The organism is Bacillus sp. 22475, assembly GCF_052044835.1.
Taxonomy (GTDB): domain Bacteria; phylum Bacillota; class Bacilli; order Bacillales; family Bacillaceae_G; genus Bacillus_A; species Bacillus_A cereus.
Map to the genome: position 1 here is coordinate 55,616 of NZ_JBQENW010000008.1, position 57,671 is coordinate 113,286.

A 57,671-nucleotide genomic window follows, 5' to 3' on the forward strand; every position below is an offset into this window, starting at 1 on the left:
CTTTTGTTGTTATGGCGAGTTCAGTCTTAGTTCTAAGTTTTGTAGATTTAAATTATGGTATTTACTTCGTATGTGTAGCAAGTGTAGCGTTTTGCTTTGGTGGAAATATCACTATTTTCCCAGCTATTGTTGGTGATTTCTTCGGTATGAAAAACCATAGTAAGAACTACGGAATTGTGTATCAAGGATTTGGATTTGGGGCGCTTGCAGGTTCCTTTATCGGTGCACTTCTAGGTGGATTCAAACCAACGTTCATGGTGATCGGTGTATTATGTGTCGTGTCATTGATTATCGCAATTTTAATTCAAGCACCTAAACAGAAAAAAGAACAAGAAGAAGAGTATCGCAGCGTAGCATAAGTATACAAATCTTCTATAACACTATGATTACGAAAAAGCATCCTATTCTATTAATTAGGATGCTTTTTTTATGAGTTATTTTAACAAGGTTAAATTACTTTTGGGATTTTTATAGATGTAAAAGTGAGTGGGATACCCATTTGGATTATATTGGAATATAATAAATTGATACATCGTATTCGAAATATATATTAAATCTTAAATGATAAAGAAGACATTCATTAGTATTTGTAAGATATATTTTCAGAAAAATATTGAGAAAATATATACTTGAGTTTTTCATAAAGCATTGTAAATGAACGTATCTCTAGTTTATCTTCTTCAATTTTAAAAAGAGGAGTTTGAATTTTATTTATAATATAAGTACATTTAATGCGTTTAGGTATGATTTTATTAAGAAGCATTAAAATACTTTATCTGAAAAATAAAAAAAGATTGACAAGTTTATTGAGAAACATTATCATTTCGGTGTAAGATAGTAAATGAAAAACATTATCAATAAAATGGATTTTAAAGTAATGCGCACTTGACCAATTAGTTTAGTAAGTGTATTATTTTTTACAACACAACTGATAATGAAAATCAATATCATTGATGTTACTTAATGATATTAATGTTTATGTGAAAGGATAGAGAAAATGAACTTAGGGGAATTTGATGGGCAAACAGTTTTAGTAACAGGTGTAGCACAAGGCATAGGCAGTGTTGTTGCCAAAATGTTTTTAGAAAGAGGAGCCACAGTTATTGCGGTTGATCAAAATGAAGAGGGGTTAAATGTACTCTTAAATCAAAATGAATTAAATAAAACACGTATGAAAACGTTTCGTTTAGATGTGAGTAATAGCGCTGCTGTTGAAGACATGGTAAATCATATTGCAAATGAAATAGCGCCAATAGATATTTTAATAAATGTTGCAGGGGTTTTACGTATGGGACCAATTCATTCGTTAAGTGATGAAGATTGGAATAAAACATTCTCTGTAAATACTACAGGGGTTTTCAATATGTCCCGAGCGGTAAGTAAAAATATGATGTTAAGAAAATCAGGGGCAATTGTTACAGTCGGTTCAAATGCGGCAAATACGCCGAGAATGGAGATGGCTGCGTATGCTGCGTCAAAGGCTGCAACGACGATGTTTATGAAATGTTTAGGACTAGAGCTTGCGGCATACAATATACGCTGCAACTTAGTTTCTCCAGGTTCTACTGACACTGAGATGCAAAGATTACTATGGGCTGATGAGAATGGAGCTAAAAATATAATTGCTGGTTCTCAAAATACATATAGACTCGGAATTCCATTACAAAAAATTGCACAACCTTCAGAAGTTGCTGAAGCAGTGTTATTTTTAGCCTCAAATAGAGCAAGTCATATTACAATGCACAATTTATGTGTCGATGGCGGTGCTACGTTAGGAGTTTAATAAAAATTCAGGAGGTTATTATATTATGAATGAACATATAGCTGTAAAGGAATTGTCAGAAAAACTTTTAGAAGATTATAAGACTGAATCTTCATTCTTTTTCGCTTCACCAACTCGAACTATATTAGCAGAAGGAGAGTTTACTACAGTAAAGCATCGTGAAATTGAAAATTTCCCAGAGCTTGTGCAAGCGACATTAAGTAATGCGAAACAAGCTGGAAATCCAAATCCTATCGTTGTGGGTGCTTTGCCATTTGATCGTAGAAAAGAAGTCCAACTTATCGTACCAGAATATAGTAGGATTTCTGAGCGTTTACAATTGGATACAACAAATCAGCTTGAAATAAATGAGAACGTAACATTTGAAATGACGCCAGTACCAGACCCTGAAGTTTATATGAATGGTGTGAAGCAAGGAATTAAAAAAATACAGGACGGTGATTTAAAGAAAATCGTTCTATCTAGATCGTTAGATGTTAAATCTTCCGAAAAGATTGATAAGCAAAAACTTCTGCGAGAATTAGCAGAGCATAATAAGCATGGTTATACATTTGCTGTAAATTTACCGAAAGATGAAAAAGAGAACAGTAAGACGCTAATTGGAGCAAGCCCTGAATTACTTGTTTCACGTAATGGTATGCAAGTTATTTCTAACCCGTTAGCTGGTTCAAGGCCACGTAGTGAGGACCCAGTAGAAGATAAAAGAAGAGCAGAGGAATTACTTTCTTCGCCAAAAGATTTACATGAACATGCGGTAGTAGTTGAAGCGGTTGCCGCTGCACTTCGTCCGTATTGTCATACATTACATGTTCCAGAAAAGCCATCAGTTATTCATAGTGAAGCGATGTGGCATTTGTCTACAGAAGTGAAAGGTGAACTGAAGGATCCAAATACTTCTTCTTTACAATTAGCAATTGCCCTTCATCCTACGCCAGCAGTTTGCGGAACTCCGATGGAAAAAGCAAGAGAGGCTATACAGCATATTGAGCCATTTGACCGCGAGTTCTTTACAGGAATGCTAGGATGGAGCGATTTAAATGGAGATGGAGAATGGATTGTTACAATTCGTTGTGCTGAAGTACAAGAAAATACACTGCGTTTATATGCAGGAGCTGGAGTTGTTGCTGAGTCAAAACCAGAAGATGAGTTAACAGAAACATCAGCTAAGTTCCAAACAATGCTAAAAGCTTTAGGGTTAAGAGATAGTTCACTTAATGAAAAATAGGGGGAAGAAAGAATGCTAGTAGGTTATACAGAATGGCCAAAAGAATTTGCCGATCATTATCGAGAAGAAGGATGTTGGCTTGGTGAAACATTTGGAGGAGTGTTAAGAGAGCGGGCTGAGAAATATGGAGATCGAATCGCAGTTGTAAGTGGTAAGAAGCATATAACATATAGTGAACTTGATAAAAATGCAGATCGTTTAGCAGCAGGTTTACTGAATTTAGGAATAAAGAAAGAGGACAGAGTTGTAATCCAGTTACCTAACATTATCGAGTTTTTCGAAATATGTTTTGCACTATTTCGAATTGGAGCGCTTCCTGTCTTTGCACTACCTTCACATCGAAGCAGTGAAATTAGTTATTTTTGTGAGTTTGGCGAGGCGAGCGCTTACGTTATTTCAGATAAGGCTCTCGGTTTTGATTATCGAAAACTAGCAAGAGAAGTGAAAGAGAAAGTGCCAACTTTACAACGTGTAATTGTAGTGGGGGAAGAAGAAGAGTTTGTGAACATAAATGATCTGTATATGGATCCCGTCTCATTACCAGAAGTTCAGCCAAGTGATGTTGCATTTCTCCAATTATCAGGAGGGACAACAGGTCTTTCTAAATTAATTCCTAGAACACATGATGACTATATTTATAGTTTACGTGTAAGCGCTGAAATTTGTAATTTGAATGCAGAAAGCGTCTATATGGCAGTTCTTCCAGTAGCACACAATTACCCAATGAGTTCTCCAGGGACATTTGGAACTTTCTATGCGGGTGGAAAAGTGGTATTGGCAACTGGTGGTAGTCCAGATGAGGCATTTGCTCTTATTGAAAAAGAAAAAGTTACAATTACAGCGCTCGTTCCGCCATTAGCAATGATTTGGCTTGATGCTGCATCTTCTCGTAATACCGATTTATCGAGCCTAGAGGTTATTCAAGTAGGTGGTGCTAAGTTTAGCGCTGAGGTTGCAAGACGTATACGCCCTACATTTGGATGTACGTTACAGCAAGTATTCGGTATGGCGGAAGGATTAGTGAACTATACAAGATTAGACGATCCGGAAGAAATTATTATTCATACACAAGGTAGACCAATGTCTGCACTCGATGAAGTACGAGTTGTTGATGAAAATGACAACGATGTACAACCTGGCGAAGTAGGTAGTTTATTAACAAGAGGTCCATATACAATTCGTGGTTACTATAAAGCTGAAGAGCATAATGCACGATCATTTACAAAGGATGGATTTTATCGCACAGGTGATCTTGTAAAAGTAAATGAACAAGGATACATCATTGTAGAAGGAAGAGATAAAGATCAAATTAACCGTGGTGGTGAGAAAGTTGCTGCGGAAGAAGTTGAAAATCATTTATTAGCACACGATGCGGTCCATGACGTAGCAATTGTATCTATGCCTGACGATTATTTAGGTGAACGCACCTGTGCTTTTGTTATAGCTCGCGAACAAGTTCCGGCAGTAAGTGAATTAAAAATGTTTTTAAGAGAACGTGGTATAGCGGCTTATAAAATTCCAGATCGAATTGAATTTATTGAATCATTCCCGCAAACAGGAGTCGGAAAAGTCAGCAAAAAAGAACTACGTAAAGTCATTGCTGAAAAACTTATTACAGTAAAACAATAATAAAAACCGGAAGGAAGTGATTAGATGGCTATCCCATCTATTTCAGTATATAAAATGCCAATTGAATCAGAACTACCAAAAAATAAAGTGAATTGGACACCAGACCCGAAACGTGCAGTACTTTTAATTCATGACATGCAAGAATATTTTCTTGATGCATATAGCGATAAAGAATCACCAAAAGTAGAACTTATTTCAAATATTAAAATGATAAGAGAAAAATGTAAACAACTTGGTATACCAGTTGTTTATACAGCGCAACCTGGTGGACAAACGTTAGAACAAAGAGGTTTATTACAAGACTTTTGGGGTGACGGTATTCCTGCTGGACCAGATAAAAAGAAAATTGTTGATGAACTTACTCCTGATGAGGATGATATATTCCTAACAAAATGGAGATATAGTGCATTTAAAAAGACAAATCTATTAGAAATTTTAAATGAACAAGGAAGAGATCAACTCATTATTTGCGGTATTTATGCGCATATTGGATGCCTTTTAACAGCTTGTGAAGCATTTATGGATGGTATAGAGCCGTTCTTTGTAGCAGATGCAGTTGCTGATTTTTCACTAGAGCATCATAAACAAGCATTGGAGTATGCATCTAATAGATGCGCAGTAACGACATCAACAAACCTACTGTTAAAAGATTTACAAAGTGTAAAAGGTGATGAGAGTGAAGGAATCACTATACAGCAAGTACATGAACTAGTTGCACAACTACTTCGTGAGTCAGTAGAGAGTATTGATATTGATGAGGACTTATTAAATAGAGGGCTTGATTCGGTCAGAATTATGAGTTTAGTAGAGAAGTGGCGTCATGAAGGGAAAGAAATCACGTTTGCAGATTTAGCAGAACGTCCAACTGTTGCAGGTTGGTACAGCTTACTATCTTCACAAACAGCACAGGTGCTGTAACAAATAGACTACATAATAAAGGGGTAGTAAAGAATGCCTAACAGTCAAAAGATTCGTCATTCGTTATCATCTGCGCAGTCTGGTATGTGGTTTGCGCAACAATTAGATCCGCTTAATCCGATATATAATACTGGGGAATATGTAGAAATAAACGGGAATATTCATCAAGACATTTTTGAATTAGCTGTACGTAAAGTTGTAATGGAAGCAGAAGCACTCCACGTTCGCTTCGAAGAGGATGAAATTGGCCTATGGCAAGTTATTGAAGAATCACAGTTTCATATGCATTTTATTGACGTTCGGAAAGAAGAAAACCCTGAAGAAGCTGCTAAAGTATGGATGAAAAATGATTTATCTATGCCAGTCGATTTGAAAAAAGATACTTTATTTACTGAAGCACTTATTCAAGTTGAAAATAATCGTTTCTTTTGGTATCAGCGCATCCATCACATTGTGATGGATGGCTATGGATTTTCACTTCTTAGCCAAAAGGTAGCGAATGAGTATACATCACTTATAGAAGAAACAAACAAGAATGAAAAGCCATTTGGTTCTCTTGCAAAAGTTGTGCAAGAAGATATTGAGTATCGTGAGTCTAAACAATTTCAGGAAAATCGTACTTTTTGGTTAGAAAAGTTTGCAGATGCCCCAGAAGTTGTAAGTTTGGCAGAACGAGCACCGAGAACATCAAATGGATTTTCACGAGAAACAGCTTATTTATCTAGTTCTAGCACGAAAACTTTACTAGAAGATATCAATATTTCGTTAACAAGTTGGCCGGAATTCATTGTCGCTGTAACAAGTATTTATATGCATAAATTAACAGGTGAAACTGATATTGTTTTAGGTTTACCGATGATGGGACGTTTAGGTTCTGTATCTATTCATACACCAAGTATGGTAATGAATTTAGTTCCACTTCGTATTACAGTAACTCCAAATATAACTCTTGTGGAATTATTGCAGCAAGTTTCTAAAGAAATCCGAGATGTACGTCGCCATTATAAATACCGTCATGAGGAATTAAGAAGAGATTTAAAGTTACTAGGTGAAAATCAAAGGTTGTTTGGACCGTTAGTGAATGTTATGCCTTTTGATTACGGGCTTAATTTTGCTGGAAATCGTGGTATTACGCATAACTTATCAGCAGGACCTGTAGATGATTTATCGATAAATGTATATAAACGTTTTGATCAAAATGAGCTAATGATTCATTTTGATGCGAATCCCGAAGTATATAATGGCGCAGAGCTAGCATTGCATAAAGAAAGATTTATGAATCTATTTGAATTAGTAATAAATAATTATGAGAAAAACGAGTCGATTGGAAAAATAAACATTACTCTGCCTGAAGAAAATCATAAAGTTTTATTGGAATGGAATGAAACGAAGGAAGACGATGAGTTAATCAGTTTACCTATATCATTTGAAAAACAAGTGCAAAAAAATCCAAATAAACTAGCGATTACTTGTGACGGTGTAATCCTTACGTATAAAGAGCTAAATGAACGAGCGAATGAACTAGCACATTATTTAGTAGAAGAAGGAATACGACCAAATCAGTTTGTAGCTTTAGTATTCCCTAGATCAATAGAAATGGTAGTTAGTATGCTAGCAGTCTTAAAGGCTGGTGCAGCGTATTTACCAATAGATCCAGAATACCCAGCAGATAGAGTTAATTATATAGTAAATGATGCAAAACCAGTTTGTATCATAACACATTCATCTGTTTCATCTAAGTTAGTTATAGAAAATGATATGAAAAAAATTGTATTAGATGACGAAGAAACGAAACTAGCGTTACATACATATTCTCGTATGAATATAGCATGTAAGAATGATGCATCACTTTTAAACCCAGCCTATACAATATATACTTCAGGCTCAACAGGAAACCCAAAAGGTGTAATTGTTCCTATGAGAGGTTTAAGTAACTTTTTAATGGCTATGCAACAAAAGTTTTCATTAAATGAAAATGATCATTTATTAGCAGTTACAACGTTTGCGTTTGATATTTCTGCTCTAGAAATTTATTTACCTCTTATTAGTGGTGCAAGTTTAACAATTGCGCAAAAAGAAGACATACAAGAGCCATCAGCATTAACGACACTTTTACAAGAAGAAAGAGTGACAATTATGCAGGCTACACCGACGCTTTGGCAGGCGTTAGTAACTGATTATCCAGAGAAGCTACAAGGACTAAATATACTTGTTGGTGGTGAAGCTCTTCCAGCGCATTTAGCAAATAAATTAAAAGAATTAGGTTGCTCAATAACTAATTTATATGGACCAACTGAAACGACGATTTGGTCTACTTTCATGAACATTGATGAAGGTGAAAAGGGTATACCTCCTATTGGAAAGCCAATTTGCAATACAGAAGTATATATATTGGATGCAGGGTTACAACCAGTTCCACCTGGAGTTATTGGGGAATTATATATTGCTGGGGAGGGACTTGCAAGCGGATATTTAGGAAAACCTGAGTTAACAGCTGAACGGTTTGTTGCAAATCCTTATGGAGAATCAGGGAAGCGCATGTACCGTACAGGAGATCTTGTGAAATGGCGTAGTGATGGTGCGTTAGAGTACATTAGTCGCGCAGATCATCAAATTAAAATTCGTGGATTCCGAATTGAATTAGCTGAAATTGAAACGGTATTACAACGACATGAAAATATTCAACAAGCGGTAGTAATGGTACGAGAAGATCGTCCAAATGATAAACGCATCATTGCGTATATCGTTGCAGAAGAAAAGGAACTGATTAATCTTTCAGAAATTCGTTCTTATGTTTCAGAAAGTTTAGCGAATTATATGATACCATCGGCATTTGTTGTGCTAGAAGAATTACCATTAACGCCAAATGGTAAGGTTGACAGAAAGAAATTACCTGCTCCTGATTTTAATGGAATGAACAATGAGAGAGTTGCTAGAAATCCGAAAGAAGAAATATTATGTGATTTATTTGCAGAAGTACTTGGTGTTTCTCGAATTAGCATTGATGATAATTTCTTTGAAATGGGTGGACATTCACTTCTCGCATCTCGTTTAATGGCAAGAATTCGTGAAACGTTAAGTGTGGAATTAGGAATCGGGAAACTATTTGAATCACCAACTGTTGCCGAACTGGCGAAACAATTAAACCATGCAAAAAGTGCAAGACCAGCTATTCAGAAAGCAAGTAGGCCAAATGAAGTTCCACTTTCATTTGCACAGCGCAGGTTATGGTTCTTAAATTGTTTAGAAGGTCCAAGTCCTACTTATAATATTCCGCTAGTCATTCGTATGAATGGAATATTGAATCGGGAAGCATTACAAGGTGCTTTTTATGATGTAGTTGAGAAACATGAAACACTTAGAACAATTTTCCCTAACGTATTAGGTAGTTCCTATCAGAAAATTTTAGATATGGAAAACTTAAATCTAGAAATGGTTATAACTAATACATGTAAAGATGAATTAGAAAGTGTACTTTCAGAGGCGGTAAGATATAGCTTTAACCTCGATTTTGAGCCGGCAGTTCGTTTACAACTTTTTACAGTGAGTGAAAACGAACATGTATTATTAATTTTATTACATCATATTGTAGGTGATGGCTGGTCATTACAGCCGTTAACGAGAGACTTTACAGCGGCGTATAAAGCACGATGTCAAGGTGACAGAGTTCAGCTGGAGACACTACCAGTTCAATACGCGGATTATGCACTTTGGCAACAGCAATTGCTAGGTGATGAAACGACACCAGAGAGTCTTATTTCAACACAATTAGATTTTTGGAAAGAAGAACTTAAAGGTTTACCAGACCAAATGGAGTTACCTACAGATTTCCAGCGTCCAATTGAGACGAGTTACCGCGGGGAAACAATTCATTTTCATATAGATGAAGGTATGCATAGTAGGTTAGTAGAGCTTGCACGTAAAAATGGAGTTAGTTTGTTTATGGTATTGCAAGCAGGGCTTAGTGCACTATTTACAAGATTAGGTGCAGGCACTGATATACCAATTGGAAGTCCGATTGCTGGAAGAAATGATGATGTACTTTCAGATATTGTTGGTTTATTTGTAAATACATTAGTGTTACGTACAAATACGTCAGGAGATCCAAGTTTTAAAGAATTATTAAATAGAGTGAAGCAGGTAAATCTTGCAGCTTATGAAAATCAAGATGTTCCATTTGAAAGGCTTGTTGAAGTGTTAAATCCAGTACGTACTCGAAACAGCCACCCGTTGTTTCAAGTTATGTTAGCTTTTCAAAATACACCAGAAGCAACGTTTCATGTACCAGGTTTAGAAGCGAGCCTTGAAATTCAAAGCGTTGGTTCTGCAAAATTTGATTTAACATTTGAAATTAGTGAGAGTAACGGGGTTGATGGTACTCCGGACGGTTTACATGGATTACTAGAGTTTAGTACCGATTTATATAAACGTGAAACGGTTCAAAAACTAATAGAACGATTCATTTTGTTATTAGATGATGCAGCTACAAATCCGGATCAATCAATTGGCAGATTAGAAATATTAACTGTAGCAGAGAAAAATACAGTGTTAGAAAAGTGGAATGGAGGTTTTCAAATTGCACCAGAAATGACATTGCCACAATTGTTTGAAAAGCAGGTTCATATAAATCCAAATTCTATTGCTGTTGTCTTTGAAGATAAGAAATTAACTTATGAAGAGTTAAATAGAAAAGCAAATAAAATAGCTCGATTCCTAATAGCAAAAGGGATTGGTCCTGATCAACTTGTTGCTTTAGCGATGCCAAGATCATTAAACATGGTTGTAAGCTTATTAGCTGTTCTTAAAGCTGGTGCTGGATACCTTCCGTTAGATCCAGATTACCCAGCAGACCGCATTTCATTTATGCTACACGATGCGAAACCATCATGTGTTTTAACGAATTCAGAAGTGGAAATTGAATGTGATGAGGCACTAAAAGTTTTAGTTGATGATGTAAAAGTAATAGCAGAAGTTGAGAAATATAGTGAAGAAAATATTGATGAAGTGGAACGAATTAAGCCATTATCTCCATCACATATTGCTTACGTTATTTATACGTCAGGTTCAACGGGTAGACCGAAAGGCGTTATGATACCTCATCAAAATGTAGTAAGACTTTTAGGAGCAACTGATCATTGGTTCCAGTTTGACGGAAACGATGTTTGGACGATGTTCCATTCATACGCTTTTGATTTCTCGGTTTGGGAAATTTGGGGACCTTTATTATACGGAGGGCGTTTAGTTGTAGTGCCACATACTGTAAGTCGCTCACCGAAAGAATTTTTACAGCTTCTTGTTAAAGAAAAGGTTACGGTTTTAAACCAAACTCCATCAGCGTTCTATCAATTGATGCAAGCAGATCGTGAAAATGAACAGATTGGCCAAAAATTATCTTTACGGTATGTTGTTTTTGGAGGAGAAGCACTTGAGCTAAGTCGCTTAGAAGATTGGTATAGTCGACATCCTCATAACGCACCAAAGCTTATTAATATGTACGGTATTACGGAGACGACAGTACATGTTAGTTATATTGAATTAGATGAAACTATTGTCTCTTTACGAGCAAATAGTTTAATTGGGTGCAGTATACCTGACCTTAAAGTGTATGTGTTAGACAACTATTTACAACCAGTGCCACCTGGAGTAGTTGGAGAAATGTATGTTGCAGGTGCAGGGCTTGCGCGTGGATATTTAGGAAGAGCAGGATTAACGGCTGAACGCTTTATCGCAGATCCATTTGGAAAGCCAGGTACAAGAATGTATCGTACAGGAGACTTAGCTCGCTGGCGTAAAGATGGGATGCTAGATTATATAGGACGTGCAGATCATCAAATAAAAATTCGTGGATTCCGAATTGAATTAGGAGAAATAGAAGCAGTCATAATGAAGCACCCTAAAGTTGAGCAAGTAGCCGTTATTGTACGGGAAGATCAACCAGGGGATAAACGGTTAGTTTCTTATATCGTTGCATCAAATAATGAAGCGATTGATACGAATGAAATGCGTCAGTTTGCTAGTGGTAGTTTACCAGATTATATGGTTCCATACGCTTTTGTAGTAGTAAATGAGTTACCTTTAACTCCAAACGGTAAATTAGATAGAAAGGCATTGCCAGCTCCAGAATTTATCGCATCATCTTCTAGTCGTGGTCCAAGAACACCGCAAGAAGAAATGTTATGTGACTTGTTTACAGAAGTGCTAAGTGTACCTCAAATTGGAATTGATGACGGATTCTTTGATCTTGGTGGCCATTCACTCCTTGCAGTACAGCTTATGAGCCGCATTAAAGAGGCGCTTGGAGTGGAACTAAACATTGGTACTTTATTTGCAGCACCGACTATTGCAGGGTTAGCTGAAAGACTTGAGATGGGGAATGGTCAAAGTGCACTTGATGTGTTGCTTCCATTACGAGCAAGCGGGGATCAATTACCACTATTTTGTGTACATCCAGCAGGTGGATTAAGTTGGTGCTATGCAGGACTTATGAAATCTTTAGGAACAGATTATCCAATCTATGGTGTACAAGCACGTGGTATTGCTAAAAATGAAGAACTTCCAAAAAGTTTAGAGGAGATGGCGGCGGATTACTTGAAACACGTTCGTGAAGTACAGCCTCATGGACCATATCGTTTATTAGGTTGGTCGCTTGGAGGAAATGTTGTGCATGCAATGGCGGCGCAATTACAAAATGAAGGGGAAGAAGTAGAATTACTCGTTATGCTTGATTCTTATCCTGGACACTTCTTACCGAATACGGAAGCGCCTACTGAAGAGGAAGCGTTAATCGCATTACTTGCTTTAGGCGGATATGACCCAGATAACATGGATGGTAAACCACTTACAATGGAAAGTGCAGTTGAAATCCTTCGTAAAGATGGAAGTGCATTAGCAAGTCTTGAAGAAGAGACTATATTGAACTTGAAAGAAACATATGTAAATTCAGTAGGGTTGTTAGGGAAATATGTACCGAAAGTTTATAACGGAGATATCTTATTCTTTAGATCTACTGTTATACCAGACTGGTTTGATCCTATTTCTCCAAATACGTGGCTAAATTATTTAGATGGGCAAATTGTGCAGCACGATATTGATTGTAGACATAAAGATCTATGTCAGCCAGGTCCACTTACGGAAATTGGACAAGTATTAGCGAAATATTTGCAGAATAAGAAAGGGGTAAGTAGAGTATGACGAATCCATTTGAAAATGATAATTACACATATAAAGTATTAATAAATGAGGAGGGCCAGTATTCTCTCTGGCCTGCTTTTCTCGATGTACCTATTGGCTGGAATGTCGTATATGAAGAAGCTAGTAGGCAGAGCTGCTTAGAATATGTTGAATATAACTGGAAAGATTTGGATCCAAAAAGTAATCAAGTTCGAGAAAAAATATTAGCAGGAAAACGATAATGAAAGCAAAACTAAATCCAAAAGTAGTTGTAAGTATCGTGTATATAACTGCGATGTTTATGGCTGCGATGGACGCAACGATTGTAAATGTAGCACTGCAAACGATAAGTAGAGAACTACAAGTACCTGCATCTGCAATGGGGACGGTTAATGTTGGGTATTTAGTTAGTTTAGCTGTTTTCCTTCCGATTTCTGGTTGGTTAGGAGATCGTTTTGGGACGAAAAGAGTATTTTTAATTGCTCTTTTCGTATTTACAATCGCTTCTGCTTTATGCGGAATGGCTAACGATATTACTTCATTGAATGTTTTTCGTATCATTCAAGGTGCTGGTGGAGGGCTTTTAACACCGGTCGGAATGGCGATGTTATTTCGAACATTTTCACCAGAGGAAAGACCGAAGATTTCCCGGTTCATTGTACTTCCAATTGCTGTAGCACCAGCAATTGGTCCTATCATCGGTGGTTTCTTTGTAGATCAAATGTCTTGGCGTTGGGCATTTTATATTAATCTACCGTTTGGAATCGTTGCATTGCTATTTGGACTTCTATTTTTAGCAGAGCATGTTGAAAAATCAGCTGGTCGCTTTGATTCGCTCGGCTTTATTTTATCAGCACCAGGATTTGCGATGCTCATATATGCGCTCAGCCAGGGACCATCAAAAGGGTGGATTTCTCCAGAAATTATGAGTACTGGGATAGCTGGGGTTGTATTCATTACATTGTTTATAATCGTAGAACTGAAAGTAAAGCAACCGATGTTAGATTTACGCTTATTAAAAGAACCAGTCTTTAGAAAGATGAGCCTTATATCATTATTTTCATCAGCTGGTTTACTAGGAATGTTATTTGTTTTTCCACTTATGTATCAAAATGTGATAGGAGTTTCCGCGCTGGAATCAGGACTTACGACATTTCCAGAGGCGATTGGATTAATGATTTCTTCACAAATTGTGCCATGGTCATATAAAAAATTAGGAGCGCGAAAGGTAATTTCTATTGGATTAATTTGTACCGTGGTTATCTTTGTTTTATTAAGTTTTGTAAATCACGATACGAATCCGTGGCAAATCCGCGCATTATTGTTTGGTATCGGTATTTTCTTAGGTCAATCTGTCGGCGCGGTTCAATTTTCTGCCTTTAACAATATCACGCCGCCTTTTATGGGGAGAGCTACTACTATATTCAATGTGCAAAATCGACTAGGTTCAGCAATAGGGGTAGCTGTTTTAGCTAGTATACTAGCTGGTTTTGGAAGTAATAACGCTCAATCCGATTTTTTACCATATCAAGCAGCACTAATTGGATCAGCAATATTTTTGCTCATAGCACTACTATTTTCTTTACGTATTTCCGATAAAGAGGTAATGTCAAAGAAGAAAGAAAAAACATTATCTGTATCAGAAAAAGAGAAAGTACTTGTCAATGAATAACAATATACGTATGCTTTCTTATGAAAATTGATATTCGTTGAATAAAGGAGAGTTTACATGATAGAAAGTAAAGTTGTAGATTCTATTCCAACTTTGAATGAGAATGATTGTCAAATATGGTGGGCAAGAATTTCGGATTTACAATCATGGCATTACAAATTACTAAATGATATAGAGCAAGAGAAAGCAAATTCGTATCACCATTCGGCAGATCGAGCTCGTTTTATAATAGGTTGCGTAATAAGTAGATTAGTTCTCGGTAAGATACTTTCTATGTCACCAGTCCAAGTACCAATTGATCGAATGTGCTCAGTATGTAAATTGCAGCATGGTAGACCACAATTACCAGAAGGTATGCCGCAATTATCCGTTTCACATTCAGGTGAGTGGGTTGTCGTTGCTTTTACAAAATCTGCACCTGTTGGCATAGATGTAGAACAAATGAATCCAAATGTAGATGTTATGAAAATGGCAGAAGGTGTATTAACAGACATTGAAATAGCGCAAGTTATGAAACTGCCAAATGAACAGAAAATAGAAGGATTTTTAACATATTGGACTCGAAAAGAAGCGGTGCTGAAAGCGACAGGTGAAGGACTAATGATTCCGCCAGTACATATTACAGTATCAGCTCCAAATGATCCTCCAAACTTGTTGGTTTTTAAGGATAGACAAGAGTTATTAAATAATACAATGATGGAAGATGTAAAGCCTAGTTTAGATTATAGGGCCTCTGTTGCAATATTCAGTAAGGAAGTGACTGAAATTACGCAATTAGATGCGGCAGCACTTTTAAATCTTAAATAAAAAAATTATAGAAGAGGTGTTCCTCATGTTAGTAGCGGAAAATAGAAAGAATGAATTCACTTATAACGTACAAGCAATTAAAAATATTTTATTTTCTGGAGATACATCATCCATTCATGCTTTAGAAAAGCTTTTAAATGATACAGTTCAGTTTGATGTTCTTGAACAAGAGGCACTTGGTAGACAGTACATTCCGAAAGAAGCAAAGAATTTCTTTGATAAAGATGGAACATTTCTTTACCGTGTATCTAATGTTAGTTATAAAGGCAAGGTGTTATCTGAAAATCTAATTTTTGCAGACACTTCGTTTTTACCGGACGCAATAAAGAGTGAATTAGAGAGTGGAAATATTCCTGTTGAAAAGCTTATAGAAAAGATGGAAGTAAGAAGAAATGTATTATATGAAGGATATCAGCCATCTGGAAATATTATTGAATTGTTTGATGGATGTTCTGTTACAGCGAATGTGTATCCAACTAGAAAGTATCAAATTGTAAGTAAATGCAAATGTGTATTTTATATTTGTGAAGTGTATCATGCAGAGAATATAAAGCAATTGCTTAAATAAAAACAAGAAACCAGCCTATAAAATGGCTGGTTTCTTGTTTATTTAACAGCTTCTTTTAATTCTTTACCTGCTTTAAATGCAGGAACTTTACCAGCGGCGATTTGAATTTCTTCGCCAGTTTGCGGATTACGTCCTGTACGAGCAGATCTTTCGCGCACTTCAAAAGTTCCAAAACCGATTAGTTGAACTTTATCTCCAGATTGTAATGCATTAGCAATTGTGTCAAATACGGATTGTACAGCTGCAGAAGCGTCCTTTTGAGAAATATCAGCTGATTGAGCTACGTTTTTAATTAATTCTGTTTTGTTCATGTTTTCACCTCATAAAAAAATTTTTGGAATGAATGTTTTAGTATAATAGATAGTAAAGATAAAGCTATCACTATGATTAGATAGAATACTATATAATTATGTTAATTTCGTTGCAAGAGACTGAATCCCTTCTATTATTTAGGGATTAATTAAGAATCGATGCATATAAAAAGATTTAATATGAGGATGAGGGGGAGTATATGAATGATTTCTCGTGAAAAAAATGAGAAGGAAAGTATATTAATTCGTCAACATGATCATGGTTTTTTAGCTGGAGAGATTGCAAAACATATAAAAGAAGACTTTTTTGAAAGTAAAACGTATTTAAAAGAAACAGTTGATGCAATATATGAGCATGACAGAGGATGGATAGAGCTTGATAAAGTACCAATTTTGAATGATGCTAAAAATATTCCATATACATTTATGGATTGTCCAAGCCCATTACGTTTTGTTTTTTATACGATTGGTTTAAATGAAATTGAGAATTCTAATCCATACGGGGCATTGCTTTGTAGTAAACATTTTTTATCATTTCCACTAAACGAGGAAGATGAAGAGATGATGTCATTTTATAAACATGAATTAGAACGACAAAAAAGAATTTTAAAAACGTTAACAAAGGAACAGTTTGCGATGTTCGATAAACATTATAGATTATTAAAGTTTTGTGATGAACTTTCTTTATACGTATGTATGAATAAGCCTGGTGTCAAAAAGAAAGATGAAATTGATTTATTTAAAGATGGTTTTGAAGGAACAGCAATGTTTAATAGTAAAGAGGAGAAACTTATTCAAGCTGAATGGGTGAACGAGGAAACAATTCGGATTACACCATTTCCATTTCAAACGGAATTTTATACGTATGTAAAATATAAAACGATAAATAAGCATGAAATGAAAGAAAAAGGGATTGCAAAGGCTGATAGAGAATCAGAAATGAAGAAACAAACCATTCGTTTCATACAATAAGGAGGTAATATAAATTGAAAGAATATATATTAAAACAGTGTGATTATCATGCTTGGGCTAATACAATATTATTCAATCGATTAAAAGAGTTACCAAACTATGAGACAATTTTTAATGAGCAGATACAGAGTGTATTCCCATCCATTAAGGATACTTTTGTGCATATTTATATTACAGATCAAGTGTGGTTACATATATTGCATGGTAAAAGTATGAATGAAGCAATACAAGACCGAGAAGATTTACGAAAACGAATTGAAACTAAATCGTTACATGAATTAGAAAAAATGTTTGAAAATATGGCAAATCAATATAAAGACTTTTTAATTACAATACAAGATGTGAATGCTGTAGTTGTTATTGAGAACCCATATGCAGGGGCATTAGAAACTTCAATTTTAGAGTTAGTACAACATGTCGTAAATCATGGTACATATCATAGAGGAAATATAACAGCGATGATCCGTCAACTTGGTCATTCGTCGACAATGATGGATTTTGTACTGTATTTACATATGGTTAAAAAGCAGGGAGAGTAATATAGTTTGTAAGAAGGAGAGGCTTTAATTATAGAAGTCTCTCCTTCTATTTTATTCCGCATTCATGGTAGATCGACTGATTAAAGTTTTCTTAAGAAGCTTTATTTTCTTGTAATTGCTTAGCGTATTGTACAGCCTTAAATGCATTGACTCTACCATTTTTCCAGTACGTACCTGTACCACTAATTTTATCAGAAGTTGACTCAATAATTTGGCGGATTTGTGTATTGCTATATCCTTGATTTGCTAAAAGGGCAGCAACTCCTGCAACATGAGGTGTTGCCATAGATGTACCACTTAATGATTGATACGTGCTTCCTTTATATGTGGAATATATATTTGAACCTGGTGCTGCAACATCTACCCAGCTACCATAAGTAGAAAATGAAGATTTCTTATCTGCTTGATCTGTAGAAGCAACTGCAATCACTTCGCTGTAATAAGCAGGGTAATTAGCTTTTGTATTTCCAGCATTTCCAGCAGCTGCAACTATAACAGAGCCTTTATTCCATGCATATTGAACGGCTTGTTGTAATGCAGTACCACCATTTGGAGCTCCTAAACTTAAACTAATTACTTTTGCATCCGAATCAGCAGCTTCTCGAATACCTTGCGCCACAGCATCAAGAGTACCACTTCCTTGATTATCTAATACACGGACAGCATAAATTGAAGTTTGTGGGGCAACACCAGCAATTCCAACACTGTTATTCGTAAGTGCTCCAGTAATTCCAGCACAATGCGTACCATGACCATTACCATCATCAGATGTATTGTCGTTATCAACATAATCATGCCCGTAAATTACTTTCGAAGCCAAATCAGGATGTGAACCTTGAACTCCTGTATCAATAATAGCTACTTTTACACCAGGATCACTTCGTTGGCTATCCCAAGCTTGTGGAGCTTGAATCTTTTGTAATCCATATTGATTTTTAAAATATGGGTCGTTTGGAGTCCAAAAGGCGTGAACGTAATAATTCGGTTCTGCATATTCTACATCTGGATTATTTTTATAACTCTTTATTTTTTCTTTTACAGTACCTTTTGAAAATTGAACCACTTCAAAACCTAACTTATCATCTTTAGATAAGACATTAGCTCCGACAGATTTATGAAAAGATTGCACATTGCTTAAAGATGCATTTTGCTTGAACTTAACGATTAATTGGTTAGGAACGTAATCAGTAGATGATGTTTCAGCGCTTGAAGTATTTGTGTTAAAGAAGAAACCACCAATAATAAACGATAAAACAGATAGGAAAACAATGATTTTGTTTTTCAAAAGATTTTTCCTCCCTTTTCTTGGATGAGTTTTTCAGCGACACTTTAATGTCGCATTCCTTTTCAACTATATAGTTAGACCATACGATTTATGACATTTATGTGAAAAACTTTTGGAGGAATAAAAAGGAGTAAACATTGATATAAATATATTTTTAATAATAGTAATTAAGTAAAAGAGGGGATGAAAAAAGGAATGCTCATCATGTATGAGTCATTCCTTTTTTCATAGATTAACTTGCCTGTTTTTTATTATTTTCTTTCAATTTCTCTGCTTGTAAAAAGCGATTCGTTTCAGCAACAACAATACTACTTAATCCAATTAGACCAATTAAGTTTGGAATGGCCATAAGTCCATTTGCAATATCAGCAAATGTCCATACGATTCCTAGCTTTAAATTAGCACCAATTGCAATCATGACGATAAAGATTGCTTTATAATATTTAACAGCACTTTCTCCGAATAAATAAGCTACACATTTTTCTCCATAATACGACCAGCCTAAAATAGTAGAGTAGGCAAATAAAATAATTGCGATACCGAGAATCATACTACCAGCAGTACCAAATACAGATTGGAATGCAAGTGTTGTAGCTTCAACGCCAGTTTTACCAGATTTCCAAGCGCCTGTAGTAATTAATACAAGTCCTGTAATGGTACATACAATAAACGTATCTAGAAAAGTACCAGTCATTGAAACTAAAGCTTGCTTTGCAGGCGAATCAGTTTTTGCAGCCGCCGCGGCAATAGGTGCACTCCCTAAACCAGCTTCGTTCGCAAATACACCACGCGCCATTCCGATTTGAATAGCTGATGCAACTGTTGCCCCGATAAAACCACCAGCAGCTGCTGTACCATTAAATGCACCAGAAAAAATAAGTGAAAATGCTTCAGGAATTTGGTCGTAGTGATAGAAAATAATTATAAGACCAGCAATTATATAAAAGAAAGCTTTAATAGGAACGACATATCCCGTCACTTTCCCGATTTTTTTTACACCGCCTAAAATAACCATTGCGATTAAAATTGCCATTAGTATACCAGTTAAAGCAGGAGGGAAAGAGAAATTAATTCGCATTGCCTCTGCAACTGAATTAGATTGCACCATATTACCAATACCGAAAGAAGCAGTTGTACCAAATATAGCGAATAATATAGCAAGCCATTTCTTACCTAAACCACGCTCTAAATAATACATTGGTCCACCTGAATATTCACCATTTTCATTACTAACACGGTATTTCACTGCAAGTATTGCTTCAGCATACTTTGTTGCCATACCGAATAAAGCGGTAATCCACATCCAAAATATTGCACCAGGACCACCAATTGTAACCGCTGTTGCAACACCGGCTATATTTCCCATACCAATCGTTGCGGCCATAGCTGTCATGAGTGCTTGGAAGTGACTAATATCTCCAGAAGAAGAAGTATCTTCTGATTTTTTAAACGCTAGTTTGTGAGCGTATAATAGTTTACTAAACTGTAAACCTTTCAAACGCACTGTGAGAATGATACCTGTTCCAACGAGTAGCAACAAAGTTGGTAATCCCCACACGTATTGATTTAGTTGTTCTAATACTTTACTTACTGTCTCCATCTTTATTCTCCTTTTTTAGAAAAAATAAAAACCACTTCAAGTAAATGAAATGGTCTCTGGAGAAACAAGGGATAGAAAAATAAACCGATACAATCGGCTTTTTCTTTCGCTTGTCTCTGTCCTTTTACCTGAGAGATTATCCGCTAAAGTAGCGGATTTGCTCCTTCGGTGCTCGTTTTCCTCCGCGCTCTATGAAAGCGAGAGGGAGTCTCTCCAGAGATTCGTCCCCATGCAGTTCTACTTGTAACCAAGACCTGAGAGTTTCAAAGTTGGTATAACAACTTTTTGCCCCGTCGGTAGATCAATAGACCTTCTCCTGAATGGTTCATCCGAATTATAAAATTTATAAACACATTGATTGTAAATCAATAAAAACATTATAGACATACAAATTGTGAATTGCAATCATTTTTTATTTTAAAATAGTAAATAGTTTTATTTTTTTGTAAGTCCTAATTTATCTTCAACTTCATTTAAAGTAGATAAAGCGATGACAATATGTTGATCCGCAAGTCCTAAAGCTTGTTTTGTTTTTTCAATAGTTTCATTGGTTGGAGTAGAGTTATTTGCTCCGTCTATAATCAAATTTGCTGCATTTTTCATGAAATTTGATGCGGATTTAAACTGATTTGTGAATTGAAGTAGTTGTTTTTGTATATCTATATCTGTTATGTTTTCTTCAATTTTAAGCGTGTCTATTTCGTTCATAATTGTTTCGTACTGCTTGGAAACAGCACTCATTGTAACTAATAGTTTATTTCGATCTACTGAATCTCCATTCGTGTTAATCTCTTCCCAAGCAGGTAACCAATCTTTTTCGATGATGTTATTATAAGTAGTAGTCAATTCATTGATTTTAGGTTGTAATTTAGTTTTGAAAGTTTTTGTATCCGCTGTTTCTACAGTTGCTTTTTCGTGGTTATTTTTAACATTAGTAACGTAGAAAATTGTACCAAAAATGATGAAAATAGAAATAACAACTGTCCATTTAGTAAAAAGTAATTTCTGCAATATGTAACGCCTCCAAAATTTAAAAACTTATAATTATAATATATAACAATAATGTTGTTTTAAGTAGAGAAAATAGGTTAGAAATGATTTAAAATATATCTTTTCTATACATAAATAATTAAAGTTAGTAAAATGATGAAAGTTATATGTGAGAAAAGGGGGTTTTTAGTGAAAATGAATAGAAGAAAACTAGTTTCAAGTATTTCAATGGTTATGTTATTAGTTGGTTTAATTGCATTCATATTTATGAATAAAGAATCTAAAATTAAAGATTTTCCAGTGCCAATGTCAGCAATCCATATTAACGATGATAAGGAAGAGGACTATCAATATATAAGTGTAATGCCAATTACAAAGGCGAGTGGATGGGAGAACTTAGGGGAAAACGGGCATACTGTTAGTTTTAAAAAAGGGGAGCGGAAGGTAGCAGTAGTACATTATCCAGGAGACATTACGTATTATTTATTTGAAAAATAATTAATGATAAGAGAGATAGGGAGTAGATGATAATGTAAGATTGTTTACTTTCTATCTTTTTTGGATTTTAATTCTGAATTGTTTGAATTAAAATTATTATGCGTATAGAATAATATAATATGTTTTATTGAATGATATAGATAACCAGTAATACATAATTATGTTATGTAAACTGTAAGCGGGATAAGAAAGCAAAGCAAGAGATTTTAATTTTTATATTTTAGATGTATTTTTACACGGTAAGTATTCCAATAATCAACTTACAACATTTACGGAGGGCATCAAACTTTGAGTAAGTAATGGAGTTGATAACAAAATAAATTAACGTTTGTGTATATGGAAAAATAGAAAGTATGGCGAGTGGGAAATGTATCGGATCAAAAGGGGGAATTAAAAATGTTACTAAAAACAATCTACTGTAAGGTGGAAGAAGAGAAAAAGGAATTGTTTTCAAATGCGCAAGAAAAATGGCATGATATACGGCACCTAGATGGTTTTCATGGACAATTTGGTGGATGGTATGAAGACGAGGCATGTGTATTTACTTTATGGGAAGATAGAAGTACATATCAATCATTTATGAATGGTGCTCACGATACAATTTATTTAAATAGTAATCAAGAGGATACGTTTCTCTCATGTGAAATTGAATTATTTCAAACGTTGTATGATATAACTGATATGTATTTGAAAGACGTTGTTACAGAAGGATCATTCGTAAGAGTTGCTATATGTGATGTAAAGTTGGAAAAGGAAAAGCATTTTTTACATAAGCAAGAAACAATTTGGAATAAAGGAATGGAAAAAGCAAAAGGAATGCTAGGTGGAGTAGTTGGGAAGTCTTTAAAAAATGAAAATCGTTACATAGTGTTAACGTATTGGAAAGATGAAATAGCGCACCAACATTATGTGGAAGAGATTTTCCCAGATTTATATAAATTAGCTAATATTCATGAAGATATAGAAAAGATACAAGGAAAACAAGCTGTATGTAAGGAAGAATGGCTTGTATATTAAACGATGAAAAAGTGCATAAATGAATGTATAATAAAGATATTTTCTTATAAACAAGTAATTAATAGAAGACGTTATATACCCTTTCATGTTAATATATTTAAGTTATAATAGGAGGCTTACCCTTTTGTATTGTACGGTAGAAGCAGTGTGAGCTTGAAATTTTTTTTAGAAAAGGATGTGCCTAATTTGCGTATCAATAAATTTATTAGTGAAGCTGGAAAAGCGTCTCGACGTGGAGCGGATAAACTAATTAATGAGAGAAGAGTAATTATTAACGGTAAGGTTGCAAAAATTGGTGACCAAGTGAACCCAGGTGATGATGTACGAGTAAATGGAGAGCAGCTTCGAATTGCTCGAGATCACGTATATATCGCTTTAAATAAACCAGTAGGTATTACATGTACGAGTGAAAAAGCAGTAAAAGGTAATATTATCGATTTAGTGAATCATCCTTTACGAATTAGTCACATTGGACGTCTTGATAAAGACTCTGACGGTTTAATTTTGTTAACGAATGATGGCGATATTGTTAATGAGATTTTACGTGCTGAAAACAAACATGAGAAAGAATATATCGTTTCAGTAGATAAGCCAATTACACCTGATTTCTTAGAGAAAATGGCAGCGGGTGTTAAAATTTTAGGAACAAAAACGCTTCCTTGTGAGATTACACAGTTATCAAAATATGAGTTCCAAATTATTTTAACACAAGGACTAAATCGTCAAATTCGCCGTATGTGTGAAGCTTTAGGTTATCAAGTATACACTTTAAAACGTACGAGAATTATGAATATTGAATTGAATAATTTACCAGTTGGGCAGTGGAGAGATTTAACGAAGAAAGAGAAAAGACGTCTATTTGCAGACTTAAATTACGAACCACAAGATTGGTAAAATTGTGAAGTGAAACCAAAAAAATTTGGTTTCACTTTTTTAAATTAAATAAATAATTTTTTTAAACACTTGCAAAAATAAAATGAATAAGATATATTAAATAACAATAAATGGATGTTTTACAAAAGCGAAGAAAAGGACATGAGTTATTTTCCCCGGTTATACAGAGAAGGAAGGAAAGCTGAGAACTTCCTAACGCAGAAAAATAACTTACCACCTTAGAGCTGCACTAGGGAAATTAAGTATCTAGTGCCGTGTATGCGACGTTATCGCAAAAGAAGCCATTATGTTTTTTGTGATGGGAATCTGGGTGGAACCACGGATATAAGCATATTCGTCCCTATTTTAGGGATGAATATGCTTTTTTGCATTCAATTTCATAATAAGCGAAGAAAAGGACACGAGTTATTTTCCCCGGTTATACAGAGAAGGAAGGAAAGCTGAGAACTTCCTAACGCAGAAAAATAACTTACCACCTTAGAGCTGCATTGGGGAAATTAAGTATCTAGTGCCGTATAAACGACGTTACCGTAAAAGAAGCCATTGTTGTTTACAATGGGAATCTGGGTGGAACCACGGGTAAAAGCACGCTCGTCCCTATTTTAGGGATGAGTGTGCTTTTTATTATGAAATGGAGAGATGAAAAGTGAAAGAACAGATGATTGAAATTAAATTTCCAGATGGCAGCGTTAAAGAATTTGTAAAAGGAGTTACTTTAGAAGAAATTGCGGGATCCATTAGCAGTAGTTTGAAAAAGAAAGCAGTCGCGGGGAAAGTAAATGATGGGTTATATGATTTACGCCGGAATATTGGAGAAAATGCGGAAGTAGAAATCATTACTATAGAATCAAATGAAGGTGTAGAAATTGCAAGACACTCTGCGGCACATATTTTAGCGCAAGCTGTAAAAAGATTGTATGGTGATATAAATCTTGGAGTAGGGCCTGTTATTGAAAATGGATTTTATTATGATATGGATCTTCCAAGTAGTGTAAACATAGAAGATTTACGGAGAATAGAAAAAGAAATGAAAAAGATTATAAATGAAAATATAAAGATAGAACGAGTTGAGGTTTCTCGAGAAGAAGCAGCTAAACTGTTTCAAGAAATGAACGATCTCTTGAAATTAGAACTTTTAGAAGCAATTCCTAGTGGGGAAAGTGTAACACTATATAAACAAGGGGAATTTGTAGATTTATGTAGAGGACCACATTTACCATCTACAGGTTATTTGAAAGCATTTCAATTAACTCACGTTTCCGGTGCATATTGGCGAGGTGATAGTAATAACCAAGTGCTTCAGCGCATATATGGTGTTGCATTCTCTTCTCAAAAAGAATTAGAAGAGTATTTACATTTCGTTGAAGAAGCAGCAAAAAGAAATCATCGTAAGTTAGGCAGTGAGCTTGAGTTATTTATGTTTTCTGAAGAGGCTCCGGGAATGCCGTTTTATTTACCGAAAGGACAAATGATTCGTAACGAATTGGAATCATTTTTAAGAGAAATTCAAAAAGAGTACAATTATCAAGAAGTACGCACTCCGTTCATGATGAACCAAGAAGTATGGGAGAGATCAGGGCACTGGGGACATTATAAAGATAATATGTATTTCTCTGAAGTAGATAATAAAAGTTTTGCATTAAAACCGATGAACTGTCCAGGGCACATGCTTATGTTTAAAAATAAATTGCATTCTTATCGTGAATTACCGATTCGTATGTGTGAATTCGGTCAAGTACATCGCCATGAGTTTAGTGGTGCGTTAAACGGATTATTAAGAGTACGTACTTTCTGCCAAGATGATGCACATTTATTTGTAACTCCAAAACAAATTGAAGATGAAATTAAATCAGTAATGGCGCAAATTGATTACGTATATAAAACTTTTGGATTCGAATATGAAGTAGAGCTTTCTACTCGTCCAGAAGATTCAATGGGTGATGATAAATTATGGGAGCAAGCAGAAGCGGCATTAGAAAATGTATTACAATCGCTAAATTATAAATATAGACTAAATGAAGGTGACGGTGCTTTTTACGGGCCGAAAATTGATTTTCATATTAAAGATGCTTTAAATAGAAGTCACCAGTGCGGAACAATCCAGCTTGATTTCCAAATGCCAGAGAAATTTGATTTAAATTATATAGATGAAAATAATGATAAGAAAAGACCAGTTGTTATTCACAGGGCAGTTTTAGGGTCATTAGATCGCTTCTTAGCAATATTAATTGAGCACTTTGGAGGTGCGTTCCCGGCATGGGTGGCACCAGTTCAAGTGAAAGTAATTCCAGTTTCAAATGCAGTACATGAACAATATGCCAATGAGATTGCACTTAAATTAGCACAAGCTGGAGTTCGTGTTGAACAAGATGCACGAGATGAAAAATTAGGATATAAAATAAGAGAAGCACAAATGCAAAAAGTACCGTATGTTCTTGTTATTGGGGATAAGGAAATGGAAAACGGAGCTGTAAATGTACGTAAATATGGAGAAGAGAAGTCAGAAGTTGTTGCGCTAGATGTATTTGTGGCAAGTATTGAAGAAGAAATAAAGAATAGAAAATATTGATTGTAAAGAAAACACACTATTAGAAATTAGTGTGTTTTCTTTTTTATCTTACAAAAATGTAAGGTAAATGTAAGCGAAATCGAGGGAACGAGTTGTAGAAAAATGAGAATATGAAGTAGGAAATAGGAAATAGGAAATAAGTTCATGTTAAGGGTGTAACTCTTATTGGATGAATAATTAAAAAATTCTTAAGAATTTACATGACAAAATAATAAGAAATATGTGAGAAATTGATTTTATACAAAAGGGATGGAGTGAAAGAGATGTCAACAAATGTAGTTACTGTAGAAAGTGTAGAAAAAACGTATGGGAAAAGAAATGAGAATCAGTCAAAAGCATTAAGGGGTGTATCGTTAAGTATTAAAGAAGGAGAATTTGTCGGGATCATGGGACCTTCTGGTTCTGGAAAAACGACTTTACTTAATGTGATAAGTACACTTGACCAAGCGACAGGTGGTAGTGTGACGATAGCTGGTACAAATATTACTTCTATGAAGGGCAATGCGTTATCTGATTTTCGCTCTCAAAAATTAGGTTTCATTTTTCAAGATTTTAATCTACTAGAAAACTTATCAATTTATGAAAATATAGCTTTACCACTTTCTTTGCAAGGCGTACCATCAAGTGAGATTACTGGAAAGGTAAATGACGTTGCGAAGAAATTAGGAATTACTGAAATTTTAACAAAATATCCAACTGCTGTTTCTGGTGGACAAAAGCAAAGAACAGCGGCGGCAAGAGCTTTAGTACATAATCCAGCAATTGTATTAGCAGATGAACCGACAGGTGCGCTTGATAGTAAAAACGCAAAAAGTTTATTAGAAGCGATGCAAGATTTACATAAAAATCACAATGTAAGTATTTTGATGGTTACACACGATGCATTTAGTGCAAGTTATTGTGAGCGTATTTTATTTATTCAAGATGGTCTTCTTTATAAAGAATTAAATCGTCAAGGCACTAGAGAGAATTTCTATCAAGACATTTTAGGTGTGCTCGCTCATATGGGCTCAGCTGCTGAGTCTAAGTAGGGGGCGAAACTATGTTATTTAAATTATCACGTCATAGTATGAAAAAGATGTTAAAAGATTATATGGTTTTACTTATTGGCCTCGTTATTAGTATTAGTATTTTCTACATGTTCCAAACGATGGCGATGAATAGTGAATTTACGAAAGATAATAGCCTAATTAGTAGTATTAGACTCGTCTTTTGGGTAGGTGCAATACTATTATCTTTCATTACTGTATTTTATATTATATATGCCAACTCTTTCTTACTCACGTTAAGAAGAAAAGAACTCGGTATGTACATGATGCTTGGTGCAAAAAAGAAAAAAGTAGCACAGTTATTATTTATTGAAACATTCGGTATGGGTATTGTCAGTATTATTATCGGTATTTTAGTAGGGATGTTACTTGCAAGTGTAGCAGGAAACTTTTTAATGAATGGAATGGAAATTTCAGCAAAAGGTAGTTATGCATCTGTATACACACCAGCAATTTTAGTTACAGCTATTTTCTTCTTAATACTATTTTTCATTACTGGCTTAATGAACAGTGTCCGATTGTTACGTAAAACTGAACTAGAGTTAATTCGTGAAGATGAAACACTAGATGAAGTGAAGAAAAGTAAAACTCGCATTATTATAATGACAGTACTTGGTGTATTACTAATAAGTACAGGGTACTATTTTATGATCAATGTAAAAATATATGCTGAATTAGGTTTTATTATAGCAACCATCGTTACAACACTTGGAACATATTTTATCTTTAGTTCATTACTCCCGTTTTTTGTGATGAAAATTAAGGGGAATAAAAAACGAAATGAAACGGGCTTAAATAGTTTTACATATGCACAGCTACGCTTTCGAGTAAATAGTTTATCGAGAGTATTAGGTACTGTAGCAATGTTAATTGCATTAGGCGCAGGTGCGATGACGGCAGGTATGGCTTTCCAAAAAAATGTAGGTATTATGACAGACTTTTCTCGTGTATATGATGTTGTAATTCATGATCCGAATGATCAAGACAAAGCTGCCTTAAAAGAAATGGAAATTGTTGAAGAAAGCAAGTACAACTATAAAGTAGATGGAGAAGCGGTTTATTATTTACGTAACGACTTAACTGCGAAACCACCACTTGTTTCAGACCATTTTGATACAAAAACGTTAAAAGAGCCTGTTCGTAAACGTGTGACTGAACCTTTAACTGAACCTGTATATTCAGCTTTAGAGGCTCCTGAATTAGCAAAATTCCCTCGTATGCCAAAGGATTGGGAAGACGCAGTTGTAAGAGAGATACAAATTACGCATAATCAATTTAGCGGAAAACCAGTAAGAATTGCAGACGAAGAGCATTATAAAGGGATTCAAGGAACAGAACATACTGTAACATTAGCAAAAGTAGATGATATGAAAAAATATAAACCGTTATTGATCGAAATAGACAAGAGACAAAAAGCACAAATTGAAAAAGCAACAGGTGAAAAGGTAGACTTATTTACGAAAATGACAATTTATCAGTTTATGAACAGCTTCATGAGCGGAACAATGTTTATGGGATTTTTCCTCGGAATTGCCTTTTTAGCAATGATGGCAAGTTCCCTTATGTTCAAAATATTAACAGGTGCTTCTCGCGACGTACGCCGTTATGAAATGTTACGAAAAATTGGTGTGAGACGTAGTATGTTAACGAAAAGTATATATAAAGAAATTTCATATTTATTTATCTTCCCAGCGATCATTGGCATTTCTCACGTTTTAGTAGGGCTTAACTTATTTAGCTTTATATTAGTTGACCCGTTTGTGAAAGTGTGGGTGCCAATAGGGATTTTCTTAGTCATTTATTTCATTTATTACTGGATAACTGTTCAACTTTATAAAGGTATGGTAATGCCGAAAGAAGAGGTAGCTAAATAGTTTATGAAAAGAGTCCTTGTGTTGAGAATAAGGGCTCTTTTTTTATGTTTTTTATAAAGAAGGAAAAGATTGGATAATGGTCGAAAAATATAATGTAACTTCCAAGAAATGACTAAAATAATACTATTTTGTCGAGAGAAAGGATACGAAGTATGAAAGAAATGCTACAGTTATTTCGCAACAAAGTGTATGCACGTTTTTTTCTAGCAAATATTTTAGAGCGACTCGGTTCTATGATTGCTGGAATTTCTTTAATGTTTTATTTGCTAGATCAATACGGAAAACAACCAGTTTACGCAACGATGACACAAATTATGATTGCATTACCTGCATTAATCTTTTTTCTATTGGTAGGGACAGTAGTGGATCGATTTGATAGACAACGTATATGTACAATAAGTAACATATGTTGCTCGCTCTGTAATATTGGAATCCTAATTTCGCTTTATTACGGGATGATTATACTTGTCTTTATATTTTTATTTTTGGAAAATGCGTGTATACAATTTTTCTCTCCAGCAGAACAATCGATGATACAGGGAGTAGTTGAATCAGACCAATACGGTGCAGCAGCGGGTATTAATCAAATGGTAAATAGTTTGTATGCTTTGTTTGGTGTAGGAATTGCAACGATGGTGTACTGGACTTTTGGAATTTACGGGAGCATTTTAGTAAATACGCTCACTTTTATTATGAGTGGTATTTTGATTCAAACAATCTCCATTCCAGAAAAAGTTCGTTTACCAAATGGTAGAACAAAATGGAAAGAAGTTAATTTGAAGATGTTAATAACAGAGTTTAAAGAAGGGATTAGGTATATATACCAAAATGAAACTTTAAAAAAATTACTTTTAGGATTTATCGTATTTGGATTATTAAATGGTGTTTTAAGTGTATCCGCTACTTACATATTAAAATACAAACTAGCTCCAGAAACGTATGAAAGTTTAGCAATGGTGGGCGGTGTAGTTGGAGGGATTTCATTACTAATTGGAAGCATAGTAGCAACGAGTATAGGTAAGAAATATGCGCCAAAATCTATTATAGTTTTTGGTATGGCAGGCTCAGGAGTCTTCTTTGGTATGTGTTACTTTGTAAATTACGTATGGTCTTTTTATGTATGTATCGCTTTAGCCACATTCTTTTTACCGTTTATTAATGTTGCAATATCAGGATGGATGTATGAGATCGTGGAAGAATCGTTTATGGGGCGTGTTCAAAGTTTGCTAAGTCCATTAACGACAGGGTTTCAATTGTTATCTCTTGGAGCGATAGCTATGTTATTCCCGAAATGGATTGAGGCGGATACTTTGTATATTATTTTATTTGGTTTATTATTTTTTGTTACGTGTTTATACCAAGCTATTTTACCTAGTGGGCAAAAGCGAGTACATGTTGTAGCTAAAGAGATGTGACATATTTAGCTCTTTTTGTTTCTAGATATTCTATTGAATGGTAAGGGGTAATAGTTATGTTCATGCGAACTGCTAAGTGGTGTTGGATTACTTGTTTACAATTATTAGCTGCAATTCTATGTATAATCTGTTTAGGTGCGCTCCCTCGATTATTTAAGGGATTGCAAATTGATTTAATCGGTTTTTGGAACACGATTGTGTTTATTGGAGGAAAGTTACTCCGACCATGGGAAATTACATTTGGATTTCGAGACTCGAGGAAATTATTTCCACAAATATGGATTCATTATAGTGAAACTATGATTGTATTTCTATTAGCTTTTTTACTATCTTTGCTTATAGCGTATGTACTTGTTGTTTGGGTATTGCAGCGTTCTCATATGAAGCAAAAAATGTGGAATGGAGTTTTTCTTACGCTAGAGAGTATACCGGATATATTACTTATTTTATTATCACAACTTCTTGTCGTAATTGTTTTTCAAAAAACAGGTTTTATGCCAATAAAACTTGCTGGATTAGGAGAAGAGAGAGTACGATTGTTACCGATTATATGTCTTACAATACCAACAACGTTATTATTTATTAAACTATTGTTATTACGTTTTAAAGAAGAAATGGAGAAAGATTATAGTATATTTGCGAAGAGTAAAGGATTAAGTTTGCAGCATATTTTAACACATCATGTTTCAAGGAATGTTTTATTGACGACAATTTACTATGCGAAAACAAATATTTTATTTATGTTATCCAATTTATATATTATCGAATGGATTTTTAATACATATGGAATGTTTGTATTTGTAAAAGAAAATTCTAAATTAGAAATATTTACAGTGAGTCTAGTTATATTATACGTTCCGCTTTTTATACTATTTCGTATATTACATACGCTTTTACAAAATGTTATAAGGGAGCGTGTGTAACATGTGGCAAGTTGTAAAAAGAGATGTGAGATTTTGGATAGGTGTTACTTTTCTGAGTGTACTAATGATTATTAGTATTGGATATACGTTATTTTTCGATGGGAATATTCGTGAACTTACGATGATGTATAACGAAAAAGGAGAACTAGAGGCTGCTCCATTTTCGCCATCAAGTAAATTTTGGTTCGGAAGTGATACGAAAGGCCGTGACCTTGTCCAATTAATAATAGAAGGCGCGAAATGGACAGTTGGAGCGAGTATAATTATAGCAACTTTACGAGTTATAGTTGGAGGAGGGATTGGTTTACTTCTTGGTATGTATGGTAAGCGATCTTTTCCGGTTATCTCATCCTTTTTTGATCCTTTTAGTATTGTACCAATGGTTATGATTTCTTATTTTATGTTAAATGAAGTTTTAACGTTTGATAGTGGAGCGGAAGTTGTGCCGTTGTATTTGCGGGTGACATTTCAAATTATAGTTCTTACATGTCTTGCTGTACCAACAGTTATGTTGTATGTAGCGCAAGAAGTTAAACGTATTAAGAAAGAAGAATTTATGTTGGCAGCCACTGTGCTTGGCGGGAGTAAATGGCAGAGGTTGAAGCGCCATATATGGCCTCATATGTTACCATCATTTCTTTTATTAGTAGCACAACAATTTGTGAGTACTTTATTACTTCTTTTACACCTTGGTTTGTTGCAATTATTTTTTGGTGGAACAATAACCTTCAGTGGAATGGATCCAGATAGTGTAACAAAAGAATGGACAGGATTAATTGGTCAAAACTTCCGGCACTTAACTACTCATACATGGATTGTACTTATACCGATTGCTTTTTATAGTATGACAATCTTAGCTGGAAACCTAATTAGTAATAGCATGCAAGATGCGATTAAGCTAGGAAATGTGAGAAGGTCAAAGTGGGAAGGGAGAGAAGTGCAAGTAGAGAAACAAGTACAACCAACTATGAATGACTTTTCTTTTTATAGGGAGATACAAAAGTAAAGAAAGATAGCTGAAGACAAATCGTTTTCAGCTATCTTTTTTCGCTTAAAGTGGAGGTAAATCAATCTTACCTTCTTCAAATAATTCTTTTATCATATGCTTCGTATAACCAGCGGCTTGACCAAATGTGATTTTTGCTGGCATTGGTGCTTCGTTAGCATCTACAACTACATCAATAATACATGGTTTATTTTGTTTTACTGCATTTTGGAAAGCGGGAAGTAGTTCATCTAAATTCTCAACACGGTATCCAATACCTCCACACGCCTCTGCATATTTTGCAAAATCAGGGTTCGTTAAGTCTGTTTCGAATTCGATATTACCCATAACTTCTTGCTCGAATTTAATCATCGCAATTTTATTATTGTTTAATACGACGACAACGATTGGTAATTTATATTTTACAGCTGTTACGAAGTCATTCATCGTCATTCCAAATCCGCCATCACCACAAACTGCAAATACTTGTTTATCCGGGAATGCAATTTTTCCAGCAAGAGCACCAGGTAAACCGCAACCAAGTGTTGCGAGCCAGCTTGAAATGACAAATTGCTGGTTTGTCATACGGAAGTGCCTTGCGGTCCATACTGTTACATTTCCGACATCGACTGATAGAATTGCGTCATCATGTGCTACTTGCTGCAGAGCATGCATAACGCGTTGTGGTTTAAGTGGAATAGAAGAATCTTCTTCTTGATCGTGTAATTTTTCTTCCCACTTTTTCATCATTTCTTGATGATGTTCTAAGAAAGAATGGTCTGTGTGTTTTTCAACATTTTCAATTAACCATCGTAATGTTTTATCAGCATCACCAGCTAAACCAATATCTGTCGCATAACGTTTTCCGATTTGGGCAGGATCTGTATCGATATGAATTGTTTTTGCTTTTTCAGGTAAGAAACCAGTGAACGGATAAGAAGTACCAACCATAATTAAAGTATCTGCATGTTTCATTGCTTCATAAGAAGGTTTCGTTCCGATTAATCCTAATCCACCGATACAAAGAGGATGCTCATCAGGAATAATTCCTTTAGCAGGTAATGTAAGTACGATTGGAGCACCAATATGTTCTGCCAATGCAAGTAAAGATTCTCTCGCATGTTTTGTTCCTTTTCCAGCTAAAATCACAGGCCTTTTCGCTTCATTTATTGCGAGTTTCGCTGCATCTAAATCTTCTTTTTGTGGAAACAACTCAGGCAAAGTAAAAGAAGTATTTGTAACACGGGCACCATTTTTTACTTCGAATTTCGGGACATCATCTGGAATTGTAAGAACGGATACACCTTTTTTCGTATAAGCCATTCGAATTGCTTGATTCACTACGGCAGGTAGTTGCTCTGCTGACATAATACGCTGGTTATAAACCGCAACATCATCAAACATTCTTTCTAAATTTACTTCTTGGAAAAAGTCCGTTCCAAGTAAATCGGTTTCTACTTGACCTGAAATTGCTAGAACAGGGGCTTTATCGAGTTTCGCATCATATAAACCATTTAATAAATGAATAGCACCAGGTCCTGCAATTGCCATACAAACGCCAAGTTTTCCTGTTAATTTCGCATAGGCAGCCGCTGCTAATGCACCAGCTTCTTCATGGCGAACTTGAATGAATTTAATTTTATCTTGTTTTTTTCTTAAAGCTTCAATGATAGAATTAATGGAATCTCCAGGCATGCCGTATATGTGTTCTACTCCCCAGTCAATTAATAAATCAACTAATGCTTCACCGGCTGTTTTCCCAAACATAATTGTTCCTCCTTATAATAGGTAGATAACATTATGTTTTGGAAAAATAGGAAAAATATACAAATAAGAAAATTTATCTGGTTATTTGTAATCTAAGAATCAGTGTGGGAGGAACAAAAGTTTCACTTTGGCAACTTTAATGATGACCAGCGAATAAAGTGAACACTGTTATTAGTAAAAAACCACTAGTTGCCCATATTAGAAATGTCAGGAAAGAGAGCTGTTTCTTAGCTTTCCAAAGCATTTCATGAATTGTGACATATCCAAGTGAACCAATAGCACTTCCCATAATGAGTCCTTGCAGGTGAAGAGCTTTTCCTTCCATCAAAATGCCAAAAACTGTGCCAGTACCGAGAATAAGAGAAAGTAATAAAGTCGTTAATAAAAAGGAAATATATTTATGTTTTGTAAATAGAAATGGAATAATTAAAGCTAATCCTTCTGGAATATGGTGAACGACAATTGCTATTAAAAAGGGAATGGCAGAGTCATTATGATTTATAAAAGCTGTACCTAACGCAAATCCACTCGGTATATTATGAATAAATATAGCGAAAGAGAGAAAAAGGAAGGTTTGCCATGCTTGTTGATCTTTTTTATGTATCATTGGATGGTGACAATAGTTATCTAATAAGCCCATAACTAAAATACCGATAGCTATACCAAGTATAGGCCCAACCATTTCGTAGCTTGAAAATGTTTCAGGAATAATTTCAAGGGATAAAAGCCCAAGTAAAATACCACCACATAATGCGTATAAACGATGCATCTTTTCTTCAATAAGTTGGCGTGTTGCTACTCCAACAGCACCTCCTAAAAGTAATCCACCGAACGAAAAAAATGTTACAATCATTGGAATCCATAAACGTTCCATAGTATCACACTCCGATTCTATTCCCTTATTTTTAGCTTACGAAAAGAAATGTTAGATTAGTCCAAGTAATTGTGTTTGAGTATAGAGAAAAAAGTAGTGATTCGTTATAATCTATATATTAAACTTAAGTGAGGAAATGAAAAGGGGAATTGGTTATGCAACAAATTAAAAAAATAGGAAACTCATTTTGGTATATGACACCTGTTTCTGAAACAGATAGACCTATCTTAGGAATGGTTGTTGGACAAGAAAAAACGTTAATGATCGATGCAGGGAATTCAGAGGAACATGCACAATTATTTTTAGAAATGTTAAAAGAAAAAAATGTATCGAATTCTGATTTTGTAGCACTAACGCATTGGCATTGGGATCATATTTTTGGATTGCCTGTATTACAAAATGCTTTAACTATTGCGCATATTGAAACGAAAAAAGAAATGCAGTCACTAGTATCTTATGAATGGACAGATGAAGCGTTGGATGCACGCGTAAAAGAGGGTACTGAAATTGCATTTTGTGCGGATTGCATAAAAAAAGAGTTTGAAGAAAAAGCGAGAAATATTAACATTATTCCTCCGACCTTAACGTTCCAGAATCAAATTGAATTAGATCTTGGTGAAGTGACATGCGTGTTAAAACATGTGGGCGGAGATCATGCACATGATTCAGTTGTTATTTACGTGAAAGAAGAAAAGATATTATTTTTAGGAGACTGTATATATGCAGATATTTTTTCTTCGAAGTGGAACTATACGACGAAAAGAACGTTTAAATTGATAGATGAATTAGAGAAATTTGATGCTGAGACATATATTCTCTCTCATGGGGAAGCGATAAATCGAGAGGAGTTTTTACAAGAGATTCGCATGTTAAAAGCAGTAGGAACTTATACAGAAGCTCATAAGGGCGATGAAGAGAAGATAAAGGCAGCGTATAAACAAGAACTAGATAGAGAATTAAATGAAGATGAGTTAGAAACAATAACTTATTTTGTCAATGGTTATGAAATGAATAATCAATAAGACACTACATTAATCCAATATAATTAAATTGCACAAAAAGAGTATTGGAATTTAATTCAATACTCTTTTCAATAGTTAAATATGTAGTTTCAACCAAATTCTAAATATAGGGGTTCATCGTCTGAAGTGATTTTATTCTATTTATTTTTCGTATAGATAGTGGTTCAAGTAGAAGCTTTCTTTGCTAATTCAGTAATATATTCAAAGAATACATCACGTTTTACATCATAAACGACATTTACAGGTCGTCCATCAGCAGTTTCCTCTGTACGCCCCTGGCTAGGTCCATTTGTATGAACAATACTATTAATCGTTTCAGTTTTTGCAAGGCTAGTGTTTCCGACAAGCGCGGTAGTTAGTACATCCCATAAATAATAAGTAGAGTTTGTTGAGAAGTGAACGAGAGGGGGGACCATTGCATAACATTGACCAAGGAAATCAACACCAATATACTTTCTCTCTTTTGCCCACTGTTCACGTATGTCTATAGTTAACGGAACTTGGTTTGTACTTTCTAGTGTCACTAAGTCGATTTTAATTTTTGCATCCCATACACGAGCTACTGCTTCAGGGTCCCAAAACGAATTCCACTCAGCTGTTCCATCATGCTCTGGTTCATGTACATTGCCTGCTGTAAGAAATGTACCACCCATCCAAACGAGACATTCAATTTTATCTTCAATTATGGGAGCTTCATATAACGCACGAGCAAGGTCAGTTAGGGGCCCGGTAAATAATAAAGTTGTTTTTCCTTCCGTTTGTAGAAGTGTTTCTATTAAATGGTGATGTGCAGGCTTTGCTGCCATGGGTGCTACGACTTTTCCAGACTCATTTAAAATTGGTAAAGCATCTACATAAAATGCATGCATCCGCCAGTCTTTCGGAAACGGGTTTTGCCCGCGAGAGTTTGAAGCTGCTACTGCAATATTATCTTTGCTGAAGCGATCAATAATTTTACGACTTGCAGACATTGCAGGTTCTAAATAGCAGTCTGCTGGGATAACAGATACACCGGTAAGTTCAACGTTTTCCATTTGAAGTAATAAAAATAATGAAATTAAATCATCTACGCCGCCATCATGATTGAAGTATACTTTTTTCTTCATTGTAATCTCCATCCTATATGATTTAGTTAGAAATTAAATATGAATTGAGGAAAAGTCATCAATAATTTCCACCACTTCAATTTCTCCATTAATCAGTAGCTCAGGCAGCTCATTTCTAATATTTCCTTTCCAATACTTTCTAGCTTGTTCGATTTTTTGAGAAAAAGGAATACCATCTTCTTTCGGTAAAAGATTCCCGTCACCTTCAAAAGAACTTCCGATTACTCGTAGTTTAACAATCTGTAAAACTTCTCGATTGTAAGAATCAAATAGCGCTTTCCATTTCAAAGCATCCTCATAGCTTTTAGCAGCGTATAAACAAGATAACCTGGAAGGGTATTCAGGGAATTCTTGTAGTCTAACCATTTCTACAATTGTTTCTCTAACTGCTCTAATTGTTTGATTCATATAATTCATAACTACTTTAGCATTTTCATTATTTATATGTAATTCGTCATTTTTATAGTGATTATTTAAAATTTGTATGCCATCTTCACCACTAACATTTAATTGTTCTCTTTCAAAAAAGAAGTGATATAGAGTATTGTGTTGATTTTTTTTAAAAGGAATCATTTGTCCGATATGCATTCTTTTCCTTGTTACGATGTGATATGCGTAAAATTCTGTTTCATTCATGGTTATCCTCCTAGTAATAATGTAATGCAATGTTAAATTTAGTAATTCAACATTGAAATATATAAAACCTTTATAAGTAAAAGTGAGAATTTGAGTTGAAAGTAAAGAAAATACATGAAAACGTTTTAAATTTGTTCACAAAATGTTCACTTACGAAGGGGGTTCCAATGTCGATATAATGACAAAGACTCAAAGAGAGAGGATGATGAAATTTGCCAACAACAAGAAAAGAAAACCTCCAATTTGGCATGATGATGTGCCTTGGAATGGTTATCGTAATGACGTTTTACAATTTACTAATGAATGAAACAGGAGGACCAATTTATATTAAAGAGATTGTATTAGAACTATTAATTGGCTTTATTATTGCGCTATTAATTGAAATATGTATCGTTGGACCTTGTGCGAAAAAAATTGTATTCATGTTGCCATTTGATAAATCTAAGAAAATAAATATTATCGTTGCAATGGCGACAACTATGGTAATCGGAATGGTGTTCTTTATGTCATTTTTCGGTATGGCTATGATGCATTTACATGGTGGACTACAAGGAGATTCATTTGTTTCAATTTATTTTTCGATTTTTATTAAAAATTTCATAATGGCATATCCATTACAATTAATTATTATGGGACCGCTTGTACGTTTCTTATTTGCAAAGTTTGTTATGAAAAAGAAATCTTTTAATGTAGCGTAATTTTTATTTATAAAACATTATATATAAATAATTTAAAAAACACATCTCGCATTTTTGAGGTGTGCTTTTTTCATTCCAAGTTATTTTCATAGTGATGTGACATTTGTCCTTTTGCCATTATAGGATGATGGTTTTTAATTAAGTCAGAAATAAAGGATGAGGAGATGATTTTTTGAAAGGTATTCTATTTGCTGTTTTTGCGGGGATATTTATAACACTTCAAGGAACCTTTAATGCGAAACTTAGTTCACATATCGGTATATGGTCGACGAGTATTATAACCCATTTAATTGGATTCCTTATTGCAACAACTGTATTTTTATTAAAGAAAGAAGAGAAAGTAACAAATTTAAAGAGTGTGAAAAAAGTATATTTAGCAGCGGGTGCATTTGGTGGATTCATTATTTGTGCAGAAACTATGGCGATATATTCATTAGGAGTTACATTGACAGCTGGCACACTAATGGTTGCTCAATTGTTAACGGCAACAGTTATTGAAATGAAAGGACTGTTTCATATAAAAAAGATACAGATGGAGAGATATCATATTGTGGGAACAATAATAATGATTATAGGTATTGTTGTATTTAATATGTAAATGAAAGGAGAAATGAATATGGAGGATAGATCAGGTTTAATTACGCATTATTTGAAAACCAATAAAACGCTCGAGTTTTTTTCAGAAATAGATACTGCTTATTTTCAATTAAATCACTTTGAAAAAGGCGAGCTTATTTGCAATATAGATGACGAAATGGATCGTTTATATTTTGTTGTTAAAGGTAAAGTAAAAGTTTATACGATTACACCTGAAGGGAAGAAACTAATCCTTCGCTTTATCAATCCACTCGCAATTGTTGGTGATATTGAATTAATTCAAAATAGCAAAGCACATAATGTCGTTGAAGCTTGTTCAGATGTTGTAGCAATCTCTATTTCTAATACGGTTATTAGAAACAAGTTATTACATGATCCTATATTTATGAAGTTCTTGCTTGAAAACATTGCCAACACGTTAAAAATATCGACTCGTTTCACTGCTCTTAATTTACTTTATCCTGTAGAAGTACGTGTAGCTAGTTATTTGCTTTCAATTTCAACAGATAGTAACGGGAATATGTATAAAGGGGATTTGGATGCAACTTCAGTAACGAGTATTGCAGATTTTATAGGGGTAAGTTATAGGCACGTAATTCGGGTATTACAAAGATTTTATAATGAAAAACTAATTGAAAAGAGTAATGGAGTTATTGTAATTAAAGATTTTTCTAGAATGAAGGAAGTCGCTAAAGATAATATATATGAGCAATGAAGGGGAGAGGAAGATTTTGATTGGATTTAGTTTAGCTATATTAGCAGGGATATTAATTAGCTTACAATCTGTTTTTAATGCAAAAGTAAATGAAAATGTAGGACAGTGGTTAACGACTACATGTGTCCTTGGAATAGGTCTCATTAGTTCTATTCTATTTTATATCATTACAGAAAACAGTATTAACATTAAAGTGTATACTACAAATTATTTATTTTATGTAAGTGGACTGTTTGGCATCGGGTTAATTATTTGTATAATGGGTGCAATAAAGAGCTTAGGTCCAGCATATACGGTGCTAATTAGTCTTATTACTCAATTGGTCGTTGCGTTATGCATTGATACATTTGGATTATTTGGAATGGAGAGCATTCCATTACAAATAAATAAATTAGTTGGTATAGGTTTATTAATTGTGGGAGTAGGAATTTTTAAAAATCTATTTTCGAATAAGAAAGCTATTCATATAAGAAAGGATAGGGTCTAAAGAATTTAAAGGTAAAAGCTGTTGACGGTCAGAACATATACATTTAAAAAGTAGTAAGTGGGTTATAAGAAGAGAGGGTAAGTGATTCAACATTTTAGCTCCTACGTAAAGTGCATGCAAGATTTTATCCTGCTATTTGTCGGGCAGTAAGACCCCTACCTCAAAATTCAGCGAGAGCAAAGAAGTTAGGTGGGGGATCAATTGCCCGTAAAAGCTCGATTGGTGAGGGCTAATAATCAGTGGGGGATGAGCAAAGCCCCCACTGATTAAAGTTTCACTTCACAATTATGTTTCTGCCTTTGATTTTATTAAAATTAACATTTATGACCTAAGTATAAATGTATTGAGCTCTTCTTTACTTTTTTATTTTTTGAACCGTAAATGAACAAACTTCAACATTTTTATTAAGTTTACAATTCTCATCATTATACGCGTACTACCGTCCCAATCTTTATTTGTAGCTATATCTTTAAAGAAAGGGGAGCAGCTCAATACTTTTATTGTAGAGGACCATTTTTCTATTGATTTTGGATTATTTACGTAAAAATACATCATAGCACCGTTATTACCAGATTTCTTTACAGTAGCATTCGAAAGATTCAGTGCGAACTTTGATTCAGCGTCAAAATATAATTCTCCTCCAGGGAAACGTTTTGACATAGCGACTACGATCTTTTTTAAATCTTCTTCTTTAAAGTAATAAAACACACCTGCTGATATAAAAAGAATACCGTCGTTTGGATTATATTTTATATCGTCAAACCAAGAAGTATCAAAAAATGATTTAGCAATGCTAATGTTTCTAGGGGTATCTTCAATTAAAGTTTTGCGAAAAGAGATTGCATCGGGCAAATCAAGATTGTACCAATGTATTGTACCGTTATCGATTCTTGAAAAAGTAGTGTCTAGTCCGGAACCGATGTTTACAATAGTAGCATTCGGGTGTTTTATTATAAATTGTTTTATCGTATCGTCAATTTTTCGTGCACGGGTAATGTATGTGATACATCCGTATTCGCCAAATGTATTTGCTATTGTTGAGAAGTCAAAATCACATTCTTTAATTATTCGAATAGCTTCTATATCATCTAAAATATCCTTATTTTTCTCACTGCCATATGCTCTTCCCCATAGTGGAATAAGCATTGTACCTTGTACAGATTGCAAATCTAATTCTTTAACCATGAAACATCCTCCGTTTAATAATAAACAATATATCTAGTCGTTATTTAACATTTTTGAGAGCATTGTATTTGTTTTATATAGTCCATAAGTTAAATCCCGTCTATCTTCTTCAGATAACTTTTCGAGGTTTACTGTGAAATTATTATATATTTGTTTCCATCTCTCATAATGTACTTTTTCAGCTTTTTCTGTCAGAGAGATTAATAAAGCTCTTTTGTCTACCATATCTTGCTTTTTTATGATGTATCCGTTTTGTTCTAAGTTACGCACTGTTACACTTAATTGTTGTTTAGGGATGTTTAAATAACTAGCAATCATTTTTAAGTTTACAGGCACCTTTTGCTGGGCGATATACTCTACTACGTGTTGTTCTAAATGTGTAAATTCTGAGGATTTCTCCGATAGTAATTTAAAAGTACCTGACATATTTAATAATAAATTCATGTATTCGTTTAATAATTCGTTTTGGGTCATTGTTTTTGATTCCTTTATGAATTTAGTTATTATTTTATTACTAAATTTACTATAAATCAATTAAAATTACTCTTTATAGTAAATGAACGTTTACTAATAACTGTTTTTTTGAATTTATGTGGACTGAATTATAAGGGCGCCAGAAGTGGTTTTAGGCAACGAGAATATAACCGAATATAAAATATTACTAAACGTATATAACTAATGAATACAATGTCTTTTTCGGTTATTATGTTGTAAATAATTTTATGATAAAATCTTTTACATAATGAAATAAAGGGGTAGTATTCTATGGGTTATTTCTCAAATGGTTTATTAGTTTTGTTTGTGCTAATCGTATGCAGTTGTATATTTTTTGGTTGATAATATAATGAGAGTCTTATATAAAAGAAGTTATCTTAAGTGAGATAACTTCTTTTTATTTTATATTGAGAAGGAATTCTATCTTTCTTATTGAAGTTTGTTCTAGTTATTTTTACATCGATCAGATTTGTGTAAAGGGAATTTTATGAAATATAAACAAGCCAGAGAATAGGGAGTATTTACATGGAAAATAGTATACGCTACACAAGTGAACATCCTACAGATTTTAATGGATTATTATTCTTATACGAATCTTTAGGATGGAATTCTCTTAAATTAACGGTTAACGAGTTAGAACGAATGTGTAAGCAAAGTTGGTATGCAATTTATGTTTTTGATGATAAGAGGTTAGTAGGGATGGGGCGTGTCATATCAGATGGAGTCATAACAGGCATTATTTGTGGAGTTGGTGTATTGCCAAAATATCAGTCTAGTGGCATCGGAAAAGAAATAGTGAAACGATTAATCCAGCACTGTGAACAAAACAAGGTTATTTCACAACTTATGTGTGTAGAAAAATTGCAATCTTACTATGAATCTATAGGGTTTGAGGCATTCTCTATTGGTATGACAAAACATATTATAAGATAGAGGTGTTTTATTCAGCTATTTGCCGGGCAGTAAAACCCCCACTGATTAAAGTTTCACTTTATATTTTCAGTTTACTCGTACATATTTTCAAACTTCAACATAAAGGAGAGTGGCTGTATGGAGATTGCTAAAGGGATAGAAATGTTACAACTTGAATTTCAAGAATTTGTTATTCATCCAATTCTTTTATGGGATGATGAAATGGCAGTATTAATAGATACGGGTTTCCCAGGACAAATTGAAGATATACAAGTAGAGATGGAAAAGGTTGGGGTATCATTTGATAAGTTAAAAGTCGTGATTTTGACGCATCAGGATATTGATCATATAGGTAGTCTTCCGGAATTGTTGCAGCGCTGTCGAAGTAATATTAAAGTTTATGCGCACGAACTAGATAAGCCATATATCGAGGGGGATTTACCTTTATTGAAGGACGGAAATATAGAGAACCGACCAAAAGGAAAAGTGAGTGATACTGTGATTGACGGGCAAGAACTTCCGTATTGCGGTGGAATACTAATTCTTCATACTCCAGGGCATACTCCGGGTCATATTAGTTTATATTTGAAACAAAGCAAAATTCTTGTCGCTGGAGACTCGATGTATAGTGTGAATGGAGTGTTAGGAGGAATTCATGCCCCAACAACTTTAAATATTATGGAAGCACGGCAGTCTTTGAAGAAGTATTTAAATTTACATATTGAATCTGTAGTTTGTTACCATGGGGGATTAAGTAAGCGGAATATAAAGATTCAACTTCAAAATTTGTAAAAGGTAAAGATAATAATTTTTTAATAATGGATGCTAAAGTGTAGTCTAATTGTTGGTATATAAATAAAACACTTAAATGATAAAAAAGCATGTTTGAAAAAATTCAAACATGCTCTTTTATTAAAGCAAATCAGTTTAATATGAATGACCTAACCCGTTCCAATAAAAAGAAACGATTTCTTGTGATAATTCATCTATATTTGCAAGAATAGGATTGTGATTTTCATCTTTAAAATTCCCAATTGATAATAAAGATACGAAAGCATGAGCCGCAAATTTAGCGTTTCCTTTCGGAATTTCTCCGATGTGCATCGCATTATCGAGTGCTTTTTCTAGTACTTCATACATATTATCTTCAGCATTTTTTAATTGTTTCAATTGTTCTTCAGATAACGACAGTTTTGCATCTTTCATAAAATTTTTCATATCAATATCCATCGTTGCGTGTAAGTAAACTTTGGCGAAGTCTAATAATCTTTCTTCTAACGTTTTGTTTGTAGAGAGTATTTGAGACATATTTTCGCGTATACGTACCATCATTTGGATCATAGTAGCGGTAAATAAATCGGCTTTTGTTGAATAGTAATAGTAGACAGTTGCTTTCGTAACACCACAAACTTTTGCGACCTCATCCATAGAAACGACTTGATAATTCTGCGTAAGAAATAAGCGGGTTGCCACTTCTAAAATGGTTTCTTTTGTAGATTTTGTATTTTTATTTTGACGCGGCCTTCCGAGAGGACGTTGTTTTTGTTCCAAATACATTCGCTCCTGACATTTATGATTGAGATAATTATAACATAATTTTCAATCATTCTTGATTAATTAACCAACCAGTATATATAATTAATAATGGAGGAAAAAAGGAAGGTGGGTTTTTATGAAAAAGCACCCGTTACATATGTTAGGGAGGCTTGTAGCAGGGAGAAATACGCAATGGATCACTTTATCGGTGTGGGTTCTTATTACATTGTTACTTTCATTTACGTTACCACAAGTAAACAGTACGAAAGAACCGAATCCGAAAAATTTACCTGAAACAGCTCTGTCGCAGCAAGCGGAAGCACTTATGAAAAAAGAGTTTCCGAATAATGCAGGGAATCCGTTGTTAGTAGTATGGTATAGAGATGGTGGATTACAGTCACAGGATTATAAACTCATACAAGATGTTTATAAAGAGTTAAAAGCTAGTCCTTTAAAAGAACAATCAACGTTACCACCATTTGATACAATCCCAGAGCAAGTATTATCAAAAAGTGCGTCAAAAGATGGTACATCATTTGTTACACCGGTATTTTTTAATAAATCTGCTGGTACAGATATATTAAAAGGAAATCTTGAAGAGTTTAGAAAGATAGTGAATAGTAAGGTGGATGAAGATCCATTTAAACAAAAAATAAGTGAATCTGGTTTACATGTTCGATTATCAGGACCTGTAGGTATTCAAACGGATGCAGTTAGTTTATTTAGTCAAGCAGATGTGAAATTGTTAGTGGCTACTGTACTACTAGTGTTAGTTTTGTTAATTTTACTGTATCGCTCACCAATTTTAGCGATTTTACCTATACTTGTTGTTGGCTTTGCATACGGTATTATTAGTCCTACACTCGGTTTTTTAGCTGATCACGGATGGATTAAAGTAGATGCCCAAGCGATATCAATTATGACAGTATTATTGTTTGGCGCTGGAACGGACTATTGTCTATTTTTAATTTCGAGATATAGAGAGTACTTGTTAGAAGAAGAAAGTAAATATAAAGCATTACAACTTGCGATTAAAGCTTCTGGCGGTGCAATTATAATGAGTGCATTAACTGTTGTACTTGGATTAGGAACATTACTACTTGCTCATTATGGAGCCTTTCATCGATTTGCAGTACCATTTAGTGTTGCTGTATTTATAATGGGAATCGCTGCTTTAACGATTTTACCAGCACTATTATTAATATTCGGTAGGATTGCATTTTTCCCGTTTATACCGAGAACAACTTCAATGAATGAGGAGTTTGCAAGAAAGAAAAAGAGGGCTGTAAAAGTTGAAAAATCAAAAGGCTCCTTTAGTAAAAAACTTGGAGATATTGTAGTACGAAGACCGTGGACAATAATTATGCTAACTGTATTTGTATTAGGCGGATTGGCTTCATTCGTACCACGTATTCAATACACATATGACTTATTAGAGTCGTTTCCAAAGGATATGCCTTCTCGTGAAGGGTTTACGTTAATTAGTGATCATTTCTCAGCTGGTGAACTAGCACCAATAAAAGTTGTTGTTGATACGAAAGGCAAAGAGCTTCCTATTAAACAAGAACTAGAGAAATTTTCTTTCGTAAATACAGTGAAAGAGCCAAAAGAGGGAAAAGAAAATAAGCAAATACAAATGTATGAAGTTTCTTTAGCGGAAAATCCATACTCAATTGAAGCGTTAGATCAAATTCCTAAATTGAAAAGTAGTATAGAAAAAGTATTAAAAGATGCTGGGATTAGTAATGCTAAAGATCAATTATGGATTGGTGGGGAAACAGCTTCATTATATGATACAAAGCAAATTACGGAACGTGATGAATCAGTAATTATTCCAGTAATGATTAGCATTATCGCTTTACTATTACTTGTCTACTTACGATCGGTTGTTGCGATGATTTATTTAATTGTAACTGTCGTTTTATCATTCTTCTCAGCGTTAGGAGCAGGATGGATATTACTTCATTACGGTATGGGTGCGCCGGCCATTCAAGGTGCGATACCGTTGTACGCATTCGTATTTTTAGTTGCTTTAGGTGAAGATTATAATATCTTTATGGTTTCAGAAATATGGAAAAACAGAAAGACACAAAATCACTTGGATGCAGTAAAAAATGGTGTAATACAAACAGGTAGTGTTATTACATCGGCTGGTTTAATTTTAGCAGGAACTTTTGCAGTGTTAGGTACACTTCCAATTCAAGTATTAGTTCAATTTGGTATTGTAACTGCAATTGGCGTATTACTAGATACGTTTATCGTAAGACCGTTACTTGTACCCGCGATTACAGTAGTTTTAGGCCGATTTGCTTTTTGGCCAGGTAAACTTTCAAGAAAGATTGAAGAAATACAAAAGGTGGATGCATAGTTAAAAAAGCCAAGGATATTTTCCTTGGCTTTTTTCAATGTAGTTAATTAATTTTTTGAAGTCAAATCATCAGCTGCAGCGTGATCAGCATCTTCAATTGTTGTTTCGGGCATTCCGTATAAGCCGTTCATTGCTTGTTCTTCGATAGTAAGATTTGCAGTATTATTATTTTGAATAGATGTAGTGTTTTCAGTAACATTTTCTTTTTTATTCATATTTTTGTTATTCATGTATGTATCCTCCAAATTTCATTTGATTTATCTATAGTATGTGGATGGATTTCCAGAAATATGTGAATTGATTCTTACATATGTTATATAATTAAATGAATAATTAGGGTGAATTGTAAACTGTTAGGAGTGAACAAGTATGGTGAGAGCAAGGGAATTAGCCTTCTAAAATAAAAAGAAAATTTTAGGAGGCTATTAGAATGAAGTTTCATGTAATTGATAGAGAAGATTGGAATAGAGAGCGGTATTTTGAGCATTATTTAAAGTTGAAATGTACATTTAGTATGACTGTGAATGTTGATATCACGATGTTATTAGAGGAAGTATATCAAAAGGGAATAAAATTTTATCCCGTTTTTATATATTTAATTTCTAGAGTAGTAAATAATCATAAAAAATTTCGAACATGTTTTAACGATGAAGGAGTTTTAGGCTATTGGGAGGAAATGATACCGAGTTATACAATCTTTCATAAAGATGATAAGTCTTTTTCAAGTATATGGACGGATTATTCAAGTGATTTCCGCACTTTCTATAAAAAGTATGAAGACGATATGAGATACTATGCTAGTGTTCATGGTCTTTTCACCAAAGAAAATATTCCGCCTAATGTATTTCCGATTTCTAGCATACCTTGGACTAGTTTTACTGGATTTAATCTTAATATTAATAATGATGAAAATTTTCTATTGCCAATTATAACTTGTGGGAAATATTTTAACGAAGGAAACAAGGTTATGCTACCAGTTTCATTGCAAGTACATCATTCGGTTTGTGATGGATATGATGCGAGTAAATTTATAGAAGATTTACAGCAGTTAAGTAATACTTGCAACGAGTGGCTTAAGTAATATCTAATTTTTAATTATATAAAGTGAAACTTTAATCAGTGGGGGGTTCAGCCCTCACCAATCGGGATTTTACGGGCAATTGATCCCCCATCTAACTTCTTTGCTTTCGCTGAATTTTGAGGTGGGGGTCTTACTGCCAGGCAAATAGCGGGATAAAATTGAAAATGAATAAAAGAAGAGAACATGTTTATATTACATGGTCTCTTTTTATTATTCATTAATACTAAGTAACTGTGGAAAATATAGGGTGATTTGTAGTTTAATAGTAAAGAGAGTGATTAGTGTTAATTTTCTTAGTTTTTAAAAAAGGATATAAATGTTTTAATAGGGGGGAGTAAAGTGAAATTTGTAAGCATTGAAAAAGAGGAGATCCTAATTGGGAATATGGCAAATTTGTATTGTAAAGTATTTGAGAAAACAAATTTCAATGAAATGATCAAGCGAATGAATAGGCATATAGAATATACAGGTTTTAAAGGTATAGTAGCAATAAATGATGAAAATGAAGTAGTTGGTTTTACTTATGGTTATCGCTCAATGGAGGGACAGTACTATAATCAATTAATGAGAGAAGCGTTACATCTAGAGCAAGTAGACGAATGGTTGCAAGATTGTTTTGAATTTGTAGAGTTAGCAGTTCACCCACAATATCAAAATAAAGGTCTTGGAACGAAATTACATAATAAATTACTAGAAGGGGTTTCAAATAGAACGAGTGTTTTAACAACACAAATAAACAATGAAAAAGCACGTTCGTTATATGAAAGATTAGATTGGATAAATGTATTGGAGCCATTTCATCCAAGTAAAAATGATGTTCCATATGTAATAATGGGAAAAGCATTAAAAACAAAAGTGAATTGATAATTATGGCATTCACAAAAATTATTGGTTTGTAATAATGAAGGGGAAAACAACAATGATATCTATAGAAAAAGCTACAATTTTAGATGCTGAGAAATTAACAGAAATAATGAAAAGAACATTTGATGCAGAAGCAAAACAATGGCTATACGGCCAAGATGATGTCATTGATTATAACATTCAACCGCCAGGATATTCTTCAGTTGAAATGATGGAATATTCCATTGAAGAATTGGATTCTTTCAAAGTTGTAATGGATAAAGAAATAATCGGAGGGATAATAGTTACGATTTCTGGTAAGTCGTACGGTCGAATTGATCGTATTTTTGTAGATCCTGTTTATCAAGGAAAAGGAATTGGATCACATGTTATGAAATTAATAGAAAAGGAATATCCAAACATAAAGATTTGGGATCTCGAAACATCTAGTAGACAAATTAATAATCATCACTTTTATAAAAAGATGGGCTACCAAATGATTTTTGAATCGGAAGATGAGTATTGTTACGTGAAAAGAATAAAAACAAGCTCAAATAAAGAGAGTGTAGTTACAAATAAAGATATGAAAAATAGTCAATACGAAAACTGTAATTTAGCAAATACAGAGTATTATCAAGTGAATTTAAAAAACAGTTCATTTGTTGGTAGCAATATAATGAATACGAATATGAGTAATTGTAATGTAAGTCAATCAAAGTTTAGAAATATAAATTTTAGATGGTCATCATATGCAGATTTAAATCTTTCTGGTAGTAAATTTAATTTGGTGACTTTAGGTGGAGTGCAATTTAAAAATACAAGTCTCGGAGATGAGAAGGAACCTATTTTATTCGATAAATGTGATTTGGAAGGTAGCACCATAAGTAATAGTAATCTGAAAAATATTGAAATAGAAAATTGTGATATAGTCGGCATGAAACTAAATGGTATTCTGATTGAAAATTTGCTTAATTTATATAACAAGGTGAAAAGTTAACCATATCCTATAGTTGTTAATCTTTTTGGAAATTAAGTATTATATCGAAATAATTATGTAAAAATGACATAAAGAAATACGGACGAGAAGGTCATTCGTGAACGTTTCTAGAATACACACAAATATATTGTTATTTATATGGAGGAGAGAAAGATGGGGATCAACGTTAGAGCAGTAGAAATACAAGATGCTAGAGCAATTCATCGTATATGTATACAGGATGACGTTTTACCGTATATGGTTTTCTTACCTAGCATGCGTGTAGAAGCTATGGAAAATAGAATTCGAAATTTAGCACCAAATCAATTTGAATTTGTTGCAGAATATGATGGAGAAATTGTTGGGTTTGTAGGTTTAACACAAAGTCCGGGACGAAGATCTCATTCAGGCGATTTATTCATTGGGGTTGATAGTGAATATCATAATAAAGGAATTGGGAAAGCACTTCTTACGAAGATGCTTGATTTGGCTGATAATTGGTTAATGTTAGAGAGAGTAGAACTAGGTGTGTTAGAAACGAATCCAAAAGCAAAAGCTTTATATGAAAAATTTGGATTTGTAGAAGAGGGAGTAAAGATAGGGAATTTGAAAGCTCACGGAAAGTTTATTAATGAAATTATGATGAGTCGTTTTAGACCGGATGGTTTAATTGTACATAATTAGTAGTTAAAAGCATGACAGTATATTGTCATGCTTTTTTATTAGAATTTGGCTGTATTAAAAATAATACTAAACCAATAAAAATAACGGTAATTCCTAGTCCTTGTTGTAAAGAAATGGTCTCATGTAATATAAAGTACGCTAGTATACAAGTGCCAATTGTTTCACCTAAAATACTCATTGAAATTACAGTAGCACTTATCCATTTTAATAACCAATTAAAAATGGTTTGTCCTAAAATTGTAGCAATGAAAGCTAATCCAATAAAGCACAACCAAGTTTGTGTAGAGTAATGGATGAAAGGTTCTTGTTGCGTGAAAGCAAATATGCCAAGAAAGCCAGCACTACTTCCATAACTAATTACCGAATATGGTATAAGTGACAAATCTTTACGAACGTGTTGGCTAATGAAAAAATAAGCAGTAATGATACCGGCAGCGATAAGTGCTAAAATATCTCCATATAAAGCTTCTCCACTAATTTGGAAATCTTGCCAGCCAATGATGATACTACCTGAAATAGCGATGAGGCAACCAATAACTGCTCCTTTCGTAAAGCTCTCCTTAAATAAAAAATAACCACCAATCATTGAGAACAAAGGTTGTAACGTTACGATAACTGTAGAGCTTGCTACAGAAGTATATTGTAATGATTCAAACCATAGTACATAATGTGCAGCTAAAAATAGCCCAGATACGAATCCAAGTGCCCATTGTTTTTTCGTTAAAGTTTTTAGCTCATTTCGACTATTTTTATTAAATAGTAATAACGGTAACAGAATTAGTATGGCAAAGAATAATCGGTAAAAAGCAATGATTGTCGCAGGAGCATCTGCCAATTTTACAAAAATAGCTGAAGTTGATAAGGCGAATACACCAAAAAATAAGATGCAATATGAAAGAATAGGTGATTTCAAAGTTTGTCCCTCCGATAGAATGTTTATTATAATAAACTTAATACGATATAATGTACAAAAGTAAGTATATAAGTCCCGGAGATAATAGGGAAGGGTTATTTGCCTTTGTTTAGTATGTCAGCACAAAGACAACGAAACATGCATTATGATGGACGAAAGGAAGTTTTACTATGGTACATGATAGGCTTGGACAAACGGTATTAAGTTATCGTAAGAAAAATAATATGACAATTCGTGAATTCGCTGATTATGCAGGGATTAGTACGTCGTTAATTAGCCAAATTGAAAGAGGACATGCTAATCCTTCTTTAAATGTTTTGGAATTAATTGCAAAAGCATTAAATGTACCGCTGTTTACACTTTTTATTAACGATATTGATACAGATTCGCTCATTTCTAAGAAAAAAGATCGAAAAAAAGTATATCGGGAAAACAATGATCACATTGTATATGATGTATTAACACCTGATTTTATGAAAGCACGTATTGAAATGCTAATGATGGATTTAAATAAACAAGCAAACACAACAGAAAGCCATTATTCCCATGAAGATAAGGAAGAGATTGCTGTTATTATGAAAGGGGAAGTGTATGTGGAATTGGAGGGAAAAGAATATTTTTTAGAAGAAGGCGATGTTGTACGTATTCCACCGAATGTGAAGCATCGATTTTTGAATAAAAGTGATGAATCGAATCACATTTTATTTGTCCTGACACCATCTTTAGGATGAAAATATAGTGATTTTTATTAGGTGAGGAAGAAAATGGAAAACAAAAGTATTTTAAAAGGCGGCTTAATCTAGTTTCTTTTTTTGTTAGTAGTATATTATTTTTTCAAATATGTAAGATTTTACATGCGTATTTTACTTTTACTAATTATGTAAGTAGGCTATACTGAAATACATACATTTTATTTTTGGAGAGATGTAAAACGACATGGAACTAGCGAAATTGGAAAAAGTAATTGAAATAAAAAAAGAAGAACTTTTATATTTAGTATCGGATTATGGAATTCAACATGAAAAAGTATTGGCATTGAGTCAAGAACTAGACAAATTAATCAATTACTTTATGTTTTTAAAATAAAGAGAACTATGACGGGGTTTGTAAATGTTATAGTTCTTTTTTATTAGGTAATTTGAAAATATATTAAAATATATTGTCTAATTTCTTACAGAATGCGCAACTTGCTAGTCGAATATAAGGACTTTTGGTTATAATAAAAAGGAATTATTAATTGTATCGGTTAGGAGCGCAGCACATATGAAAACAGTTGTTGTTATCGGTGGAGGTATAACGGGACTTTCTACTATGTTTTATTTAGAAAAATTAAAAAAGGATTATAATATCGATTTAAATTTAATTCTTATTGAGAAAGAAGAGTATTTAGGTGGTAAAATCCATAGTGTGGAAGAAAAGGATTTCATTATGGAGTCAGGGGCGGATTCAATCGTTGCTCGTAATGAACATGTTATGCCACTTGTAAAAGATTTAAATTTAGAAAATGAAATGGTATATAATGAAACGGGTATTTCTTACATATATTCTGAAAACATGTTACATCCAATTCCTTCTGATACTATATTTGGGATACCGATGAGTGCCCGGTCGTTGTTTAGCAGTACGCTAGTCTCAACGAAGGGGAAAATCGTAGCTTTAAAAGATTTCATAACGAAAAATAAAGAGTTCACGAAAGATACATCACTTGCTCTATTTTTAGAAAGCTTTTTAGGGAAAGAGTTAGTGGAAAGACAAATTGCTCCTGTGCTTTCAGGCGTATATTCTGGTAAATTGAATGAGCTTACAATGGCATCTACATTACCGTATTTACTGGATTATAAAAATAAGTATGGAAGTATTATTAAAGGTTTTGAAGAGAATAAAAAACAATTTCAATCAGCAGGAAATAAAAAATTCGTATCATTTAAGGGTGGACTATCTACGATAATTAATCGCTTAGAAGAAGTGCTGACTGAAACTGTCGTAAAAAAAGGTGCTATAACGACGGCTGTAAGTAAACAAGAAGATCGATATGAGATTTCTTTTGCAAATCATGAAACAATACAAGCTGATTATGTTGTTTTAGCAGCTCCACATGATATAGCGCAAACTTTATTACAGTCTAATGAGTTAAATGAGCAGTTTAATACATTTAAAAACTCATCTCTTATTAGTATTTATTTAGGATTTGACATACTAGATGAACAACTACCAGCTGACGGTACGGGGTTTATTGTAACGGAAAACAGTGATTTACATTGTGATGCTTGTACATGGACAAGTCGAAAGTGGAAACATACATCGGGTAAACAAAAATTATTAGTTAGAATGTTTTATAAGAGTACCAATCCGGTATATGAAACAATCAAGGATTACAGTGAAGAAGAATTAGTACGAGTAGCTTTATATGATATTGAAAAGAGTCTCGGAATTAAAGGTGAACCAGAAGTAGTTGAAGTTACAAATTGGAAAGATTTAATGCCGAAATATCATTTAGAACATAATCAAGCGGTTCAAGCATTGCAAGAAAAAATGACAAATCTTTATCCAAATGTATATTTAGCTGGTGCCTCATATTACGGTGTTGGAATTGGTGCGTGTATTGGAAATGGAAAGAATATTGCCAATGAAATAATGGCTACATTAAATAAATAATACTGTAGAATAAATAAAAACTGTTCCTTCAGCAAAATGAAGGAACAGTTTTTATTTATTTTATTTGAATGGAAATTTTATTGTTTTTTACATTGTTTTCTTTTATTGTTAATGTTATTTCTCCAGATTCTTTAAATGAATACGGTGATAGTTGATAAATATCTTTTATATCATGTTTTTCTTGTAATTTACTTATCGGTATTAATACGATATTTGGCTTCCATGTTTCTTGTTTTCCTGAAGGATATTCTATAAGTATTACCGGATTTTTTAACTGCATTTTTTTCCAAGAGACGAAATATAGTTGAACTTCTGTATCTTTTTTTAATAATTCTTCGGAGAAATAACCGAATTCGCCTACATTACCGAAAACAGTGTAGTTTTGATTTTTTAATTTAATATCTAAATAACTAGGTTGATATGTTACTGCATGATAAGTTCCATATGAAAGTGAGAGTATGGCAGCGATTAAAATACCGATTGAAAATGTCTTAAAGCTATTGCCTTTAAAGTTAGTCATCATGAATGAGTTTGGTGTGAATTTTTTTGCGAATAAAAAAATAAGTAATATGAGTAAGAGGGATAAGCCGATGAATATATACATAGGAAATTTACACCTCCACAATAAAATAATATATTAACTATATTTTACCATAAATGTATGGGGTAGGGTGGTTGTTTGGAAGGAGAAAATGAAGAAACAATTTTTTTACAGTTCTTGATAATTTGAAATTCGATTTATGGAAATTATAGCGTAATGTTTGAGTAGTAATCAGAAGGTATCCAATTCGTGTATATAGAATAAAGAGGGAATGCATCATTAGAAATGTTTGATTTATGGAACAATAAGGACTTTACTAATTATACATATTTTTTCTGATATAATGAATGAGTAGAGAGAAAGGAGTGATCCTATGGCATTTCCTATATTAGAAACAGAACGCTTACGTTTAGTTGAAATAGAACAATCTTATTGTCAAAAAATATATGAAATCTTTTCATTGGATGAAGTAACGTGTTATTACGGTATGAATTCTTTTACGGAGTTTGGACAAGCTTCACGTATGATCGAATCTTTTTCGAAAAATTACTTTGAGAAAAAGGCAATACGATGGGGAATTGCGTTAAAAGAAACGAACGTTTTAATAGGAACAATTGGACTAAACAATTTACAATTATGGAGTAAACGATCTGAGATTGGATATGACCTGCATCCTCGTTATTGGGGAAATGGTTATGCGTCAGAAGCGGCTCGAGAAATTATTGATTATGGGTTTAAAGATTTAGGTTTGTTTAGAATTGGAGCTATTACATATCCTGAAAATGTTACTTCTTGTAGAATGTTATCTAAAATTGGCTTTCAAAAGGAAGGTCTATTGCGCGGATATATTCATCAAGGAAATAAGCAACACGATGCATTATTGTATTCTATAGTACGAACTGATGTTGAGGACATAAATTTATAATAAAAAAAACCTCTTAATTAAAAGAGGTTTTTTTTATTATAAATTAACCTAATTTAGGTAATAAACGTTCTCCGCTTTTCATGCTACTTTTACATAAAGGGCATTTAGGCTCTTCTTCAAATGAAAAGTTCTTTCTCATCCATCCTAAACAATCCTCTGATTCACATTCCCAAACAGGGGTTTGTTCTGGTGGTACTTCTGCTACATCGTTCTTTCGATTGCGATACATGTAACCACTCCTTTTATGTAAAAAATTTTAGTTATATATTAAAAAGGTTGTTAACCTTGCTGGTAACAACCTTTTTATTGTTTGAATTATAGCTTTACAACGTTTTTAGCTTGAGGTCCGCGGTTACCTTCTTCAACTTCGAAGCTAACTTCTTGACCTTCGTCAAGAGACTTGAAGCCGTCGCCAGTGATAGCTGAGAAGTGAACGAATACGTCGTTACCGTCTGCAACTTCGATGAAACCGAAACCTTTTTCGCTGTTAAACCATTTTACTTTACCTGTTAATGTCATGGTAATGCCTCCTAAAAGTAGAAAAATTACAATATGATCGGCCTTATTTGAATGAAAATAAAAGTTCACATATTATCAAAAACCCATAAGGAGTACAAAATGTCCCTGATTGATACTTGATAATATGCAAAGAAAATATAGTGTTAAATTGACCTTAATTACTATCTTACAACAAATGGTGGGAAATAGCAAGTGCTGGTAATACCACTGAGTAATCTGGGTGATAATAGTAAAGGCACAAAGGCACCTCTTTTATTTATATATTATTCCTAATTGGGATTTATGCAAAATCATGTAAGAAAAACTTAGAGTAAATATTAATAATATATTTTTCGTGGTAAAATATGGTTGGTTACTGTTGGTAGTTAAATATTATAAAAGGAGAAAAGAAAGTGAAAAATAATTTATTTATAATAATTGAAGCAGCAAAAGCAGGGAGAAAAAAGGTCCATCCAGTCTTTGCTGTAATATTAGCCATTATATTTTTGACTTTAGGCGAACTTTTTATGTTATTTATGTTATTTTTACCGAAAGCTGAAACGATATTCATGAAAGGTATTTATGACAATGTTAGAATGGTGTTAACGTTTGGCGGAGCTATATTTATTTTATTTATATGGGTTCGTTTTGTAGAAAAAAGACCTTTTTCATCCATTGGCTTTTGGAAAGAGAAATGGATGAGAAAGTATTTAAAAGGTGCGTTAATAGGGTTTTTATTTATTTCAACGCCAGTTATTCTACTATTATTAATGGGGAGTGTGAAATTGCAAGTACAACATATTACCTCAACAGTGATAGTAGGAATAGTAGGATCTTTAGTTGCATTTTTAATACAAGGGGCAACGGAAGAAATTATTGTACGAGGTTGGTTATTCCCGGTTCTTTCTGTTAGAAGTCGTATATGGGTTGGAATAATTGTAACTTCATTTTTATTTGGATTTCTTCATCTACTTAATCCAGGAATTACAATATTATCTATATCGAATATAATATTAGTGGGTGTTTTCGCAGCTTTATATGTATTGAAAGAAGACGGTCTGTGGGGAATATGTGCATGGCACTCAATTTGGAACTGGGCTCAATATAATGTATATGGTTTTGCAGTTAGTGGCACAACTGTATATTCTACTCCAATTTTTAAGTCTATAACAAATGGACCAGAAACATTGCATGGAGGCACGTTCGGAATTGAAGGTAGTATCATTACAACAATCATGCTCACTGTCGCTTCAATTGTTTTATGGAGAAAGTTATGGGGAAGAAAAGCGAAACAACGAAATTTTAGTTAATGAAAGAGGGAGAAACTATGGGGATAATAGCATTTGAGGGAGCAAGCGCTGTTGGTAAAAGTACCACGTGCCGTGAATTAGAAAAGAATTATGGTGCTTATATAATACCTGAAGTGAATTCTTTATTTGAAAGGCCAAAAAATGAACATAGAAC

At 33.8% G+C, this 57,671-nt stretch carries 55 protein-coding genes, 1 riboswitch and 2 other annotated features (2 of these 58 running past the window's edge); of the genes, 39 read left to right on the top strand and 16 right to left on the bottom strand.

The genetic code is table 11. The features are described 5' to 3' along the window. The 10 genes from ACTJJY_RS15005 to ACTJJY_RS15050 all read left to right on the top strand — a co-directional run. A protein-coding gene (locus ACTJJY_RS15005) for an L-lactate MFS transporter (protein ID WP_440605846.1) crosses the window boundary here: on the top strand, positions 1-359 show its end. It extends 844 nt beyond the left edge of the window; 359 of the gene's 1,203 nt are visible here — the last part of the coding sequence; the start codon falls outside the window, past its left edge; it ends in the stop codon at positions 357-359. Between the two features lie 638 nt (positions 360-997). After that, positions 998-1,783, top strand: a complete 786-nt coding sequence (gene dhbA / locus ACTJJY_RS15010; RefSeq protein ID WP_440605847.1) for a 2,3-dihydro-2,3-dihydroxybenzoate dehydrogenase — start codon at positions 998-1,000, stop codon at positions 1,781-1,783. 25 nt (positions 1,784-1,808) lie between these two features. Continuing rightward, positions 1,809-3,008, top strand: coding sequence for an isochorismate synthase DhbC (dhbC, locus tag ACTJJY_RS15015; protein ID WP_440605848.1), 1,200 nt, complete (start codon positions 1,809-1,811; stop codon positions 3,006-3,008). A gap of 12 nt (positions 3,009-3,020) precedes the next feature. Then, positions 3,021-4,637, top strand: coding sequence for a (2,3-dihydroxybenzoyl)adenylate synthase (locus ACTJJY_RS15020; protein WP_053564561.1), 1,617 nt, complete (start codon positions 3,021-3,023; stop codon positions 4,635-4,637). A gap of 24 nt (positions 4,638-4,661) precedes the next feature. Further along, a complete protein-coding gene (locus ACTJJY_RS15025) occupies positions 4,662-5,555 on the top strand; it encodes an isochorismatase family protein (RefSeq protein WP_440605849.1) in 894 nt (297 codons plus the stop codon). 33 nt (positions 5,556-5,588) lie between these two features. Beyond that, entirely contained in the window at positions 5,589-12,746 is a 7,158-nt protein-coding gene (locus tag ACTJJY_RS15030) for an amino acid adenylation domain-containing protein (RefSeq protein ID WP_440605850.1), read from the top strand. Further along, on the top strand, positions 12,743-12,967 hold the full coding sequence (locus ACTJJY_RS15035) for an MbtH family protein (RefSeq protein WP_440605851.1): 225 nt from the start codon (positions 12,743-12,745) through the stop codon (positions 12,965-12,967). The genes ACTJJY_RS15030 and ACTJJY_RS15035 overlap by 4 nt, the downstream gene beginning before the upstream one ends. Next, positions 12,967-14,397: an MDR family MFS transporter gene (locus ACTJJY_RS15040; protein WP_440605852.1), complete on the top strand. Its 1,431-nt coding sequence runs from the start codon at positions 12,967-12,969 to the stop codon at positions 14,395-14,397. Before ACTJJY_RS15035 ends, ACTJJY_RS15040 begins: the two co-directional genes overlap by 1 nt. Before the next feature lie 57 nt (positions 14,398-14,454). Further along, a complete protein-coding gene (gene sfp / locus ACTJJY_RS15045) occupies positions 14,455-15,204 on the top strand; it encodes a 4'-phosphopantetheinyl transferase Sfp (protein ID WP_097961591.1) in 750 nt (249 codons plus the stop codon). 25 nt (positions 15,205-15,229) lie between these two features. Beyond that, on the top strand, positions 15,230-15,772 hold the full coding sequence (locus tag ACTJJY_RS15050) for a hypothetical protein (protein ID WP_000959125.1): 543 nt from the start codon (positions 15,230-15,232) through the stop codon (positions 15,770-15,772). A gap of 38 nt (positions 15,773-15,810) precedes the next feature. On the opposite strand, the gene ACTJJY_RS15055 is transcribed toward ACTJJY_RS15050, so the two are convergent. After that, a complete protein-coding gene (locus tag ACTJJY_RS15055; RefSeq protein WP_001043905.1) occupies positions 15,811-16,083 on the bottom strand; it encodes an HU family DNA-binding protein in 273 nt (90 codons plus the stop codon). Between the two features lie 204 nt (positions 16,084-16,287). Here ACTJJY_RS15055 and ACTJJY_RS15060 point away from each other — a divergent pair, with 204 nt between their 5' ends. After that, on the top strand, positions 16,288-17,055 hold the full coding sequence (locus ACTJJY_RS15060) for a DUF3891 family protein (RefSeq protein WP_440605853.1): 768 nt from the start codon (positions 16,288-16,290) through the stop codon (positions 17,053-17,055). A gap of 14 nt (positions 17,056-17,069) precedes the next feature. After that, on the top strand, positions 17,070-17,594 hold the full coding sequence (locus ACTJJY_RS15065) for a DinB family protein (protein ID WP_440605854.1): 525 nt from the start codon (positions 17,070-17,072) through the stop codon (positions 17,592-17,594). 91 nt (positions 17,595-17,685) lie between these two features. On the opposite strand, the gene ACTJJY_RS15070 is transcribed toward ACTJJY_RS15065, so the two are convergent. The 3 genes from ACTJJY_RS15070 to ACTJJY_RS15080 form a co-directional block, all read right to left on the bottom strand. Next, positions 17,686-18,879, bottom strand: coding sequence for a S8 family peptidase (locus ACTJJY_RS15070; protein ID WP_440605855.1), 1,194 nt, complete (start codon positions 18,877-18,879; stop codon positions 17,686-17,688). Between the two features lie 232 nt (positions 18,880-19,111). Beyond that, positions 19,112-20,479: an alanine/glycine:cation symporter family protein gene (locus ACTJJY_RS15075; protein ID WP_440605856.1), complete on the bottom strand. Its 1,368-nt coding sequence runs from the start codon at positions 20,477-20,479 to the stop codon at positions 19,112-19,114. A gap of 106 nt (positions 20,480-20,585) precedes the next feature. Continuing rightward, a riboswitch (glycine riboswitch) is annotated at positions 20,586-20,706 on the bottom strand. A 208-nt stretch (positions 20,707-20,914) separates the two neighbouring features. Then, on the bottom strand, positions 20,915-21,490 hold the full coding sequence (locus ACTJJY_RS15080) for a hypothetical protein (protein ID WP_440605857.1): 576 nt from the start codon (positions 21,488-21,490) through the stop codon (positions 20,915-20,917). A 132-nt stretch (positions 21,491-21,622) separates the two neighbouring features. Here ACTJJY_RS15080 and ACTJJY_RS15085 point away from each other — a divergent pair, with 132 nt between their 5' ends. The 9 genes from ACTJJY_RS15085 to ACTJJY_RS15125 all read left to right on the top strand — a co-directional run bounded on the left by ACTJJY_RS15085 (position 21,623) and on the right by ACTJJY_RS15125 (position 32,714). After that, entirely contained in the window at positions 21,623-21,967 is a 345-nt protein-coding gene (locus ACTJJY_RS15085) for a hypothetical protein (protein WP_440605858.1), read from the top strand. A 396-nt stretch (positions 21,968-22,363) separates the two neighbouring features. Beyond that, on the top strand, positions 22,364-22,984 hold the full coding sequence (locus ACTJJY_RS15090) for a YdbC family protein (protein WP_098033912.1): 621 nt from the start codon (positions 22,364-22,366) through the stop codon (positions 22,982-22,984). Positions 22,985-23,170: 186 nt separating this feature from the next. Continuing rightward, positions 23,171-23,878 (top strand): 23S rRNA pseudouridine(2604) synthase RluF, encoded by a 708-nt coding sequence (gene rluF / locus ACTJJY_RS15095; protein ID WP_001222160.1) that lies wholly within the window; start codon positions 23,171-23,173, stop codon positions 23,876-23,878. Positions 23,879-23,999: 121 nt separating this feature from the next. After that, positions 24,000-24,223 (top strand) — a binding site (T-box leader). A gap of 35 nt (positions 24,224-24,258) precedes the next feature. Then, positions 24,259-24,480: a binding site (T-box leader), on the top strand. 44 nt (positions 24,481-24,524) lie between these two features. After that, entirely contained in the window at positions 24,525-26,447 is a 1,923-nt protein-coding gene (gene thrS, locus ACTJJY_RS15100) for a threonine--tRNA ligase (protein WP_440605859.1), read from the top strand. Between the two features lie 263 nt (positions 26,448-26,710). Next, on the top strand, positions 26,711-27,478 hold the full coding sequence (locus ACTJJY_RS15105) for an ABC transporter ATP-binding protein (RefSeq protein WP_000106428.1): 768 nt from the start codon (positions 26,711-26,713) through the stop codon (positions 27,476-27,478). 11 nt (positions 27,479-27,489) lie between these two features. Further along, complete coding sequence (locus ACTJJY_RS15110; protein ID WP_440605860.1) at positions 27,490-29,370, top strand: FtsX-like permease family protein; 1,881 nt, start codon at positions 27,490-27,492, stop codon at positions 29,368-29,370. Positions 29,371-29,513: 143 nt separating this feature from the next. Beyond that, positions 29,514-30,785 (top strand): MFS transporter, encoded by a 1,272-nt coding sequence (locus ACTJJY_RS15115; RefSeq protein ID WP_440605949.1) that lies wholly within the window; start codon positions 29,514-29,516, stop codon positions 30,783-30,785. Positions 30,786-30,841: 56 nt separating this feature from the next. Then, positions 30,842-31,708, top strand: coding sequence for an ABC transporter permease subunit (locus ACTJJY_RS15120; RefSeq protein ID WP_440605861.1), 867 nt, complete (start codon positions 30,842-30,844; stop codon positions 31,706-31,708). A 1-nt stretch (position 31,709) separates the two neighbouring features. Next, positions 31,710-32,714, top strand: a complete 1,005-nt coding sequence (locus tag ACTJJY_RS15125) for an ABC transporter permease subunit (protein ID WP_440605862.1) — start codon at positions 31,710-31,712, stop codon at positions 32,712-32,714. Between the two features lie 45 nt (positions 32,715-32,759). On the opposite strand, the gene ACTJJY_RS15130 is transcribed toward ACTJJY_RS15125, so the two are convergent. Together ACTJJY_RS15130 and ACTJJY_RS15135 are read right to left on the bottom strand one after the other, a co-directional pair. Further along, entirely contained in the window at positions 32,760-34,460 is a 1,701-nt protein-coding gene (locus tag ACTJJY_RS15130) for a pyruvate oxidase (protein ID WP_440605863.1), read from the bottom strand. A gap of 136 nt (positions 34,461-34,596) precedes the next feature. Continuing rightward, complete coding sequence (locus tag ACTJJY_RS15135; protein WP_440605864.1) at positions 34,597-35,334, bottom strand: ZIP family metal transporter; 738 nt, start codon at positions 35,332-35,334, stop codon at positions 34,597-34,599. 155 nt (positions 35,335-35,489) lie between these two features. Here ACTJJY_RS15135 and ACTJJY_RS15140 point away from each other — a divergent pair, with 155 nt between their 5' ends. Beyond that, on the top strand, positions 35,490-36,356 hold the full coding sequence (locus ACTJJY_RS15140; RefSeq protein ID WP_440605865.1) for an MBL fold metallo-hydrolase: 867 nt from the start codon (positions 35,490-35,492) through the stop codon (positions 36,354-36,356). A gap of 164 nt (positions 36,357-36,520) precedes the next feature. On the opposite strand, the gene ACTJJY_RS15145 is transcribed toward ACTJJY_RS15140, so the two are convergent. Both ACTJJY_RS15145 and ACTJJY_RS15150 read right to left on the bottom strand, forming a co-directional pair. Further along, complete coding sequence (locus tag ACTJJY_RS15145; RefSeq protein WP_440605866.1) at positions 36,521-37,474, bottom strand: nucleoside hydrolase; 954 nt, start codon at positions 37,472-37,474, stop codon at positions 36,521-36,523. Positions 37,475-37,495: 21 nt separating this feature from the next. Then, on the bottom strand, positions 37,496-38,098 hold the full coding sequence (locus tag ACTJJY_RS15150; protein ID WP_075717869.1) for a DUF2441 domain-containing protein: 603 nt from the start codon (positions 38,096-38,098) through the stop codon (positions 37,496-37,498). 212 nt (positions 38,099-38,310) lie between these two features. Here ACTJJY_RS15150 and ACTJJY_RS15155 point away from each other — a divergent pair, with 212 nt between their 5' ends. The 4 genes from ACTJJY_RS15155 to ACTJJY_RS15170 all read left to right on the top strand — a co-directional run bounded on the left by ACTJJY_RS15155 (position 38,311) and on the right by ACTJJY_RS15170 (position 40,595). Beyond that, a complete protein-coding gene (locus ACTJJY_RS15155) occupies positions 38,311-38,796 on the top strand; it encodes a DUF2798 domain-containing protein (protein WP_440605867.1) in 486 nt (161 codons plus the stop codon). Positions 38,797-38,968: 172 nt separating this feature from the next. Further along, a complete protein-coding gene (locus ACTJJY_RS15160; protein ID WP_440605868.1) occupies positions 38,969-39,394 on the top strand; it encodes a DMT family transporter in 426 nt (141 codons plus the stop codon). Between the two features lie 18 nt (positions 39,395-39,412). Continuing rightward, entirely contained in the window at positions 39,413-40,108 is a 696-nt protein-coding gene (locus tag ACTJJY_RS15165; protein ID WP_440605869.1) for a Crp/Fnr family transcriptional regulator, read from the top strand. A 16-nt stretch (positions 40,109-40,124) separates the two neighbouring features. Further along, positions 40,125-40,595 carry a DMT family transporter gene (locus ACTJJY_RS15170; protein WP_213745011.1) on the top strand — a complete coding sequence of 157 codons (471 nt, stop codon included), beginning with the start codon at positions 40,125-40,127 and terminating at the stop codon, positions 40,593-40,595. A 363-nt stretch (positions 40,596-40,958) separates the two neighbouring features. Here the strand turns inward: ACTJJY_RS15170 and ACTJJY_RS15175 are convergent, their stop codons facing one another. Together ACTJJY_RS15175 and ACTJJY_RS15180 are read right to left on the bottom strand one after the other, a co-directional pair. Further along, entirely contained in the window at positions 40,959-41,780 is an 822-nt protein-coding gene (locus ACTJJY_RS15175) for a class I SAM-dependent methyltransferase (protein WP_043938702.1), read from the bottom strand. Between the two features lie 33 nt (positions 41,781-41,813). Continuing rightward, a complete protein-coding gene (locus ACTJJY_RS15180) occupies positions 41,814-42,254 on the bottom strand; it encodes a MarR family winged helix-turn-helix transcriptional regulator (protein WP_440605870.1) in 441 nt (146 codons plus the stop codon). 546 nt (positions 42,255-42,800) lie between these two features. Here ACTJJY_RS15180 and ACTJJY_RS15185 point away from each other — a divergent pair. Together ACTJJY_RS15185 and ACTJJY_RS15190 are read left to right on the top strand one after the other, a co-directional pair. Then, a complete protein-coding gene (locus ACTJJY_RS15185; protein ID WP_440605871.1) occupies positions 42,801-43,208 on the top strand; it encodes a GNAT family N-acetyltransferase in 408 nt (135 codons plus the stop codon). A gap of 117 nt (positions 43,209-43,325) precedes the next feature. After that, a complete protein-coding gene (locus tag ACTJJY_RS15190) occupies positions 43,326-43,979 on the top strand; it encodes an MBL fold metallo-hydrolase (RefSeq protein WP_065228812.1) in 654 nt (217 codons plus the stop codon). Between the two features lie 135 nt (positions 43,980-44,114). Here the strand turns inward: ACTJJY_RS15190 and ACTJJY_RS15195 are convergent, their stop codons facing one another. Continuing rightward, positions 44,115-44,738, bottom strand: coding sequence for a TetR/AcrR family transcriptional regulator (locus tag ACTJJY_RS15195; RefSeq protein ID WP_440605872.1), 624 nt, complete (start codon positions 44,736-44,738; stop codon positions 44,115-44,117). 121 nt (positions 44,739-44,859) lie between these two features. Between ACTJJY_RS15195 and ACTJJY_RS15200 the strand changes: the two genes are divergently transcribed. Then, positions 44,860-47,091 (top strand): MMPL family transporter, encoded by a 2,232-nt coding sequence (locus tag ACTJJY_RS15200; protein WP_440605873.1) that lies wholly within the window; start codon positions 44,860-44,862, stop codon positions 47,089-47,091. 47 nt (positions 47,092-47,138) lie between these two features. Here ACTJJY_RS15200 and ACTJJY_RS15205 read toward each other — a convergent pair whose 3' ends face one another. After that, entirely contained in the window at positions 47,139-47,321 is a 183-nt protein-coding gene (locus ACTJJY_RS15205; protein ID WP_001060657.1) for a DUF4021 domain-containing protein, read from the bottom strand. Between the two features lie 200 nt (positions 47,322-47,521). On the opposite strand from ACTJJY_RS15205, the gene catA reads away from it, so the two are divergent. The 4 genes from catA to ACTJJY_RS15225 all read left to right on the top strand — a co-directional run bounded on the left by catA (position 47,522) and on the right by ACTJJY_RS15225 (position 50,675). Continuing rightward, entirely contained in the window at positions 47,522-48,172 is a 651-nt protein-coding gene (catA, locus tag ACTJJY_RS15210) for a type A chloramphenicol O-acetyltransferase (protein WP_000668543.1), read from the top strand. 339 nt (positions 48,173-48,511) lie between these two features. Further along, entirely contained in the window at positions 48,512-49,036 is a 525-nt protein-coding gene (locus ACTJJY_RS15215) for a GNAT family N-acetyltransferase (RefSeq protein ID WP_000673976.1), read from the top strand. A gap of 37 nt (positions 49,037-49,073) precedes the next feature. Continuing rightward, positions 49,074-50,012, top strand: coding sequence for a GNAT family N-acetyltransferase (locus ACTJJY_RS15220; RefSeq protein ID WP_098392298.1), 939 nt, complete (start codon positions 49,074-49,076; stop codon positions 50,010-50,012). Between the two features lie 153 nt (positions 50,013-50,165). Further along, the gene (locus ACTJJY_RS15225; protein ID WP_063547205.1) at positions 50,166-50,675 is read left to right on the top strand and encodes a GNAT family N-acetyltransferase; all 510 of its coding nucleotides are present in this window, start codon (positions 50,166-50,168) and stop codon (positions 50,673-50,675) included. Between the two features lie 25 nt (positions 50,676-50,700). On the opposite strand, the gene ACTJJY_RS15230 is transcribed toward ACTJJY_RS15225, so the two are convergent. Beyond that, entirely contained in the window at positions 50,701-51,588 is an 888-nt protein-coding gene (locus tag ACTJJY_RS15230) for a DMT family transporter (RefSeq protein WP_440605874.1), read from the bottom strand. A 170-nt stretch (positions 51,589-51,758) separates the two neighbouring features. On the opposite strand from ACTJJY_RS15230, the gene ACTJJY_RS15235 reads away from it, so the two are divergent. From ACTJJY_RS15235 to ACTJJY_RS15245, 3 genes are all read left to right on the top strand, one after another. Continuing rightward, the gene (locus ACTJJY_RS15235) at positions 51,759-52,319 is read left to right on the top strand and encodes a helix-turn-helix domain-containing protein (RefSeq protein ID WP_053564531.1); all 561 of its coding nucleotides are present in this window, start codon (positions 51,759-51,761) and stop codon (positions 52,317-52,319) included. A gap of 205 nt (positions 52,320-52,524) precedes the next feature. Further along, positions 52,525-52,674, top strand: coding sequence for an aspartyl-phosphate phosphatase Spo0E family protein (locus ACTJJY_RS15240; protein ID WP_000417698.1), 150 nt, complete (start codon positions 52,525-52,527; stop codon positions 52,672-52,674). Between the two features lie 177 nt (positions 52,675-52,851). Continuing rightward, entirely contained in the window at positions 52,852-54,243 is a 1,392-nt protein-coding gene (locus ACTJJY_RS15245) for a protoporphyrinogen oxidase (RefSeq protein ID WP_061661081.1), read from the top strand. Positions 54,244-54,298: 55 nt separating this feature from the next. On the opposite strand, the gene ACTJJY_RS15250 is transcribed toward ACTJJY_RS15245, so the two are convergent. Next, positions 54,299-54,847 (bottom strand): hypothetical protein, encoded by a 549-nt coding sequence (locus tag ACTJJY_RS15250; RefSeq protein WP_000275232.1) that lies wholly within the window; start codon positions 54,845-54,847, stop codon positions 54,299-54,301. A 310-nt stretch (positions 54,848-55,157) separates the two neighbouring features. On the opposite strand from ACTJJY_RS15250, the gene ACTJJY_RS15255 reads away from it, so the two are divergent. Further along, positions 55,158-55,709: a GNAT family N-acetyltransferase gene (locus ACTJJY_RS15255; RefSeq protein ID WP_049107682.1), complete on the top strand. Its 552-nt coding sequence runs from the start codon at positions 55,158-55,160 to the stop codon at positions 55,707-55,709. A gap of 43 nt (positions 55,710-55,752) precedes the next feature. Here ACTJJY_RS15255 and ACTJJY_RS15260 read toward each other — a convergent pair whose 3' ends face one another. Continuing rightward, positions 55,753-55,938 carry a cold-shock protein gene (locus ACTJJY_RS15260; protein WP_000286203.1) on the bottom strand — a complete coding sequence of 62 codons (186 nt, stop codon included), beginning with the start codon at positions 55,936-55,938 and terminating at the stop codon, positions 55,753-55,755. Between the two features lie 86 nt (positions 55,939-56,024). Continuing rightward, a complete protein-coding gene (gene cspD / locus ACTJJY_RS15265; protein WP_000176366.1) occupies positions 56,025-56,228 on the bottom strand; it encodes a cold-shock protein CspD in 204 nt (67 codons plus the stop codon). Positions 56,229-56,620: 392 nt separating this feature from the next. Here cspD and ACTJJY_RS15270 point away from each other — a divergent pair, with 392 nt between their 5' ends. Beyond that, a complete protein-coding gene (locus tag ACTJJY_RS15270; RefSeq protein WP_440605875.1) occupies positions 56,621-57,517 on the top strand; it encodes a CPBP family intramembrane glutamic endopeptidase in 897 nt (298 codons plus the stop codon). Beyond that, positions 57,517-57,671, top strand: partial view of a chloramphenicol acetyltransferase gene (locus tag ACTJJY_RS15275; RefSeq protein WP_440605876.1) — the 5' portion only. It continues 505 nt past the right edge of the window; 155 of the gene's 660 nt are visible here — the first part of the coding sequence; it begins with the start codon at positions 57,517-57,519; the stop codon falls past the right edge of the window. Before ACTJJY_RS15270 ends, ACTJJY_RS15275 begins: the two co-directional genes overlap by 1 nt.

Coding starts and splice junctions, on each gene's coding strand:
- dhbA (WP_440605847.1), top strand. CDS start 998: ATGAACTTAGGGGAATTTGATGGGCAAACAGTTTTAGTAACAGGTGTA.
- dhbC (WP_440605848.1), top strand. CDS start 1,809: ATGAATGAACATATAGCTGTAAAGGAATTGTCAGAAAAACTTTTAGAA.
- ACTJJY_RS15020 (WP_053564561.1), top strand. CDS start 3,021: ATGCTAGTAGGTTATACAGAATGGCCAAAAGAATTTGCCGATCATTAT.
- ACTJJY_RS15025 (WP_440605849.1), top strand. CDS start 4,662: ATGGCTATCCCATCTATTTCAGTATATAAAATGCCAATTGAATCAGAA.
- ACTJJY_RS15030 (WP_440605850.1), top strand. CDS start 5,589: ATGCCTAACAGTCAAAAGATTCGTCATTCGTTATCATCTGCGCAGTCT.
- ACTJJY_RS15035 (WP_440605851.1), top strand. CDS start 12,743: ATGACGAATCCATTTGAAAATGATAATTACACATATAAAGTATTAATA.
- ACTJJY_RS15040 (WP_440605852.1), top strand. CDS start 12,967: ATGAAAGCAAAACTAAATCCAAAAGTAGTTGTAAGTATCGTGTATATA.
- sfp (WP_097961591.1), top strand. CDS start 14,455: ATGATAGAAAGTAAAGTTGTAGATTCTATTCCAACTTTGAATGAGAAT.
- ACTJJY_RS15050 (WP_000959125.1), top strand. CDS start 15,230: ATGTTAGTAGCGGAAAATAGAAAGAATGAATTCACTTATAACGTACAA.
- ACTJJY_RS15055 (WP_001043905.1), bottom strand. CDS start 16,083: ATGAACAAAACAGAATTAATTAAAAACGTAGCTCAATCAGCTGATATT.
- ACTJJY_RS15060 (WP_440605853.1), top strand. CDS start 16,288: ATGATTTCTCGTGAAAAAAATGAGAAGGAAAGTATATTAATTCGTCAA.
- ACTJJY_RS15075 (WP_440605856.1), bottom strand. CDS start 20,479: ATGGAGACAGTAAGTAAAGTATTAGAACAACTAAATCAATACGTGTGG.
- ACTJJY_RS15085 (WP_440605858.1), top strand. CDS start 21,623: ATGATGAAAGTTATATGTGAGAAAAGGGGGTTTTTAGTGAAAATGAAT.
- ACTJJY_RS15090 (WP_098033912.1), top strand. CDS start 22,364: ATGTTACTAAAAACAATCTACTGTAAGGTGGAAGAAGAGAAAAAGGAA.
- ACTJJY_RS15105 (WP_000106428.1), top strand. CDS start 26,711: ATGTCAACAAATGTAGTTACTGTAGAAAGTGTAGAAAAAACGTATGGG.
- ACTJJY_RS15110 (WP_440605860.1), top strand. CDS start 27,490: ATGTTATTTAAATTATCACGTCATAGTATGAAAAAGATGTTAAAAGAT.
- ACTJJY_RS15120 (WP_440605861.1), top strand. CDS start 30,842: ATGTTCATGCGAACTGCTAAGTGGTGTTGGATTACTTGTTTACAATTA.
- ACTJJY_RS15125 (WP_440605862.1), top strand. CDS start 31,710: ATGTGGCAAGTTGTAAAAAGAGATGTGAGATTTTGGATAGGTGTTACT.
- ACTJJY_RS15130 (WP_440605863.1), bottom strand. CDS start 34,460: ATGTTTGGGAAAACAGCCGGTGAAGCATTAGTTGATTTATTAATTGAC.
- ACTJJY_RS15135 (WP_440605864.1), bottom strand. CDS start 35,334: ATGGAACGTTTATGGATTCCAATGATTGTAACATTTTTTTCGTTCGGT.
- ACTJJY_RS15140 (WP_440605865.1), top strand. CDS start 35,490: ATGCAACAAATTAAAAAAATAGGAAACTCATTTTGGTATATGACACCT.
- ACTJJY_RS15145 (WP_440605866.1), bottom strand. CDS start 37,474: ATGGAGATTACAATGAAGAAAAAAGTATACTTCAATCATGATGGCGGC.
- ACTJJY_RS15150 (WP_075717869.1), bottom strand. CDS start 38,098: ATGAATGAAACAGAATTTTACGCATATCACATCGTAACAAGGAAAAGA.
- ACTJJY_RS15165 (WP_440605869.1), top strand. CDS start 39,413: ATGGAGGATAGATCAGGTTTAATTACGCATTATTTGAAAACCAATAAA.
- ACTJJY_RS15175 (WP_043938702.1), bottom strand. CDS start 41,780: ATGGTTAAAGAATTAGATTTGCAATCTGTACAAGGTACAATGCTTATT.
- ACTJJY_RS15180 (WP_440605870.1), bottom strand. CDS start 42,254: ATGACCCAAAACGAATTATTAAACGAATACATGAATTTATTATTAAAT.
- ACTJJY_RS15185 (WP_440605871.1), top strand. CDS start 42,801: ATGGAAAATAGTATACGCTACACAAGTGAACATCCTACAGATTTTAAT.
- ACTJJY_RS15190 (WP_065228812.1), top strand. CDS start 43,326: ATGGAGATTGCTAAAGGGATAGAAATGTTACAACTTGAATTTCAAGAA.
- ACTJJY_RS15200 (WP_440605873.1), top strand. CDS start 44,860: ATGAAAAAGCACCCGTTACATATGTTAGGGAGGCTTGTAGCAGGGAGA.
- ACTJJY_RS15205 (WP_001060657.1), bottom strand. CDS start 47,321: ATGAATAACAAAAATATGAATAAAAAAGAAAATGTTACTGAAAACACT.
- catA (WP_000668543.1), top strand. CDS start 47,522: ATGAAGTTTCATGTAATTGATAGAGAAGATTGGAATAGAGAGCGGTAT.
- ACTJJY_RS15220 (WP_098392298.1), top strand. CDS start 49,074: ATGAAGGGGAAAACAACAATGATATCTATAGAAAAAGCTACAATTTTA.
- ACTJJY_RS15225 (WP_063547205.1), top strand. CDS start 50,166: ATGGGGATCAACGTTAGAGCAGTAGAAATACAAGATGCTAGAGCAATT.
- ACTJJY_RS15235 (WP_053564531.1), top strand. CDS start 51,759: ATGGTACATGATAGGCTTGGACAAACGGTATTAAGTTATCGTAAGAAA.
- ACTJJY_RS15240 (WP_000417698.1), top strand. CDS start 52,525: ATGGAACTAGCGAAATTGGAAAAAGTAATTGAAATAAAAAAAGAAGAA.
- ACTJJY_RS15245 (WP_061661081.1), top strand. CDS start 52,852: ATGAAAACAGTTGTTGTTATCGGTGGAGGTATAACGGGACTTTCTACT.
- ACTJJY_RS15250 (WP_000275232.1), bottom strand. CDS start 54,847: ATGTATATATTCATCGGCTTATCCCTCTTACTCATATTACTTATTTTT.
- ACTJJY_RS15255 (WP_049107682.1), top strand. CDS start 55,158: ATGGCATTTCCTATATTAGAAACAGAACGCTTACGTTTAGTTGAAATA.
- ACTJJY_RS15260 (WP_000286203.1), bottom strand. CDS start 55,938: ATGTATCGCAATCGAAAGAACGATGTAGCAGAAGTACCACCAGAACAA.
- cspD (WP_000176366.1), bottom strand. CDS start 56,228: ATGACATTAACAGGTAAAGTAAAATGGTTTAACAGCGAAAAAGGTTTC.